The organism is Williamsia muralis NBRC 105860 (genome assembly GCF_001598915.1).
Classification (GTDB): domain Bacteria; phylum Actinomycetota; class Actinomycetes; order Mycobacteriales; family Mycobacteriaceae; genus Williamsia; species Williamsia muralis.
On the sequence record NZ_BDAP01000003.1, the window covers coordinates 57,672 to 115,342 of the forward strand.

The 57,671-nt window shown below is 65.1% G+C and carries 56 protein-coding genes (2 of these 56 cut by a window edge); 45 read left to right on the plus strand and 11 right to left on the minus strand.

Going from position 1 to position 57,671, the window contains the following annotated elements; genetic code table 11:
* From WIMU1_RS12310 to proB, 5 genes are all read left to right on the plus strand, one after another.
* Nucleotides 1–2,518, plus strand: the 3' portion of a protein-coding gene (locus tag WIMU1_RS12310; protein WP_062797701.1) for a translation initiation factor IF-2 N-terminal domain-containing protein. The gene continues 950 nt to the left of window position 1, outside the view; the window shows 2,518 of its 3,468 coding nt (coding positions 951–3,468); its start codon lies off the left edge, out of view; the stop codon is at nt 2,516–2,518.
* 173 nt (nt 2,519–2,691) lie between these two features.
* Nucleotides 2,692–3,003: a 50S ribosomal protein L21 gene (gene rplU / locus WIMU1_RS12315; protein ID WP_023960383.1), complete on the plus strand. Its 312-nt coding sequence runs from the start codon at nt 2,692–2,694 to the stop codon at nt 3,001–3,003.
* 31 nt (nt 3,004–3,034) lie between these two features.
* Complete coding sequence (gene rpmA, locus WIMU1_RS12320) at nt 3,035–3,298, plus strand: 50S ribosomal protein L27 (RefSeq protein WP_023960381.1); 264 nt, start codon at nt 3,035–3,037, stop codon at nt 3,296–3,298.
* A 95-nt stretch (nt 3,299–3,393) separates the two neighbouring features.
* A complete protein-coding gene (gene obgE, locus WIMU1_RS12325) occupies nt 3,394–4,863 on the plus strand; it encodes a GTPase ObgE (RefSeq protein ID WP_062797703.1) in 1,470 nt (489 codons plus the stop codon).
* Entirely contained in the window at nt 4,856–5,959 is a 1,104-nt protein-coding gene (gene proB / locus WIMU1_RS12330) for a glutamate 5-kinase (RefSeq protein ID WP_245969049.1), read from the plus strand. The genes obgE and proB overlap by 8 nt, the downstream gene beginning before the upstream one ends.
* Here the strand turns inward: proB and WIMU1_RS12335 are convergent.
* The 4 genes from WIMU1_RS12335 to ectA form a co-directional block, all read right to left on the minus strand.
* Nucleotides 5,915–6,829, minus strand: a complete 915-nt coding sequence (locus WIMU1_RS12335) for a Sir2 family NAD-dependent protein deacetylase (RefSeq protein ID WP_062797707.1) — start codon at nt 6,827–6,829, stop codon at nt 5,915–5,917. The genes proB and WIMU1_RS12335 overlap by 45 nt on opposite strands.
* A gap of 193 nt (nt 6,830–7,022) precedes the next feature.
* Nucleotides 7,023–7,421 carry an ectoine synthase gene (locus WIMU1_RS12340; RefSeq protein ID WP_062797708.1) on the minus strand — a complete coding sequence of 133 codons (399 nt, stop codon included), beginning with the start codon at nt 7,419–7,421 and terminating at the stop codon, nt 7,023–7,025.
* 45 nt (nt 7,422–7,466) lie between these two features.
* Nucleotides 7,467–8,744, minus strand: a complete 1,278-nt coding sequence (gene ectB / locus WIMU1_RS12345; protein WP_062797710.1) for a diaminobutyrate--2-oxoglutarate transaminase — start codon at nt 8,742–8,744, stop codon at nt 7,467–7,469.
* A 159-nt stretch (nt 8,745–8,903) separates the two neighbouring features.
* Nucleotides 8,904–9,431 carry a diaminobutyrate acetyltransferase gene (gene ectA, locus WIMU1_RS12350; RefSeq protein ID WP_062797712.1) on the minus strand — a complete coding sequence of 176 codons (528 nt, stop codon included), beginning with the start codon at nt 9,429–9,431 and terminating at the stop codon, nt 8,904–8,906.
* A 189-nt stretch (nt 9,432–9,620) separates the two neighbouring features.
* Between ectA and rsmD the strand changes: the two genes are divergently transcribed.
* From rsmD to smc, 16 genes are all read left to right on the plus strand, one after another.
* Nucleotides 9,621–10,181 (plus strand): 16S rRNA (guanine(966)-N(2))-methyltransferase RsmD, encoded by a 561-nt coding sequence (gene rsmD / locus WIMU1_RS12355; RefSeq protein WP_062797713.1) that lies wholly within the window; start codon nt 9,621–9,623, stop codon nt 10,179–10,181.
* Nucleotides 10,182–10,214: 33 nt separating this feature from the next.
* Complete coding sequence (gene coaD, locus WIMU1_RS12360; protein ID WP_062797715.1) at nt 10,215–10,694, plus strand: pantetheine-phosphate adenylyltransferase; 480 nt, start codon at nt 10,215–10,217, stop codon at nt 10,692–10,694.
* Nucleotides 10,695–10,882: 188 nt separating this feature from the next.
* Nucleotides 10,883–11,656: a DivIVA domain-containing protein gene (locus tag WIMU1_RS12365; RefSeq protein ID WP_023960366.1), complete on the plus strand. Its 774-nt coding sequence runs from the start codon at nt 10,883–10,885 to the stop codon at nt 11,654–11,656.
* A gap of 174 nt (nt 11,657–11,830) precedes the next feature.
* Entirely contained in the window at nt 11,831–12,322 is a 492-nt protein-coding gene (locus tag WIMU1_RS12370) for a YceD family protein (RefSeq protein ID WP_084248278.1), read from the plus strand.
* On the plus strand, nt 12,319–13,053 hold the full coding sequence (gene rnc / locus WIMU1_RS12375; RefSeq protein ID WP_062797719.1) for a ribonuclease III: 735 nt from the start codon (nt 12,319–12,321) through the stop codon (nt 13,051–13,053). Before WIMU1_RS12370 ends, rnc begins: the two co-directional genes overlap by 4 nt.
* Nucleotides 13,046–13,933 (plus strand): bifunctional DNA-formamidopyrimidine glycosylase/DNA-(apurinic or apyrimidinic site) lyase, encoded by an 888-nt coding sequence (gene mutM / locus WIMU1_RS12380; RefSeq protein WP_062797721.1) that lies wholly within the window; start codon nt 13,046–13,048, stop codon nt 13,931–13,933. Before rnc ends, mutM begins: the two co-directional genes overlap by 8 nt.
* 28 nt (nt 13,934–13,961) lie before the next feature.
* On the plus strand, nt 13,962–14,606 hold the full coding sequence (locus tag WIMU1_RS12385; protein ID WP_062797723.1) for a nitroreductase family protein: 645 nt from the start codon (nt 13,962–13,964) through the stop codon (nt 14,604–14,606).
* Nucleotides 14,607–14,881: 275 nt separating this feature from the next.
* Nucleotides 14,882–14,980, plus strand: a complete 99-nt coding sequence (locus WIMU1_RS12390; RefSeq protein WP_023960355.1) for a potassium-transporting ATPase subunit F — start codon at nt 14,882–14,884, stop codon at nt 14,978–14,980.
* A 3-nt stretch (nt 14,981–14,983) separates the two neighbouring features.
* Complete coding sequence (gene kdpA / locus WIMU1_RS12395) at nt 14,984–16,711, plus strand: potassium-transporting ATPase subunit KdpA (protein ID WP_062797725.1); 1,728 nt, start codon at nt 14,984–14,986, stop codon at nt 16,709–16,711.
* Nucleotides 16,708–18,816, plus strand: a complete 2,109-nt coding sequence (gene kdpB, locus WIMU1_RS12400; RefSeq protein WP_062797727.1) for a potassium-transporting ATPase subunit KdpB — start codon at nt 16,708–16,710, stop codon at nt 18,814–18,816. The genes kdpA and kdpB overlap by 4 nt, the downstream gene beginning before the upstream one ends.
* A gap of 5 nt (nt 18,817–18,821) precedes the next feature.
* The gene (locus WIMU1_RS12405) at nt 18,822–19,448 is read left to right on the plus strand and encodes a potassium-transporting ATPase subunit C (protein WP_062798503.1); all 627 of its coding nucleotides are present in this window, start codon (nt 18,822–18,824) and stop codon (nt 19,446–19,448) included.
* 9 nt (nt 19,449–19,457) lie between these two features.
* Complete coding sequence (locus tag WIMU1_RS12410) at nt 19,458–21,986, plus strand: sensor histidine kinase (protein ID WP_371850295.1); 2,529 nt, start codon at nt 19,458–19,460, stop codon at nt 21,984–21,986.
* Complete coding sequence (locus WIMU1_RS12415; protein ID WP_062797731.1) at nt 21,983–22,675, plus strand: response regulator; 693 nt, start codon at nt 21,983–21,985, stop codon at nt 22,673–22,675. The genes WIMU1_RS12410 and WIMU1_RS12415 overlap by 4 nt, the downstream gene beginning before the upstream one ends.
* 55 nt (nt 22,676–22,730) lie before the next feature.
* Nucleotides 22,731–23,174, plus strand: coding sequence for an OsmC family protein (locus WIMU1_RS12420; protein WP_062798505.1), 444 nt, complete (start codon nt 22,731–22,733; stop codon nt 23,172–23,174).
* A gap of 3 nt (nt 23,175–23,177) precedes the next feature.
* Entirely contained in the window at nt 23,178–23,480 is a 303-nt protein-coding gene (locus WIMU1_RS12425; RefSeq protein WP_062797733.1) for an acylphosphatase, read from the plus strand.
* Nucleotides 23,481–23,539: 59 nt separating this feature from the next.
* Entirely contained in the window at nt 23,540–27,157 is a 3,618-nt protein-coding gene (gene smc / locus WIMU1_RS12430) for a chromosome segregation protein SMC (protein ID WP_062797737.1), read from the plus strand.
* An 18-nt stretch (nt 27,158–27,175) separates the two neighbouring features.
* Here the strand turns inward: smc and egtD are convergent, their stop codons facing one another.
* Both egtD and egtB read right to left on the minus strand, forming a co-directional pair.
* Nucleotides 27,176–28,156 (minus strand): L-histidine N(alpha)-methyltransferase, encoded by a 981-nt coding sequence (gene egtD / locus WIMU1_RS12435; protein ID WP_062797739.1) that lies wholly within the window; start codon nt 28,154–28,156, stop codon nt 27,176–27,178.
* Nucleotides 28,153–29,388, minus strand: a complete 1,236-nt coding sequence (gene egtB / locus WIMU1_RS12440; RefSeq protein ID WP_062797741.1) for an ergothioneine biosynthesis protein EgtB — start codon at nt 29,386–29,388, stop codon at nt 28,153–28,155. The genes egtD and egtB overlap by 4 nt, the downstream gene beginning before the upstream one ends.
* Nucleotides 29,389–29,670: 282 nt before the next feature.
* Here egtB and ftsY point away from each other — a divergent pair, with 282 nt between their 5' ends.
* The 6 genes from ftsY (at nt 29,671) to WIMU1_RS12470 (ending at nt 38,403) form a co-directional block, all read left to right on the plus strand.
* Nucleotides 29,671–31,191 carry a signal recognition particle-docking protein FtsY gene (ftsY, locus tag WIMU1_RS12445; RefSeq protein ID WP_062798507.1) on the plus strand — a complete coding sequence of 507 codons (1,521 nt, stop codon included), beginning with the start codon at nt 29,671–29,673 and terminating at the stop codon, nt 31,189–31,191.
* A 265-nt stretch (nt 31,192–31,456) separates the two neighbouring features.
* Nucleotides 31,457–32,839 carry an ammonium transporter gene (locus WIMU1_RS12450; RefSeq protein WP_062797742.1) on the plus strand — a complete coding sequence of 461 codons (1,383 nt, stop codon included), beginning with the start codon at nt 31,457–31,459 and terminating at the stop codon, nt 32,837–32,839.
* Nucleotides 32,840–32,844: 5 nt separating this feature from the next.
* On the plus strand, nt 32,845–33,183 hold the full coding sequence (locus WIMU1_RS12455) for a P-II family nitrogen regulator (protein ID WP_023960328.1): 339 nt from the start codon (nt 32,845–32,847) through the stop codon (nt 33,181–33,183).
* Between the two features lie 6 nt (nt 33,184–33,189).
* Entirely contained in the window at nt 33,190–35,727 is a 2,538-nt protein-coding gene (locus WIMU1_RS12460; protein ID WP_062797744.1) for a [protein-PII] uridylyltransferase, read from the plus strand.
* A gap of 4 nt (nt 35,728–35,731) precedes the next feature.
* Entirely contained in the window at nt 35,732–37,312 is a 1,581-nt protein-coding gene (gene ffh / locus WIMU1_RS12465) for a signal recognition particle protein (RefSeq protein WP_062797745.1), read from the plus strand.
* 14 nt (nt 37,313–37,326) lie between these two features.
* Nucleotides 37,327–38,403, plus strand: a complete 1,077-nt coding sequence (locus WIMU1_RS12470) for an amidohydrolase family protein (RefSeq protein WP_062797747.1) — start codon at nt 37,327–37,329, stop codon at nt 38,401–38,403.
* Between the two features lie 20 nt (nt 38,404–38,423).
* Here the strand turns inward: WIMU1_RS12470 and WIMU1_RS12475 are convergent, their stop codons facing one another.
* A complete protein-coding gene (locus tag WIMU1_RS12475) occupies nt 38,424–38,999 on the minus strand; it encodes a helix-turn-helix domain-containing protein (RefSeq protein ID WP_023960322.1) in 576 nt (191 codons plus the stop codon).
* 73 nt (nt 39,000–39,072) lie between these two features.
* Between WIMU1_RS12475 and WIMU1_RS12480 the strand changes: the two genes are divergently transcribed.
* From WIMU1_RS12480 to WIMU1_RS12545, 14 genes are all read left to right on the plus strand, one after another.
* Nucleotides 39,073–40,032, plus strand: a complete 960-nt coding sequence (locus tag WIMU1_RS12480) for an NAD(P)/FAD-dependent oxidoreductase (protein ID WP_062797749.1) — start codon at nt 39,073–39,075, stop codon at nt 40,030–40,032.
* A gap of 188 nt (nt 40,033–40,220) precedes the next feature.
* Nucleotides 40,221–40,697 (plus strand): 30S ribosomal protein S16, encoded by a 477-nt coding sequence (gene rpsP, locus WIMU1_RS12485; protein ID WP_023960319.1) that lies wholly within the window; start codon nt 40,221–40,223, stop codon nt 40,695–40,697.
* Entirely contained in the window at nt 40,694–40,936 is a 243-nt protein-coding gene (locus tag WIMU1_RS12490) for an RNA-binding protein (RefSeq protein WP_020107279.1), read from the plus strand. Before rpsP ends, WIMU1_RS12490 begins: the two co-directional genes overlap by 4 nt.
* A 23-nt stretch (nt 40,937–40,959) precedes the next feature.
* Entirely contained in the window at nt 40,960–41,484 is a 525-nt protein-coding gene (gene rimM / locus WIMU1_RS12495; protein WP_062797751.1) for a ribosome maturation factor RimM, read from the plus strand.
* 20 nt (nt 41,485–41,504) lie between these two features.
* Nucleotides 41,505–42,191, plus strand: coding sequence for a tRNA (guanosine(37)-N1)-methyltransferase TrmD (gene trmD, locus WIMU1_RS12500; RefSeq protein ID WP_207779604.1), 687 nt, complete (start codon nt 41,505–41,507; stop codon nt 42,189–42,191).
* 77 nt (nt 42,192–42,268) lie between these two features.
* Nucleotides 42,269–42,619: a YbaB/EbfC family nucleoid-associated protein gene (locus WIMU1_RS12505; protein ID WP_062797755.1), complete on the plus strand. Its 351-nt coding sequence runs from the start codon at nt 42,269–42,271 to the stop codon at nt 42,617–42,619.
* A gap of 42 nt (nt 42,620–42,661) precedes the next feature.
* Nucleotides 42,662–42,988 (plus strand): hypothetical protein, encoded by a 327-nt coding sequence (locus tag WIMU1_RS12510; RefSeq protein ID WP_062797756.1) that lies wholly within the window; start codon nt 42,662–42,664, stop codon nt 42,986–42,988.
* Nucleotides 42,982–44,001: a hypothetical protein gene (locus tag WIMU1_RS12515; protein ID WP_062797761.1), complete on the plus strand. Its 1,020-nt coding sequence runs from the start codon at nt 42,982–42,984 to the stop codon at nt 43,999–44,001. The genes WIMU1_RS12510 and WIMU1_RS12515 overlap by 7 nt, the downstream gene beginning before the upstream one ends.
* The gene (locus tag WIMU1_RS12520) at nt 43,998–44,432 is read left to right on the plus strand and encodes a hypothetical protein (protein ID WP_030163645.1); all 435 of its coding nucleotides are present in this window, start codon (nt 43,998–44,000) and stop codon (nt 44,430–44,432) included. The genes WIMU1_RS12515 and WIMU1_RS12520 overlap by 4 nt, the downstream gene beginning before the upstream one ends.
* Before the next feature lie 9 nt (nt 44,433–44,441).
* Nucleotides 44,442–45,419: a hypothetical protein gene (locus WIMU1_RS12525; RefSeq protein ID WP_062797763.1), complete on the plus strand. Its 978-nt coding sequence runs from the start codon at nt 44,442–44,444 to the stop codon at nt 45,417–45,419.
* Nucleotides 45,420–45,484: 65 nt separating this feature from the next.
* Nucleotides 45,485–45,826 carry a 50S ribosomal protein L19 gene (gene rplS / locus WIMU1_RS12530; protein ID WP_023960301.1) on the plus strand — a complete coding sequence of 114 codons (342 nt, stop codon included), beginning with the start codon at nt 45,485–45,487 and terminating at the stop codon, nt 45,824–45,826.
* Between the two features lie 17 nt (nt 45,827–45,843).
* On the plus strand, nt 45,844–46,728 hold the full coding sequence (gene lepB / locus WIMU1_RS12535; protein WP_084248225.1) for a signal peptidase I: 885 nt from the start codon (nt 45,844–45,846) through the stop codon (nt 46,726–46,728).
* Between the two features lie 7 nt (nt 46,729–46,735).
* Nucleotides 46,736–47,410, plus strand: a complete 675-nt coding sequence (locus WIMU1_RS12540) for a ribonuclease HII (protein WP_023960297.1) — start codon at nt 46,736–46,738, stop codon at nt 47,408–47,410.
* A 9-nt stretch (nt 47,411–47,419) separates the two neighbouring features.
* A complete protein-coding gene (locus WIMU1_RS12545; protein WP_023960295.1) occupies nt 47,420–47,743 on the plus strand; it encodes a DUF2469 domain-containing protein in 324 nt (107 codons plus the stop codon).
* On the opposite strand, the gene WIMU1_RS12550 is transcribed toward WIMU1_RS12545, so the two are convergent.
* Both WIMU1_RS12550 and WIMU1_RS12555 read right to left on the minus strand, forming a co-directional pair.
* Nucleotides 47,740–49,446: a DHA2 family efflux MFS transporter permease subunit gene (locus tag WIMU1_RS12550; protein WP_245969047.1), complete on the minus strand. Its 1,707-nt coding sequence runs from the start codon at nt 49,444–49,446 to the stop codon at nt 47,740–47,742. The genes WIMU1_RS12545 and WIMU1_RS12550 overlap by 4 nt on opposite strands.
* 2 nt (nt 49,447–49,448) lie before the next feature.
* Entirely contained in the window at nt 49,449–50,873 is a 1,425-nt protein-coding gene (locus WIMU1_RS12555; RefSeq protein WP_062797765.1) for a condensation domain-containing protein, read from the minus strand.
* 65 nt (nt 50,874–50,938) lie between these two features.
* Here WIMU1_RS12555 and WIMU1_RS26895 point away from each other — a divergent pair, with 65 nt between their 5' ends.
* Together WIMU1_RS26895 and WIMU1_RS12560 are read left to right on the plus strand one after the other, a co-directional pair.
* Nucleotides 50,939–51,109 (plus strand): hypothetical protein, encoded by a 171-nt coding sequence (locus WIMU1_RS26895; protein ID WP_120802746.1) that lies wholly within the window; start codon nt 50,939–50,941, stop codon nt 51,107–51,109.
* Nucleotides 51,110–51,379: 270 nt separating this feature from the next.
* Nucleotides 51,380–52,369, plus strand: coding sequence for an alpha/beta hydrolase (locus WIMU1_RS12560; RefSeq protein ID WP_370623672.1), 990 nt, complete (start codon nt 51,380–51,382; stop codon nt 52,367–52,369).
* Here the strand turns inward: WIMU1_RS12560 and WIMU1_RS12565 are convergent.
* Both WIMU1_RS12565 and WIMU1_RS12570 read right to left on the minus strand, forming a co-directional pair.
* Nucleotides 52,347–54,131, minus strand: coding sequence for an MFS transporter (locus tag WIMU1_RS12565; RefSeq protein ID WP_062797766.1), 1,785 nt, complete (start codon nt 54,129–54,131; stop codon nt 52,347–52,349). The genes WIMU1_RS12560 and WIMU1_RS12565 overlap by 23 nt on opposite strands.
* The gene (locus tag WIMU1_RS12570) at nt 54,128–55,564 is read right to left on the minus strand and encodes a condensation domain-containing protein (protein WP_062797767.1); all 1,437 of its coding nucleotides are present in this window, start codon (nt 55,562–55,564) and stop codon (nt 54,128–54,130) included. Before WIMU1_RS12570 ends, WIMU1_RS12565 begins: the two co-directional genes overlap by 4 nt.
* A 461-nt stretch (nt 55,565–56,025) precedes the next feature.
* Here WIMU1_RS12570 and WIMU1_RS12575 point away from each other — a divergent pair, with 461 nt between their 5' ends.
* Nucleotides 56,026–56,406 carry a YraN family protein gene (locus WIMU1_RS12575; protein WP_062797768.1) on the plus strand — a complete coding sequence of 127 codons (381 nt, stop codon included), beginning with the start codon at nt 56,026–56,028 and terminating at the stop codon, nt 56,404–56,406.
* A gap of 1 nt (nt 56,407) precedes the next feature.
* On the plus strand, nt 56,408–57,671 hold the 5' portion of the coding sequence (locus WIMU1_RS12580) for a YifB family Mg chelatase-like AAA ATPase (protein ID WP_062798515.1). The gene runs 284 nt beyond the window's last position; the window shows 1,264 of its 1,548 coding nt (coding positions 1–1,264); it begins with the start codon at nt 56,408–56,410; its stop codon lies off the right edge, out of view.

A 57,671-nucleotide genomic window follows, 5' to 3' on the forward strand; every position in this document is an offset into this window, starting at 1 on the left:
CCCAGACGGCTCGGCGTCCGACGCTCCCGCCGACGAGACGGCCGGTGGCGATGACGACGACTCCGACCAGTCGGCCGAATCGGACTCCTCGGACTCCGATGATCAGGACGACTCGGGCGACGGCACCTCGGCAAATCGCCGGCGTCGTCGCAGGCGCCGCCGCAAAGGCGGAGAGGGCGACGAACCGCTGCCTGCCGACGACCCGCCCAACACGGTGGTGCACGAACGTGAGCCACGGAACAAGTCGCGCGGCCGCGATGAGGTGCAGGGCATCTCCGGGTCCACCCGTCTCGAGGCCAAGCGCCAGCGACGCCGTGATGGCCGCGACGCGGGACGGCGTCGTCCGCCCATCCTGAGTGAGTCGGAATTCCTGGCCCGCCGCGAAGCGGTCGACCGGGTGATGGTTGTGCGCGAACGCTCGGGTGTGGCCGCAACGGTCACTCATGGGGACACGCACGCCGACGGCAACGCCGATTCCTCGAATCAGCAGACCCGCGATTACACCCAGGTTGCGGTGCTGGAAGACGGCGTACTGGTCGAGCACTTCGTGACCACGTCCAACTCCTCGTCGATGGTGGGCAACATCTACCTCGGTCGGGTGCAGAACGTCCTGCCCGGCATGGAAGCTGCCTTCGTCGACATCGGACGGGGACGCAACGGCGTCCTCTACGCCGGTGAGGTGAACTGGGACGCAGCCGGTCTCGATGGCGGATCACGCAAGATCGAACAGGCCCTGCGTCCCGGTGACCAGGTCTTGGTCCAGGTCAGCAAGGACCCGGTCGGGCACAAGGGTGCCCGTTTGACCACGCAGATCTCCCTGGCCGGCCGGTACCTGGTGTACGTGCCGGGCGGCGGCTCCACTGGGATCAGCCGCAAGCTTCCCGACACCGAGCGCAAACGCCTCAAGCAGATCCTCGGCAAGATCGTTCCCGACGACGCCGGTGTGATCATCCGCACCGCGTCCGAAGGTGTCTCGGCCGAAGAGTTGACGGCCGACATCGAACGTCTGCAACAGCAGTGGGAAACCATCAACGCGGCCACCTCGGCGGCCGGTAGCTCGAAATCCGGTGCGCCGCAGACGTTGTACGAAGAGCCGGACCTTCTCGTGAAGGTGGTCCGTGACCTCTTCAACGAAGACTTCAAGAAGCTCATCGTCGAGGGCAACGGTGCCTGGAACCAGGTGGAGAACTACGTCCGAGGCGTCGCACCCGACCTGCTCGACCGCACCGAGCGATTCGAGAAGGCCCACGCCGATGCGCCTGACGTGTTCGACGTGCACCGGATCGACGAGCAGTTGGCAAAGGCATTGGACCGCAAGGTGTGGTTGCCCTCCGGTGGAACGCTGATCATCGAGCACACCGAGGCGATGACCGTCGTCGACGTGAACACAGGCAAGTTCACCGGCTCGGGCGGAAACCTCGAAGAGACGGTGACCCGCAACAACCTCGAGGCTGCCGAAGAGATCGTCCGGCAGATGAGGTTGCGCGACATCGGCGGCATGATCATCGTCGACTTCATCGACATGGTCCTCGAGTCGAACCGAGACCTGGTCCTGCGCAGGCTCACCGAGGCATTGGGCCGCGATCGCACCCGCCATCAGGTGTCGGAGGTGACGTCGCTCGGCTTGGTGCAGATGACGCGAAAGCGCCTTGGAACCGGTTTGCTCGAAGCATTCTCGACCACCTGCACCTGCTGTAACGGGCGCGGCATCGTCGTGCACGCCAACCCGGTCGAGATCTCGTCCGGCGATGATCAGGCAGGCCGCGGCGACAACACCAAGAGGGCGCGGCGCAACCGTCGTGGTGGCAAAGCGGATCAGCCTGCAGCTGTCGAGAGCAAACCGGCTGCCCACAGTCCCGCCGAGCACCCGATGTTCCGGGCGATGGCCAGCCACACGCCCGATTCCGAGACACCCGAAACGGAGACCGATTTCGAGGTCACGGAGACGGGTTCGGAGCAGTCCGGCAACGCTGCTGCCCGCACCGAGGCCGGCACCGAGGAGACCACGTCCACGATGTCCGCGTCTGCGGCCGTCGAGGACACGGCTGCAGGGTCGGAGAAGGTTCACGGTGATCCCGCTCCGGCCATCACGTCATCGGACGCAGACCGGTCGGCGTCGGCTGCCCCCAAGAAGTCCGCGAAGTCCGAGAAATCCCAGAAGCCCGAGGAATCCCAGAAGCCCGAGAAGTCGGGCACATCCGAGACCGCGAGCCCCGTGGACGAAACGGCACACAGCCCGGCAACCGAGGCGGCCGGTGACACGCAGCAGAGCACCGCTGACGAATCCGGACAAACACCGCAGAGTGCCCCGCCAAAACGGCGACGCGCAGTGCGGCGCAAGCCGGCGGCTCCCACCACGGCGACCGATCCCGCTGTCATCGCCGAGGTCATCGCCTCACCGGTGACCACCTCGGGGCCGGTCGGGACCTCCGCGTCCACCGAGCCGGCTGTGGCGGTACGGCGCACGCCGCGACGGCGCGCAGCCGGACGACCTGCAGGTCCGCCGGTGGAGGAGTGAGGATTGCGGGTCGTACCGGGTCAGTTTGACCCGGCCCGCCACACTCCCGTAACCTGGATCAGTCGCCATTCGGCGGACGGATTGCGCTGTGCTCGGAAAGACGGCGCCCGGCCGGATCGGCAACGGGCAAGAGCCCGAACAACACACGACAGACAGTAAGAGGTAGCTCTCCGATGGCAACGTACGCGATCGTCAAGACCGGCGGTAAGCAGTACAAGGTCGCTGAAGGCGATCTGGTGAAGGTCGAGAAGATCGACAGTGAACTCGGCGCGACCGTCTCACTTCCCGTGACGCTTGTCGTCGACGGTGCCGATCTGACCACGGACGCCGACAAGTTGGCGAAGATCTCGGTGACCGGTGAGGTCGTCGAGCACGTCAAGGGTCCGAAGATCCGCATCCACAAGTTCAAGAACAAGACCGGCTACCACAAGCGTCAGGGTCACCGTCAGAAGTTGACGGTCCTCAAGGTCACCGGCATCAAGTAAGCACGCCCCCACACTTTTCAGGAGAACTGTCATGGCACATAAGAAGGGTGCATCCAGCTCGCGCAACGGGCGCGACTCGAATGCTCAGCGACTCGGTGTGAAGCGCTTCGGCGGCCAGCAGGTGAGCGCCGGTGAGATCCTGGTCCGCCAGCGCGGTACACACTTTCACCCCGGCGTCAACGTCGGTCGTGGCGGCGACGACACGCTGTTCGCCCTGGCTCCCGGTGCTGTGGAGTTCGGCAGCAAGCGTGGCCGCAAGACCGTGAACATCGTTCCGGAGCCTGCGCAGGCCTGATCCGGCGCAATGCAATCCAGCTCCTAAGGGGCGGGCAGGATCACCAGATCCCGCCCGCCCCTTAGAAAATTCCAAACTCTCTCACAGGTGGTTCCATGTCCAGATTTGTTGACCGCGTGACGATTCACGCAACGGCGGGCAACGGTGGTCATGGCTGCTCATCGGTGCACCGCGAGAAGTTCAAACCCCTCGGCGGACCCGACGGCGGCAACGGTGGCAACGGTGGCGATGTCACCCTCGTGGTCGACCCGCAGGTTCACACCCTGCTCGACTTCCACTTCCATCCGCACGCGAAGGCCGGTAACGGCCGGCCCGGTGCGGGTGCCAACCGTGACGGCGCAAACGGGGAACCACTGGTTCTCCCTGTCCCTGACGGCACCATGGTGCTCGACCGCGACGGTCGGCTCCTGGCCGACATGGTCGGTGCAGGAACCACTTTCGCTGCGGCGTCCGGTGGACGCGGAGGTCTCGGTAACGCCTCGCTGGCGTCCAAAGCGCGTAAGGCGCCTGGCTTCGCTCTGCTGGGGGAGGAAGGCGAGATCCGCGAGCTCGTCCTCGAACTCAAATCGGTCGCCGATGTCGGCCTCGTGGGTTTCCCGTCCGCAGGCAAATCGTCTCTCGTCTCGGTGCTCTCGGCGGCCAAGCCGAAGATCGCCGATTACCCTTTCACCACGCTCCAGCCGAACCTTGGTGTGGTGAACAGTGGTTCAGATGTCTTCACCGTCGCGGACGTACCTGGGCTGATTCCGGGAGCGTCTGCCGGCCGCGGTCTGGGGTTGGAGTTTCTCCGTCACCTCGAACGCTGTGCGGTGCTTGCGCACGTGGTCGATTGCGCCACTCTCGAGCCCGGTCGAGACCCGGTGTCGGACATCGACGCGCTGGAGGCCGAGTTGGCCGCGTATCAGCCCGCTCTGCAGGCAGATACCGGTCTCGGGCATCTCGCCGACCGGCCTCGCGTGGTCATCCTGAACAAGACCGACGTGCCCGACGCGGCCGAACTCGCCGAGATGGTCACTCCTGAACTGCAAGAACGTGGCTGGCCGGTGTACGCGATCTCTGCCGTCTCCCACAAGGGCCTCAAGGAACTCACCTACGCACTGGCCGACATGGTGCGCCAGTACCGCATTGACCATCCGAAACCGGTTGCCAGGCGCCCGGTGATCCGCCCGATCCCCACCGACGACAACGGTTTCTCGGTGATCGCCGATCCCGATCAGCCCGGTGGTTTCATCGTGCGCGGCACGCGGCCGGAGCGCTGGATCAAGCAGACGCAGTTCGAGAACGACGAAGCCGTCGGATATCTCGCCGACCGACTCAACCGGCTCGGTGTCGAGGCGGAACTGGTCAAGCAAGGCGCCGAGCCCGGCTGCCCGGTCACCATCGGAGACGTGTCCTTCGAGTGGGAACCGCAGACGCCTGTCGCGGAGGACTTCCCCATGAGCGGTCGCGGCACCGATATCCGTCTGGATCGTCCGGAACGCGTCGGTGCCTCCGAGCGCAAGATCGCACGACGGCTGCGGCGCGGCCTCGATGTGGATGCCGAGGATCCGGACGAACGTGGCTAGTGTTACCCGGCAACAGATTTCGGGAGCTCGCAGCGTTGTGGTCAAGATCGGCTCCTCGGCGCTGACCGAGTTGGCGACCGGCCTGGACACAGGCCGTCTCGATGCCCTCGCCGATGCGATCGAAGCGCGGATGCAGGCCGGTTCGGACGTCATCGTGGTGTCGTCCGGCGCAATCGGAGCGGGTATCGCGCCGTTGGGTCTCAGGAGCCGGCCGAAGGATCTGGCCACCAAGCAGGCCGCGGCCAGCGTCGGTCAGTTGGCCCTCGCGCACGCATGGAACACGTCGTTCGCCCGATACGGTCGCACCGTCGGGCAAGTTCTGCTGACGGCCCATGACATCTCGCTGCGTGCACACCACGCCAATGCGCAGCGCACCCTCGATCGATTGCGGTCTCTCGGCGCGGTCGCGATCGTCAACGAGAACGACACCGTGGCAACCAACGAGATCCGCTTCGGTGACAACGATCGGCTGGCGGCTCTGGTGGCGCACCTGGCGGGCGCTGATGCGCTGGTCCTTCTGTCCGATGTCGACGGTCTCTACGACGGGGATCCCCGCAAGGGCAATGCTTCCATGATCTCGGAGGTCGACGGCCCCGAGGACCTCGACGGTGTGATCGCCGGCACCGGTGGCGCCCTGGGGACCGGCGGCATGGCATCGAAATTGTCGGCTGCCCGCCTCGCCGCGGATGCCGGGTTGCCGGTGCTGCTGGCAGCGGCGGCCGATGCTGCCGCAGCGCTGACCGATGCCTCGGTCGGTACTGCGTTTGCGCCTCGACCGCAACGACTTTCGGCGCGCAAGTTCTGGGTGCGGCACGCCGCAGAAGCCAGTGGACGTCTGGTGCTCGATGACGGGGCGGTGCAGGCCGTTGCCACCGCGCGCCGTTCACTGCTGTCGGCCGGTATCACCGCGGTGTCGGGCCGATTCTATGGTGGCGACGTGGTCGATCTGACGGATAAGTCCGGCCACACGATGGCCAGGGGGGTCGTGGCGTACGACGCTACCGAGGTTGCGCAGATGGTGGGCAAGTCGAAGGCCGATCTGCCCCCTGATCTACGACGGCCGGTGGTTCACGCCGATGATCTCGTCGCGGTCTGACTCCAGCCACCCGGTTAGCACCTCCGAGCACGAACCGTCGATCTTTATGGTCGCGCACTCGTCGCCGCGAGTGTGTCCCCGGTTGACGATGGCGATCGGTTTGCCGGTACGCCTGGCGTGTCGAACAAATCTCAGCCCACTCATCACCGTCAGGGATGACCCCAGGACGAGTACCGCATCGGCGTCATCGACCATCGAATAGCCTTGCTGCACAACTGCTTTCGGGACGCTTTCGCCGAAGTAGACGATGTCTGGTTTGAGTATTCCGCCGCAGTCCGGACAGTCGAGCATCGCGAAGTCGGTGGTGTCCTCCACAACCACATCGGCGTCAGGGGCCACCTCGATGGCGCCGCGGCCACGAATCCTGCTGACGAACTCGGCATTTGCCGGCTCCAGGAGTTCGGCAAGCCTGTGCCGGGAGACCCGGTGTTCGCAGTCGAGGCAACGAACACGCCCGTAGCTGCCGTGGAGTTCGAGCACGGCGCGGTTGCCGGCCTTGAGGTGGAGCATGTCGACGTTCTGCGTGATCACCCCGCTCACCTTGCCCCGGCGTTCCAAGGCGGCGAGTGCGCGGTGGCCCGCGTTGGGGACGGCCGCGTCCATGTGACGCCAGCCGAGGTGATTACGTGCCCAGTAGTGGCGGCGGAAGTCGCTCGAACTCAAGAACATCTCGATGGTCATCGGTGTCCGTGGGGGAGTTCCGGGGCTGCGGTAGTCCGGTATCCCTGAATCCGTCGACATCCCGGCCCCGGTCAGCGCGAGCACACGACGTCCGTCGAGGAGCTGTGCCAGCTCGTCGATCCGTTGGGGCAGATCGGGGTCCGGTGCGGTGGGCTGGGCCGGTGTCCAGCGAATGGGGCGGGTTCGCACCTCGTCCAGAATACCCCGACCGCGACAGCACCCCGGTGACGAGAACTCGGCACCCCCGTCGGGGTGCCGAGTTTCTTGCTGGCTCGTCTCGGGTGACGGTCGGAGGGCCCGGGCATCTGACGCAATCGCACAAGCGCCAGCACAACGCTACCCAGCGAAGCCCGGGTTCAGGGCCCGCCATCCGGCGAACCGGTCAGGTGCCGACGGTGACCAGCGGGTAGACGCCGTTCTCGTCGTGGGTTTCGGTTCCGACCACCGGCGGATTGAACACACAGAGCATGCGAAGCTCGGTGTCAGCGGTGACCGTATGCCGTTCGTGCCCGTTGAGGAGATACATCGTGCCCGGCCCGAGCGGGTACACCTCGCCGGTCTCGCGATCGGTGAGTGTCCCGGTGCCCGCCACCAGCCACACCGCTTCGACATGATTGGCGTAGTGGAACTCGTTGACCGAACCTGCCTTGATGGTCGTCTCGTGGAAGGAGAAGCCCACTTTGTCGCCGCCGAGGACGATGCGCTTGGAGCGCCAATTTCCGTTATCCGCCTCGACATCACGTTCGGTGCCGGTGATTTCCTTGGTGGTACGTACGATCACGTGTAGTCCTTTCGCGCGCTTGAGTTTTCGTCGAGTCGGGCTGGCTCAGGCGCTGAGCACCTCGGCTGTGGCCTGGCCGAGGATCGCCAGCCCCTGATCGAGCTCTTCGATGGTGATGGTCAGCGGCGGCAGCAACTTGACGACCTGGTCTGACGGGCCGGAGGTCTCGACGAGCAGCCCACGGTCGTACGCGAGTGCGCACACCTTGCCCGCCTTTTCGGCGTCGTCGAACACCAGTCCTTGGACCATGCCCCGACCGCGGGTCGTGATGCCCTGGTGTGCGCTGCACAGCGAGATGAACGAGTCGCGGATCCGCTCACCCTTGGCGATGACCTCGTTCTCGAACTTGTCGTCCGACCAGTAGGTCTCGATCGCTTTCTTGGCGGTGACGAAGGCGGGGTTGTTGCCGCGGAAGGTGCCGTTGTGCTCGCCCGGTGCCCACACGTCGAGGTGCGGCTTGAACAGTGTCAGGGCCATGGGCATTCCGTAGCCGCTGATCGACTTCGACATCGTGACGATGTCGGGCTCGATGCCGGCGATCTCGAACGAGAAGAACGGTCCGGTCCGGCCACAGCCCATCTGGACGTCGTCGACGATCAAGAGGATCTCGCGCCGCTTGCACAGTTCGGCGAGGGCCCTGAGCCACTCCGGCCGGGCCACGTTGACGCCGCCTTCGCCCTGGACGGTCTCGACGATCACGGCTGCCGGACGGTTGAGACCGCTACCCGAGTCGTCGAGAACGCGCTCGAACCAGCTGAAGTCCTCGACGACACCATCGAAGTAGTTGTCGAACGGCATCGGAGTGGCGTGCACCAGGGGAATACCTGCGCCGGCGCGCTTCATCGAGTTGCCGGTGACCGAGAGTGCTCCCAGGGTCATACCGTGAAATGCGTTGGTGAAGTTGATGATCGATGTACGACCGGTCACCTTGCGGGCCAGCTTCAGAGCGCTCTCGACGGTGTTGGCACCGGTGGGTCCGGGGAACTGGACCTTGTAGTCGAGTCCGCGCGGCAGCAGGATCTTGTCCTGGAATGCCTGCAGGAACTCGCCTTTCGCGACGGTGGACATGTCCAGACCGTGGGTGATGCCGTCGTTCTCGATGTAGTCGAGCAGGGCCGACTTGAGGATCGGGTTGTTGTGCCCGTAGTTCAATGCACCGGCGCCGGCGAAGAAGTCGAGGTACTGCTTGCCGTCGCGGTCGGTGAGCCATGCGCCCTTGGCCTTGGTGAAGATTGCCGGCCAGCCGCGGCTGTAGCTACGAACCTCGGACTCGCGGGTCTCGAAGATGTTGCTGGAAAACGTTTCTTGGATGGATGCAGTCATGTCTGTCGTGTCCTCCGGGTGTGCCTGAAGCACAGTAGGGTGCGAAAAATACAGCTGTATTCCAACTGGTGCCGATGTGGCGGCCGGGTCGGTCCCGGCTCTGCCGTGAAGTGACCACGGGTAGCGGTGGTCGGATGCGGTGTTGCTAACCGCGACAGATCATCTCGAGCGTCGCGGTGCGACGGCGTACAGATCTTCTGGTTCGTGGTCGTCCGGGAAGTCGGCAGGGGAGAAGAAGCTCTCCTTGGTGATGCTCATGCCGCGACGTTCGGCCAGGGCGGTGAACAGGGCCACCGACGCCTCGTTGTCCGGACTGATCGTTGTGTGCAGGGTGGTGATGCCGCGCGGCTCCAGCCGATCCATCAACTGGGACAGCATTTTTCCGGCGAGACCGAGCCCCCGTTGGTCGGCGTCGACAGCGACCTGCCAGACCATCACCACATCGGGGAGTTCGGGGCGAAGGTAACCGGTGACAAAGCCGACGACGCGTCCGTCCACTTCGGCGACCACCGATGTCTCGGCGTAATCCTTGCACCACAAAAGGTAGGCGTAACTCGAGTTCAGATCGAGAACTTGCGAGTCACGGGCGATTTCCCAGAGCCGGACTCCGTCGGAAACCTTTGGCGAACGAAATGCCACCGCGTCCGGCGCGGCGGTTAGGGTAGCGCTGATCTGAGTTGGGCTCATATCGAATTTGAAGTTAACAACGTGTCACACCAAAGTCACCCGGTTGTCGAAATTGGTCGCAAAAGCGCCGGTATAAGCCCTGTTCAACCCCGGTTTGTGAGGTGGCTCACAAAAACTTGCAGGCTGCAAGTAGTTGGGCCGCCCGACCCGGGTTCCGGGGCCGGGCCGGACACCCGAAACAATGGACGCATGACCCGCATCATCGCCGGCTCGGCCCGCGGTCGCCGACTGTCGGTGCCCGCCGCCGGCACCCGGCCGACCACCGACCGGGTGCGGGAATCGATGTTCAACATCTTGGCGGCCCGCATCGACTTCACCGGGCTGATCGTGCTCGATCTGTTCGCCGGAAGCGGTGCGCTGGGGCTCGAGGCGTTGTCGCGGGGGGCCGAATCGGTGACGTTCGTGGAGGCCGATGCCAAAGCGGTGAAGACCATCGAGGCGAATATCAGGGCGTCGGGGTTGTCGGGCGGGCGGGTGATCCGCCGCCGAGCGGCTGAACATCTCGAGCGCAGCGGCGGTGCCTACGACCTCGTGCTCGCCGATCCGCCCTACGATCTGCCCGAAGATGAGGTTGCGCACCTGGTTCGGCAGCTCGCGGACGGGGCGGTCTCCGACGGGGGACTGGTCGTGCTGGAGCGCGCTGCTCGCGCGGCTGACACCTGGTGGCCGTCCGAGTTCGATGACGTCCTCATCCGCCGGTATGGGGAAACCCGGGTCGAGGTTGCCCTGTACCGCCCGCCACATGGGTGAGTCGGCTGCCCGCAGGCTGATAACTTGACTCCCATGTCGGGAGCTGTTTGTCCGGGTTCATTCGACCCGGTGACCTCGGGTCATCTGTTCGTCTTCGAGCGGGCTGCCGCCCGGTTCGATGAGCTGGTGATCACCGTGATGGTCAATCCGAAGAAGAGTGGTCTCTTCACGATCCCCGAACGCATTGCTCTCCTGAGGGAGACCACCTCGCACCTGCCCAACGTTCGGGTCGACAGCTGGCAGGGATTGCTCGTGGACTATGTGCGTTCGCAGGGGATGGACACGATCGTGAAGGGCCTGCGCGGCGCCGTGGACTTCGAGTACGAGCTGCCGATGGCGCAGATGAACCGGGATCTCACCGGGGCCGAGACCATTTTCATGCTGACCGACCCGCGTCTGGCCCATGTCTCGAGCTCGCTGGTGAAGGAAGTCGCCACCCTCGGTGGACCGGTCAGCGAGTTCCTGCCGCCGGTGGTCCACGAACAACTGCTCGCCAAACTCTCCGCTCGTTGACCGGCCGGTCCAGGCAGGCCGCCGAGCGGGACAGATCCTGGTTTGGTATCACGACACGCCCCGCAGGTTGACGAGTCTCAGGCGTACCAGTGGGCACAATAGTCACAGAATTAACACCAACCACTGTTTGCACGCGGGTGGGGACTTGATGGTCACCGGCCGATGTCGCGACGAGGAGTGAGGTAGCTGTGTACCGGGTATTCGAAGCGCTGGATGAGTTGGGCGCCATCGTCGAAGAAGCGCGCAGTGTGCCGATGACTGCGGGTTGCGTGGTCCCCAGAGGCGACGTGCTCGAATTGCTCGACGACGTCAAGGACGCGATCCCCGGTGACCTCGACGACGCGCAGGACGTCCTCGATCAGCGCGACAAGCTGATCGGCGACGCGCGGATGCGGGCCGACACCCTCGTCGGTGAGGCCACCGCGGAGTCCGATTCGTTGCTGGCGCATTCGCGTGCAGAGGCCGATCGCCTCCTGTCGGAGGCAAAAGCGCAGGCCGACCGCATGGTTGCCGAGGCGCAGTCGCACTCGGGACAACTGCTCGCGGACGCCACTGCCGAAGCCGAACGGGTGGCATCGGCGGCCCATCGTGAGTACGAGTCCGTGACCGGTCGTGCGCACGCCGAGGCCGAACGCATGATCGCCTCGGGCAACGCGAACTACGAGCGCTCGGTGGCCGAGGGCATCGCCGAGCAGCAACGGCTCGTCTCCGAGACCGAGGTGGTCCAGGCTGCCCGTGCCGAGTCCGAGCGGGTCATCGACGCGGCACACGTCGAGTCCGATCGTCTGCGCGGCGAATGCGACATCTACGTGGACAACAAATTGGCCGAGTTCGAGGAACTCCTCACCGGGACGATCCGCTCGGTCAATCGTGGTCGGCAACAGCTCCGGACAGGCGCAGGCGTGCACGACTACGCCGAGCATGTTCACCGTGGGGATTTCGGCACCGGAATGGCGGTCTGACCACCGCGTCTTGATCGGCGGCGCGGCGCGGCGTCAGGATTGTCGCATGCAGTGATCAGGGGCGTATCGTGGTTCCCTGTGTCGCAGCGTGAGAGTAATTCAACCCGCCACGATCGCCCCGCCACCGGCCCGTTCAGTCTGGACATTCGCAGTCTCGGACGACGTGCCGGTTCGATGCAGGAGGTGCATCGTGCCATCACCTCTGCCCCTCGCATCGGGCTGGACATGATCGCGATCCCGGCCGGCAGTGACATCGACCTCGACTTGCGGCTCGAAGCCGTGTCCGAGGGTGTTCTGGTCACCGGGTGCGTCAGTGGTGAAACCGAAGGGCAATGTGTTCGCTGCCTGGAGCCGATCGCGGGAACGTCGAGCGTCTATCTGACCGAACTGTTCGCCTATCCGGACAGTGTGACCGACGAGACCACCGACGCCGACGAGGTACATCGCATCGTCGATGACACCATCGATCTCGAACAGGCCATCGTCGACGCGGTGGCGCTCGACCTCCCCAATACGCCGCTGTGCTCGCCTGACTGCCCCGGGCTGTGTCCCGAATGCGGTGTACGCCTGGCCGTTGCGGACCCCGGCCATCACCACGACAAGATCGACCCGCGGTGGGCTGGTCTTGCCGCGAAGTTCGCCGAGGAACCCGAGTCGAAGAAGTGACCGAAACCGACCGTGGTGCCGCGCAAGTGCACTCCGATCATGCCTATCTGCTTGCCGCACTGGATATTTCCCTGTCCGATGAGATGCTCACCCTGGCTCTGACCCATCGTTCCTACGCGTACGAACACGGTCGCCTGCCGACCAACGAACGGCTGGAGTTCCTCGGTGATTCGGTGTTGGGGGTGGTGATCACCGAGCAGCTGTACCGCACCCATCCCGATCGCCCCGAAGGCGAGCTGGCCAAGATCCGGGCGAGTGTGGTGAACATGCACGCCCTCGCCGATGTCGCGCGTGGACTCGGACCCGGCGGGCTGGGAGCTCACCTACGTCTGGGCCGCGGTGAAGAGATGACCGGTGGCCGGAACAAGGCCAGCATCCTGGCCGACGGCATGGAGGCGTTGATCGGTGCGGTCCATCTCGAGCACGGTCTCGAAACCGCTCGCGCGACCGTCCTGAAGCTTTTCGAGCCGGCACTGAACCGGTCTGCCGCCCTGGGCGCCGGACTCGACTGGAAGACCTCGTTGCAGGAACTGACCGCCGAGAAGGGACTGGGGGTGCCTGCCTACCAGATCACCTCGACCGGACCGGATCATTGCAAGGAGTTCACCGCGACGGTGGTTGTCGCGGGTGACCCGATGGGGTCAGGAGTCGGGCGGACCAAGAAAGAAGCCGAGCAACTCGCGGCCTCGACGGCCTGGAAGGCGATCTCCGGATCCGGAGACGATGCCTGAACTGCCCGAGGTGGAGGTCGTTCGGCGCGGTCTGCTCGCCCACGTGGTCGGTCGGCGCATCGTCTCCGTTGACGTCCTGCACCCAAGGGCGGTCCGGCGGCATCTGGGCGGTCCACTCGACTTGACCGGCCTGCTGTCCGGGGCGACCGTCACGGCTGCGCGTCGTCGCGGCAAATACCTGTGGCTGCAAGCGGACCCGTCCGGTGGCGCCGACGCACTGGCTCTTGTCGTGCACCTGGGAATGAGCGGTCAGATGCTGGTGCAGGCCGCCGGTGCCGAGGACGAGAAACACCTGCGAATCCGGGCGACACTCGACGATGGCAAGGAACTCCGGTTTGTCGACCAACGCACATTCGGCGGCTGGATGGTCGACGACCTGGTCGAGCTGCCGTCTCATCGTTCGACCACCGGAGGGCCAGGGCCGGCGTCGATCACGCACATCGCGCCCGATCCGTTTGACCCGGACTACGACCCCGATGCCGTTGTCCGGCTGCTCAAGGCCAAGCACACCGAGGTCAAACGTGCGCTGCTGGATCAGACCGTGGTGTCGGGTGTGGGCAACATCTATGCCGACGAGGCATTGTGGCTCAGCAAGATTCATGGCAGGCGGCTCACCGACAAGTTGAGCGCCAAGGCATTACGGTCGGTGCTCGACAACGCCAAGGACGTGATGGAGCGAGCACTCGATCAAGGTGGTACGTCATTCGACGCCTTGTACGTCAACGTCAACGGACAGTCGGGCTACTTCGAACGCTCACTGAACGCCTACGGGCGTGAAGGGGAGGCCTGTCGTCGTTGCGGCGCGACGATGCGCCGAGAGGCGTTCATGAACCGCAGCTCGTTCAGTTGCCCACGCTGCCAGGTGCGTCCACGCATCTAGACCGTGATGGCTAGGGCATCATCGGGGCATGACCCTGGATCTGACACCCGATGAATTGCTCACCACCACCCGAACGGTACGTAAACGCCTGGACCTGACGCGGCCGGTGCCCATCGAACTCGTCCGTGAATGTCTGGAGGTCGCGTTGCAGGCGCCGTCGGGTTCCAATTATCAGGGCTGGCAATGGCTGGTGATCACCGACCCGGAGCTGCGCGCGGCAGTCGGCCGGATCTACGGCGAATTGACCGAGGAGTATCTGAACTCTCGCCATTCGGCCGCGGCTTTGTTCGCCGATGACCCGAACCGGGCGCCGGTTCAGCAGCGAGTCGGCGGCAGTGTGGCGTGGCTGGGTGAGCACATGGGCGAGGTGCCCGTTCTTGTCATCCCGTGCATCAAGGCGGGCAAGACCTTGCCGCCGGACAATCAGGCCGGATTGTGGGGCTCCCTGCTGCCCGCCGCGTGGAGCTACTGCCTGGCGGCGCGCGCTCGTGGCCTCGGAACAGCCTGGACCACACTGCATCTGCAACGTGAGGCCGAGGTGGCCGACCTGCTGGGCGTGCCGGCGGGATTTCACCAGGCGGCATTGATCCCGACGGCGTACTACACGGGTGAGACCTTCAAGCCGGCGCCGCGAGAACCGCTCGACAATGTGATCCACTTCGACCGGTGGTGAGCCGGCGGTCCGGGCCATGGCGAAGAACCTCGGCCCGGAAGCGGGACGCCGTAAAAAACTCGTGAAGACCGCAGGTCGCAGCGTCGAAAGACCGTTAACGCCGTCGATCTGATCGGGCGACGGATACATGCTTGCACCACCAGCCGGACTCGTCGAAGTAGTCCGGCACGTGTGCAGGAGTGGAACGTGGCAGATCTTGCCTTCATGGCAGCGGTTTTCGGGAGTTTTGCGTTGTGCCTCGTCGTGGTGCGGGTGGTCGCGGCGCGGGGTGACCGATGACCGCCGAGGGCGTGACCAATGTGGTGCTCGTGGTCGTCGCCATCGCCGTGGTGCTGTACCTGGCTGTCGCTCTCGTGTGTCCCGAGAGGTTCTGACCCGTGGACTCCACAATGGCCGCAGTTGCTCAGGTGGGCATCGTCATCCTCATCTTGGCCGCCGCGTACGTGCCGCTCGGTGACTACATGGCACGGGTGTTCCGGAGCAGCCGCGACCTCGCTCCTGAACGACTCATCTACCGACTGGCGCGGATCGACTCGGCACGTCAGCAGACCTGGGTCGGCTATGCGGTCGCCGTACTTGCCTTCTCGTTCATCAGCGTTGTGTTCCTCTATGTCCTGCAACGGGTCCAGGGGATCCTGCCGTTCGGAGACGGCCGTCCGGGTGTCAGCCCGGCGATGGCCTTCAACACAGCCATCTCGTTTGTCGCCAACACCAACTGGCAGTCGTATTCGCCTGAAGTGGTGATGGGAAATCTGACGCAGATGATCGGTCTGGCCGTCCAGAACTTCCTGTCGGCCGCAGTCGGGCTGGCGGTCGCCATCGCGCTGATACGCGGCATCGTCGCCGCGGGCGGGGGCAAACTGGGCAACTTCTGGGTTGATCTGGTGCGCGGCACACTACGGATCTTGTTGCCGTTGGCCGGGCTGATGGCGCTTGTGTTGCTGACCCAGGGAGCGGTCCAGTCGCTGCGGAGCGGCTTCGACTTCGTAGGTCTCGACGGCTCGAACGGCCATAGCGTGATCGGCCCCTTCGCGTCCCAGGAAGCCATCAAGATGCTGGGCACCAACGGCGGCGGAACGCTCGCGGCCAACTCCGCCCATCCGTTCTCCAATCCGACACCCTTGAGCAATGTCGCCGAGGTGATCGCGTTGCTGATCATCCCCGTGTGCCTCACCCGCACCTACTCGACTCTCGTCGGCGACCGCAGGCAGGGTGTGACCATCCTGGGTGTCATGTCCGTCATCTGGGCGTCCATGCTCGCACTCGTGTGGTTCTTCGAGTCGAAGACCAACGGCGTTGCAGCCCAGGCGGCCGGCGCGATGATGGAAGGCAAGGAGCAGCGGTTCGGCGTGGCCGGCTCGGCACTGTTCGCCGTCTCCACCACAGGAACCTCGACCGGCGCCGTCGATTCGGCACATGACAGCTTTTCGGCTGCCGGTGGCGGCGCACTGATCTGGAACATGTTGCTCGGCGAGGTCGCTCCGGGCGGTGTCGGCTCCGGGCTCTACGGCATGCTGATCCTGGCCATCATCGCGGTGTTCGTCGGTGGCCTACTGGTGGGCCGCGGTCCGGAGTTCCTGGGGAAGAAGATCGGCCAGGGCGAGATCACCATGGCTGCGTTGTACGTGCTGGTGATGCCCGCTCTGGTGCTCGTCGGAACGTCCATCACCGTCATCCTCGAGTCCACCAGCACTTTTCAGGGCAATGCAGGTGACCCCGGCACCCCGGGTTCGGTGCACGGCTTCTCCGAGGTGCTGTACGCCTACGCCTCAGCTGCGAACAACAATGGCAGCGCCTTCGGTGGTCTCACGGTCACCAGCGACTGGTTCCAGACCTCCTTGGGGCTGGCCATGCTGCTTGGCCGCTTCCTCCCGATGATCTTTGTGCTCGCACTCGCCGGCCGCCTCGCGGCTCAACGACGACCTGCGGCACCCGAGTCCTCTTCCGGGGGCGCAGTGGCGGTTCGGACTCGGGATCGGGTGGCGACGCTGCCCACCCACGGGCTGCTGTTCGGCGGATTACTCACCGGCACGGTACTTCTCGTTGCCGGACTCACATTCTTCCCAGCGATGGCGCTGGGACCGATCGCAGAGGCATTGGCATGAGCACGATCCTTGATGAACCCGTACCGGACACGGTATCCACCACCACGGCCGATCTGGTCGGCAGCGGAGCGTTCGATGCACGCCAGCTGATCAGCGCGGTGCCACAAGCCATCCGGAAGTTGAACCCCAAGGACCAAGCGCGTAATCCGGTGATGTTCGTCGTGTATCTCGGCGCGATCATCACCACTGTTCTGGCGGTGTGGCAGCCGTCCTGGTTCGCTTTCGGCGTGGTCTTCTGGCTGTGGTTCACGGTGCTGTTCGCGGGCCTGGCAGAGGCTGTTGCCGAGGGACGCGGCCGGGCGCAGGCGGCGAGCCTACGAAAGGTGAAACAGGACACCATGGCTCGGCGAATCGGGCCCGACGGAGCGATCACCGAGATCTCAGGGGGCTCACTGGTCATCGGCGACCGGATCCTGGTGACTGCAGGCGAGGTGATCGCCGGTGACGGCGACGTCGTGGAGGGTATCGCCACCGTCGACGAGTCGGCCATCACCGGCGAATCAGCGCCTGTGGTAAGGGAATCCGGAGGTGATCGCTGCGCCGTGACTGGTGGCACCGTCGTGCTCTCGGATCGGATCGTCGTGCAGATCACGTCGTCGCCGGGGGAGTCCTTCGTCGACCGGATGATCGCACTGGTCGAGGGTGCCGAGCGTAAGAAGACCCCGAACGAGATCGCGCTCGACATCTTGCTGTCGAGTCTGACCATCATCTTCTTGCTCGCCGTGGTGGCAGCCGGGCCGATGCAGCAGTACGCAGGCCAGTCTCCGGACCCGATCAAACTCATCGCCCTGCTGGTGTGCCTGATCCCGACGACCATCGGTGCGTTGCTCTCGTCCATCGGCATCGCGGGCATGGACCGGTTGGTGCAGCGCAATGTGCTCGCGATGTCGGGCCGCGCCGTCGAGGCCGCCGGCGACATCGACACCTTGTTGATGGACAAGACCGGGACCATCACGTTTGGCAACCGCCGGGCCACCGCGCTGATCCCGGCACCCGGGATCAGCGACGAGGAGATGGCGCGAGAGGCCTGCCGATCGAGCCTGTCCGACGACACTCCCGAGGGACGCAGCATCGTCGATCTGTGCCGCGACGACTTCGGCATCGACCCGATGTCGATCGACGCCGAGACCCGGCACGATCGTGTGGTGGTCCCGTTCACCGCGCACACCCGGATGTCCGGGGTCGATGTGCCGGAGGCGTCGGGTCTACGGAGCATCCGGAAAGGGGCTGCGGACTCACTCGTCGCCTGGGTCGGTGAGAACGGCGGCACCGTACCGGCCGAAGTGGCCCGCGGGGTCGAGGAGATCGCATCGGCGGGAGGAACCCCGCTGGTGGTCGGAACCACGGCAGACGATCAACCCGCCCGCGTCATCGGTGTCATCGCTCTGTCGGATGTCGTCAAACCCGGTATGGCCCAGCGCTTCGAGCAACTCCGGGCGATGGGGATACGGACGGTCATGGTCACCGGTGACAACCCGTTGACCGCACGGGCCATCGCCGACGAGGCGGGTGTGGACGATTTCGTGGCCGAGGCGACCCCGGAAGACAAACTCGCACTGATCCGTCGCGAGCAGGCGGGTGGCCGACTGGTCGCGATGACCGGTGATGGCACGAATGACGCGCCGGCACTTGCCCAGGCGGATGTCGGTCTTGCCATGAACACCGGGACGTCTGCGGCGAAGGAGGCAGGCAACATGGTGGATCTGGACTCCGATCCCACCAAGCTGATCGACGTCGTGGCCATCGGCAAGCAGTTGCTCATCACCCGCGGAGCGTTGACCACCTTCTCGCTGGCCAATGATCTCGCCAAGTATTTTGCGATCCTGCCCGCGATGTTCAGTGGCATCTACCCGCAGCTCGACACCCTCAACGTGATGGGATTGCACTCGGCCCAGTCGGCCATCACATCCGCCGTGATCTTCAATGCGCTGATCATCGTCGCGCTGATCCCACTCTCGCTCAAGGGGGTTCGGTACCGGCCCTCGTCGGCCTCCTCATTGTTGGGCCGCAATCTGCTGGTCTACGGGCTCGGCGGTGTCATCACACCGTTCGTCGGCATCTGGCTGATCGACCTGGTAGTCCGTTTTCTCCCGGGAATGGGGTAGTTGTGATGAAGCTCGGTACGACATGGATCAGACAGAGCGTGGTTGCAGTGGCCGTACTGGTGATGATGACGGTGATACTCGGCGTGGTGTACCCGGCAGTGGTGTGGGGAGTCTCGCGTATCGACCGGTCGAGCGCCGAGGGTTCGGTGGTCACCGACAGCGCCGGCTGCAGGGTCGGCTCCGCCCTGATCGGGATCGATCCGCAGGCCGAACCCGGCCGGCCCGACGGTTACCTGCATGCGCGGGTGCTGGGGGCGGCCGATGATCCCATGGCCCCGGGCGACCCTGCTGCGTCTGCGGCGAGCAACCAGGGGCCGTCCAGCGTCACATTGGCGGGGTGGATCGAGTCACGGCGGGCGATCATCGCCGAACGCGAGGACGTGCGTCCCGATCAGGTGCCGGTCGACGCGGTGACCGGTTCCGGTTCGAGCCTGGACCCGCACATCAGCCCGGCCTATGCCGATATCCAGGTGCCCCGCCTGGCGCGCGTGCACGGAATGCCCCCCGAAGAGGTGCGCGAGGTGATCAGCAGTCACACCGAGGGCAGGCAGTTCGGTGTCCTCGGGGAACCGCGGGTCAACGTGCTGGAAGTCAACCTCGCGCTGGGGCTGACCGCACCCAACTGCGGCTAGGGTCGAATGATGGCGCCCACCACTCGTAGAGGAACCCTGGAGGTGTTCCTGGGATGCGCCCCCGGCGTGGGCAAGACGTACGAGATGCTGGCGCAGGCGCACACGCTCGCGGACGAGGGCGTCGATGTGGTTGTGGCAGTTGTCGAATCGCACGGCCGGACCGCAACGGAAGCGATGGTCGACGGTCTCGAGGTGATCGCGCGCACGGAGTACGAATACCGCCAGACCACGTTGTCCGAGATGGATCTGTCCGCGGTCCTCCAGCGCAGGCCCCAGGTGGTGCTCGTCGACGAGCTCGCCCACACCAACGCGCCGGGGTCGGTGAACCGCAAACGATGGCAGGACATCGAGGCTCTGCGGGATGCGGGGATCGACGTGCTCTCCACCATCAACATCCAGCATCTGGAGAGTCTGAACGACGTGGTCGCACAGATCACCGGCGTCGTCCAGCGTGAGACCGTACCCGACGACGTGGTTCGCGGCGCCGACCAGATCGAACTGGTGGACATCTCGCCACAGGCTCTGCGACAACGACTTTCGGCCGGCAAGGTGTACCCCAGCGATCGTGCCGGCGGTGCGCTGGCCAGCTACTTCCGCCAGGGGAACCTGACGGCGCTGCGTGAACTCGCGTTGCTGTGGCTGGCCGACCAGGTCGACGACTCACTGGCCGCCTACCGGTCGGCGCACGCGATCACCGACACCTGGGAGGCCCGCGAGCGGGTCGTGGTGGCCATCACGGGCGGCCCCGAATCGGCGACCCTGCTTCGCCGGGCCAGTCGGATCGCGTCGCGGTCCAGTGCCGAACTGCTCGTCGTGCACGTGGTGCGCGGCGACGGCCTCGCCGATCCGGCGTCGGTTGACCTGGCCGGGCTGACCGACCTGGCCAAGGGGTTCGGCGCGCAGGTGCACACCGTTGTCGGAGACGATGTACCGGAGACGCTGCTCGAGTTCGCCCGCGGTGTCAACGCAACCCAGCTGGTCTTGGGTACCTCTCGCAGATCCCGGTGGCAGCGCTTGCTCGACGAGGGCGTCGGCAACACTGTCGTCCGCGAGTCGGGCAAGATCGACGTGCACATGGTGACCCATGAGGTGGCAGGCACTCGCAACCGGCTCGACATCCGCCAGTCCCGCTTCCACCACCCGCTGAGCTGGGTCGCCGCCGTGGTGGTTCCGGCGATGGCCGCCGGGGTGCTCGCGCTGCTCGACCGGTGGTTGGGACTGGCGAGTGATTCGGCGCTGTTCTTCGTGGTGGTGCTGGCGGTCTCGATGCTGGGGGGCATCGGCCCGGCAGCGCTGTCGGCCATCGTCTGCGGCTTGCTGCTGAACTTCCTGTTCACGACACCCCGGTACAGCTTCACGATCAACGAGACGGACAACCTCATCACCATCGTCGTCATGTTGGTGATCGCGGTTGCCGTTGCCGCTCTTGTCGATTCGTCCACCGTCCGGCGTACCCAAGCCCGCCGCGCAGGGCGCGAGGCGGAGTTGCTCGCCACCTTCGCCGGTGCCGTGCTCAGCGGTGAAGAGCCAGACGGACTCCTCGAACGCGTCCGCGAGACCTACGACCAGCGGGCCGTCAGTGTGGTCCGAACAGATGGCCGCGGGCCAGGTGTGGTGGAGGCCGCAGTGGGAGCCGACCCGCCGGCGCACCCCGACGAGGCCGATACCGTCTGCGCTGTGCCCGGGGGAGAGTTCGCCTTGCTCCTACGAGGCCCCACCCTCGGCGGTGGGGACCGACGAGTACTCGCTGCGGTCGCCATCCAGGCGGCGGGTGTGGTCAGACAACGCGCGCTGGCCACCGAAGCGGCTGCAGCCAAGGCTCTCTCGGCCACCGACCAGCTCCGGCGTGCGCTCCTGTCGGCGGTCAGCCACGACCTGCGCACACCGCTCGCCGCGGTGAAGGCGTCGGTGTCGAGTCTCCGGAGCACCGACGTGGCGTTCAGCGCGGACGACACAGCGGAGCTGTTGGCCACCATCGAGGAGTCGACCGACCAGCTCACCGACGTGGTCGACAACCTCCTCGATTCCTCACGACTGGCGGCAGGTGTGGTCAGCCCCGACACGCGGACGGTGTACGTCACCGAGGCCGTCGAACGTGCAATCGCCGGTATCGCGCGGTCGGATCGGGTGGGCGCCGAGCGGATCACGTTCAGCGACAACGAACTCTCGGCCCACGCCGATCCGGGACTGCTCGAACGGGTACTCGTGAACGTGGTGGACAACGCCTTACGCCACAGTGGGCCCACAGCTCCCGTGTCCATCGAGGCTGCGCTGACGGGAGATGATCCGGCGCGGTGCGAGATCTCTGTGATCGACCACGGGCCGGGCGTCGCTGCGAACGACAGGGACAAGATGTTCACCGCGTTCGGGCGCCTCGGCGACCGGAACACCGGCGGTGGGGTCGGACTGGGGCTCTCGGTTGCACAGGGATTCGTCCAGGCCATGGACGGGACGATAGAAGCCGTCGACACCCCTGGTGGGGGACTCACGATGGTGATCGGTCTGCAGACCGGACCACCCGGACAGGTGCGGTCATGAGTGACAAGATCCGGGTGCTCGTGGTCGACGACGAGCCGCAGATATTGCGCGCACTGCGCATCAATCTCAAGGCGCGAGGGTTCGACGTGACCACCGCCGCAAGCGGTACGGGTGCGTTGACCGCTGCGGCACAGACCAATCCGCACGTGGTGATCCTCGACCTGGGCCTACCGGACATCGACGGTTTCGAGGTGCTCGCCGGCCTACGTGGATGGACCGATGTCCCGGTCATCGTGCTGTCGGCGCGTAGCGATTCCTCCGAGAAGGTGCAGGCATTGGACGCCGGCGCCGACGATTACGTGACCAAACCCTTTGGGATGGAGGAGTTCCTGGCCAGGCTTCGGGCCGCGGTGCGCCGAGGCACGTCGCCGGTGCGAGAAGCCGAGCGCCCTGTGGTGGAAGCGGCATCGTTCACGGTGAACCTGCGTACCAAGCAGGTGACCCGCGCAGGGCAGGCCGTACACCTGACCCCGACCGAATGGGGGATCTTGGAAATGCTGGTGCGCAACGAGGGGAAACTCGTCGGACAGCCCGAGATCCTCAACGAGGTGTGGGGCCCGGCGTACCGAGGCCAGACGCACTACCTGCGGGTGTATCTGGCGGGGTTGAGGAGAAAACTCGAGCCTGATCCCACCCGTCCTCGCCACCTGCTCACCGAAGCGGGGATGGGTTACCGCTTCGTCCGCTGACCGGGCCTGATCGGTGGGCGGAATTGCACGCGGGCGCTCCGTGTTTAATTCGTACATGACCGTCACCGAACCAGTCACCACGGACCAGCAGACCACCGAGTTGTGGGTGGAGCGCACCGGAACGCGCCGCTACACAGGGCGCAGCAGTCGCGGGGCCGAGGTCCTGATCGGCTCCGCTGATGTCGATGGCGTCTTCACCCCCGGCGAGTTGCTCAAGATCGCTCTGGCCGCGTGCACCGGGATGAGCTCGGACAAACCGCTGTCCCGTCGCCTCGGCGACGACTACGACGCGACCGTTCGCGTTTCCGGGGACGCCGATCGTGACAACGAGGTGTATCCCCGCCTCGAGGAGGTCCTCGAAGTGGACCTGTCCGAACTGGAACCCGAGGCCGCGGAGCGACTTCTTGTTGTGGTGCAGCGTGCGGTCGATGCGGTGTGCACGGTGGGGCGCACCCTCAAGGCCGGCACCGAGGTCGATCTGCGCATCGATACGGAGTAGCCGATGGCTTCCGATTCACCCGGCGACGCCGCCGACACCATCAGGCTCACCGCGTGGGTCCACGGGCACGTCCAGGGTGTCGGATTTCGTTGGTGGACCCGGGCCCGGGCTCTCGAACTGGGGTTGGTGGGTTCGGCGACCAATCACTCCGACGGCCGGGTGCTGATCGTCGCCGAAGGCCCGGAGGCTGCCTGTGGGCAGTTGATCGACCTCATCGAGGCAGGTCAGAGTCCTGGTCGCGTCGACACCGTCGTGGTGGATCGGAGCGCGCCGCGCGGTGGGTTGTCCGGATTCGTCGAACGGTGAACCGGCTCGCGGTCGGGCCTGGTCCAGTTGTCGCCGGGTACTGGGTACGCTGAAGCGCTGTGCACCTCAAGAGCCTGACCCTGAAGGGCTTCAAGTCCTTTGCGTCGGCAACCACTCTGCGTTTCGAACCGGGGATCACCTGCGTGGTCGGTCCCAACGGTTCGGGCAAGTCGAACGTCGTCGACGCGCTCACGTGGGTGATGGGGGAGCAGGGAGCGAAGGCGCTGCGCGGCGGCAAGATGGAGGACGTCATCTTCGCCGGCACCTCCGGTCGCGCCCCACTCGGGCGGGCCGAGGTGACCCTCACCATCGACAACTCCGATGGTGCACTGCCCATCGACTACTCCGAGGTGTCGGTGACCCGCCGGATGTTCCGCGACGGGGCCGGTGAGTACGAGATCAATGGCAGTTCGTGCCGTCTGATGGACGTGCAGGAGCTCCTCAGCGACTCCGGCATCGGTCGCGAGATGCACGTGATCGTGGGACAGGGACGCCTCGCCGCGATCCTGGAGTCGCGACCGGAGGAACGCCGGGCGTTCATCGAAGAAGCTGCCGGCGTTCTCAAACACCGCAAACGCAAGGAAAAGGCCGTCCGCAAGCTCGACGCGATGCAGGCCAACCTGGCACGGCTCGGTGACCTGACCGCGGAATTGCGCCGCCAACTCAAGCCGCTCGGTCGCCAGGCCGAGGTCGCCCGCCGTGCCCAGACAGTCCAGGCAGACCTGCGTGACGCCCAATTGCGGCTTGCGGCAGACGATCTCGTGACCCGACGCTCCGAACTCGCCGAGCAGAGCACCAGTGAAGCCGAACTGCGCCGTCAGCAGGACGAGTACGCGCACCAACTCGATGAACTGAACGCTCAGGTGAGTGAGAACGAGGAACACCTGGCTCAGATCGTGCCCGCGGCGAACGAGGCCGGTCAGGCGTGGTTTGCCTTGTCGGCGTTGACCGAACGCGTCGGCGCCACGTGCCGGATCGCCGACGAGCGCAGCCGGTACCTCAGTGAACCCGTGCAGGCCGACTCCGGTCGCGACCCCGATGAACTCGAGCGCCAGGCAGCTGTCGCAGCGGAGGAAGAGACGGCACTGGCCGACGCGGTCGACGACGCGGCGCTGGTGCTCGACGAAGCCAAAGAGACTCTCACCGACCGGGAGCAGGCCGCGGCCGCTGCGACGCAGGCCCACCTCGCCGCGGTACGGGCAGTCGCCGACCGACGCGAAGGGCTGGCCCGACTGGAGGGCCAGGTCGACAATCTGCGCACGAAGGTCGAGTCGATCGATGCCGAGACCACACGCCTCGGTGCTGCCATCGACAACGCGGCCGCCAGAGCCGAAGCGGCACAACAGGAGTTCGAGGCCACCCAGGCCACCATCGCCGAACTCGACGCATCCGAACTCGGGCTCGACGAACATCATGAGCGCAGCGTCGCCGCGCTGAACCAGGCCAACGAGCGGGTGGCAGAACTACAGGCCGCAGAGCGGGCAGCAGAACAGCAGGTCACCTCGCTCAAGGCGCGCATCGATGCCCTCGCTGTGGGACTCGAACGCAAGGACGGCGGAGCCTGGCTGCTGGAGAACCGAGGCGGGTCGCTACTCGGCCCCATGTCGTCGCTCCTCAAGGTCGCCGACGGCTACGAAGCTGCGGTTGCCGCGGCGATGGGTCCGGCCGCCGACGCGGTAGCGACCGCCGATCTGCCGACCGCCCGCACCGCGTTGTCGGCGTTGCGAGAGAACGAAGGTGGCCGAGCCGCGGTGCTCATCGGCGGGCTGGAGCCGGCAGGCCGGGGGACCGGATCGCTGCCGCCAGGTGCCACTTGGGCGCTCGATGTGGTCTCGGCACCCGCCGAACTGCGCGGCGCACTGGAACTGCTCCTCGGATACACCGTCATCGCCGACACCATCGACACCGCTGAACTCGTGCTCGACGCTGCCAAACCCGCTGTGCCACATCTCGGTACACTCCGGGTGGTCACCGCCGACGGCGACCTCATCGGCGCCGGCTGGCGCAGTGGCGGCACCGGCGATCGACCGTCGACCATCGAGGTGCAGTCGGCGATCGATTCTGCCGCCGCCGAACTCCAAGGCGCCCAGCGGCGCAGCGAGGAACTGGTGGCGGCACTGGCCGGCGCCCTGACGCAGCAGACCGACCGTCGTGAAACGGCTGAACAGGCGTTGGCAGCTCTGCATGAATCCGATGCCCAGCTCGGTGCGGTCTACGAGCAACTGGCCAGGCTCGGCCAGACCGCGCGAGCAGCCCAGGAAGAGACGACCCGCCTCGTCGGTCAGCGTGCCAAGGCAGAACAGGGCCGAGCCGAGGCCATGGCCAAACTCGCCGAGTCGGAGGAGAGGCTGAGGCTCGCGCGCGACGACAGTGCTGTCGGCGACGAGGGCGACGACCTTCCTGACAGCGACCGCGACACCACTGCGGCTGCGGTCGCGGCGGCCCGCTCGGTGGAGATGGAAGCTCGACTGGCACTGCGCAGTGCCGAGGAGCGACTGTCGTCGGTGCGAGGCAAAGCGGATTCGCTGCGCCGCGCCGCCCGCGCCGAACGGGAGGCGCGGGCAAGGGCCGAACGCCAGAATCGTGCCCGGCGCCATGCCGCCGACGTGGCCGAGGTGGTTCTCGAACAGGGGAAACTGATCGCCGCGCGGCTCGACATCGCCGTGGCGCAAGCTCAGTCCCATCGCGACCGGCTGGAAGCCGAGCGAGCGTCGCGAACGCAGGCGCTTGATGTCGCCAAGAAGGCTGCGGCAGAGGTCGGGACCCAGCTGGCCGCACTGCGGGACGCGGTGCATCGCGACGAGGTGGCCAAGGCCCAGGTGTCGATGCGAATCGAACAGCTCGAAGAGCAGATCATGTCCGACTTCGCCATCAGTCCTGACGACCTGGTCGCCGAGTACGGTCCCGATGTCGCCCTGCCGCCGACCGATCTCGAGATCGCCGAGTACGAACAGGCCAAGGAACGCGGAGAGATCGTCGTGGCCCCGGCCCCCCTCCCGTACGACCGCGCCACCCAGCAGGCCCGTGCCAAGAAAGCGCAGCGGGACCTGAACACACTGGGCAAGGTCAACCCGCTGGCACTCGAAGAGTTCGCTGCGCTCGAAGAGCGCTACAACTTCCTCTCGACCCAACTCGAGGACGTCAAGAAGGCCCGCCAGGACCTGCTCGATGTGGTGCAGGACGTCGACAACCGCATTCTGCAGGTGTTCAGCGAGGCCTACGCCGATGTCGAGCGGGAGTTCGTCGAAGTCTTCAAAACCCTGTTCCCCGGCGGCGACGGGCGACTCGTGCTGACCGACCCGTCCAACATGCTGACCACCGGAATCGAGGTGGAGGCACGGCCACCGGGCAAGAAGGTGAAGCGTCTGTCTTTGCTGTCAGGTGGGGAGAAGTCACTGACGGCGGTGGCGATGCTGGTGGCGATCTTCCGCGCCCGACCGTCGCCCTTCTACGTGATGGACGAAGTCGAAGCCGCATTGGACGACACGAATCTGCGCCGGCTGATCACGCTGTTCGAGCAGCTACGCGAGAAGTCGCAGCTCATCGTGATCACGCACCAGAAGCCCACGATGGAAGTCGCCGATGCCCTCTATGGCGTGAGCATGCAGGGAGACGGCATCACCACGGTGATCTCGCAACGCATGCGTGGGCAAGATGTGGGTGCCCCGGCCGGCTGATGTCCGGTTGGGCCGGGTTCACCCGACCCTGGCCAGCATCACCGAGAAGTCGCCCGCATGGTCGGTCCAGGTGTGAGTGTGCTCGAGTCCTTGGCGCGCCATTTCCTGGTGCAGCACATCGAGGTCGAACTTGGTGCTGATCTCGGTGAGGATCTCAGCCCCTGCCGGTAACTCCCACGTTCGTTCGATGGCGCCGAAATGGGCGACGACATTCCGACGGGCACGCAACCACATCTCGATGCGATGTTCGGGGGGATTCCATCGGGCGATGTGCTCGAAGTCGTCCACGTACAGCCCTTGGGCGTCCAACCCGGTGCGCAACACCTCGATGACGTTGCGATTGAAGTCGGCGGTCACCCCGGCCCGGTCGTTGTAGGCGGCGATGAGCCGACCGGTGTCCTTGATGAGGTCGGCGCCCAGGAGGAAGTAGTCGCCGGATTTCAGGGACCGCGCGATCCGACCGAAGAAGCTCGCCCGTTGGGTCTCGTCCAGATTGCCGATGGTCCCGCCGAGGAAGATGGCCATTCGCGGCCCGGGGTACGTGGACAGAGTCAGGTCGGGGTCGTTGAAGTCGCCGTGCAGTGGCTGCACCGAGATGGAGGGGAACTCGGCGGCGATCTGTTGTGCCGACGACGTGAGCATCTCCACGCTGACATCGAGGGGCACGTAGGTGAAACCGTCGTCGGGAGACGCCGCGTCATGCGCACCGGCGAATGATTGCAGGAGTAGCCGCGTCTTCTCGGACGTTCCCGAACCCAGTTCGATCATCGTGCGGGCGCCGGTTGTCGAGACGATCTCCGATCGATGCCGATCGAGGATCTCGGTTTCTCGGCGCGTCGGGTAGTACTCGGGCAGGCGAGTGATCTCGTCGAACAGTTCGCTGCCCCGTTTGTCGTACAACCAGCGCGCAGGCAGCACTGGTGGCTGCTGCCACAGGCCGGCTACGGCATCTTCGACGAGCCGCGGATTGATGGCCTCGCGTGACTCGGACACTGTCATCTCGCCAACCGCAGTCCGCTGAAGGCCCACCGGGACGCGGCGGGGAAGAAGTTTCGGTAGGTGGCTCGCTGATGGCCCACGGGTGTCACAGCGCTTGCTCCGCGCAGCACGTGCTGGTCGCTCATGAACTTCCCGTTGTATTCGCCTACGGCCCCGTTCGCCGGAACGAAACCGGGGTAGGGGAGATACGCGCTCGCCGTCCATTCCCAGACGTCGCCGATCATCGTGGCGCCTGCGGCGCGCGGATGACACCGACCGGGGTCCAACAGCGTGCCCTGCGGGGGAGCGAGCGTCAACGCGGCTGCCTCCCACTCGAACTCGGTGGGCAGGCGTGCTCCGGCCCACCGCGCAAACGCGTCTGCCTCGTAGAAGGAGACGTGCAGAACCGGTTCGGCATCGACCACCGGCCTACGCCCCGACAATGTGAACGTGGTCCACGTACCGTCGTCGAGACTCCAGTAACCGGGCGCGTTCTGTCCGGTGGTCTGGACGTTGGCCCATCCGTCCGACAGCCACAGCTCCGAACGCCGGTAGCCGTCGTCGGCCATGAACTCGCGCCATTCGGCGTTGGTGACAAGCCGGTTGGCGATTTGGAAGTCCTGGAGGAACACGGTGTGTCGTGGACCTTCGTTGTCGTAGGAGAAGCCGGATCCCGAGGCGCCGATGTCGGTGAGACCCCCGGACACCGAATGCCACTGCAGGGCAGTTGCTTCAGCAGGCTGCCCGTCGGGTGCCCGCTCGACGTATTGCGGCGCGAACGGATGGGTCGAGAACAGATGCTTGATGTCCATCAGCAGGAGTTCTTGATGCTGCTGTTCATGGTTGCAGCCGAGTTCCACCAGGCGGAGCGCTTCCTCATCGAGTCGGCCATCCGTCATCGCCGACACCACCGCGGCATCGACGTACTCCCGGTATCTGGTCACTTCCTCCACACCGGGGCGGGTCACCAGACCTCGGTGCGGGCGAGGGTGCCGCGCCCCGACGGCCTCGTAGTAGCTGTTGAACAGATATCGGAACGTCTCGTCGTACACCGTGTAGTCCGGGTCGGTTCGCAGGATGAACTCTTCGAAGAACCAGGTGACGTGCGCCCGATGCCATTTCGCCGGGCTCGCGTCGGTCATCGACTGCGGTACCTGGTCTTCCGGGGACAACGGATCAGTCAACGCATCGGTGAGGCCTCTGACGTCGAGAAAGTGGGAGGTGAGGGCGGATTGGTCGACCGTGATGCTCATGTTCGTCTCCTGGGAAGGGTCAGGGCGCAATGAGTATGGAGGAAGTGTCTGACAATCACGGTACGCGGTGACCTTGTCGTGACCCTCGCAATTTCGCCCAGAGACGAAGCGGAGCGGAGCTCGACTCTTGGGCAGAGACGAAGCGGAGCGGAGCTCGACTGTCGGGCAGAGACGAAGCGGAGCGGAGTCGGGTTCTGTGGCAGAGGGGATGTGAGACAACGTGGCCCGCATTGGGGGGTGCTGGTCGAACCACTCGGCGCGGTGGCCTGGCAGACTGAGCGCGTGAACACCACCGCCGTTATCGCGATCGTCGTTGTCGTAGTCGTGCTGCTGCTCGCCCTGGTGGCGACCGGTTTGGTGCTGTTTCGGCGACGGCGAATCTCGCTGCGCGACAGTGCCGATCGCACCCCGTCGGACGGGTCGCGGCAGGTCGACAAGTCCGGTGGGTACAAGGCCGGGGGAGGTTTCTCCTTCACGCAGGGCGGAGCGACCGCGCTGGCCGAACCGCCGAAGGCCGGTGACACGCCGACCATCGAGCGCACCGACACCGACGGTCAGCCCGGTGTCGGCGACGATGCCGCGATTCCCCGTGACGCGCCCAAGCGGGGTTACACCAACGTCCCTCTTCCTGAGCCGAAGATCGACGAACCTCAGTCGCCGACCGTCGATGAACAGCCCGCGACAGAGGTCGAGGCCGCAGAACCGACCGTCATCGAGCCCGACATCGTCGACCCGGCGATCGTCGAACCGGAGGTCGTGGAACCGGCCATCGTCGAGGATTCGGTAGTCGAGACGCCTCTGCGCGAGCCGCTCGCGCCCGCGGAGCCGATCTCGGACACAACCGTCGAACCCGCGCCGCCCGGCCAGGTGCTCGACGACATCGCCCCCACCGCCGGCCGTCTGGGTCACCTGCGGGGCCGGCTCTCACGGTCACAGAACGCGTTCGGCAAGAGCATGCTGGGCCTGCTCGGTGCAGGCGACCTCGACGAGGACTCCTGGGAGGAGATCGAGGACACGCTGCTTCTCGCGGACATCGGGACGTCGGTGACCATGGCCGTCGTCGAGGAGCTCAGAACTGCACTGGCCGCCAACCCCGTCAACAACGCTGCCGAGGTCCGTGCGTTGCTCCGCCGAGTGCTGATCGGGCAGATCGAGCCCGACCTCGACCGGTCCATCCGTGCCCTTCCCCACGCGGGCACCCCGTCGGTGCTGCTGGTCGTCGGTGTGAACGGCACCGGTAAGACCACCACAACCGGCAAACTCGCGCGTGTTCTCGTCGCAGATGGCCGCCGGGTACTGCTGGGGGCCGCGGATACGTTCCGCGCCGCCGCAGCCGACCAGCTGCAGACCTGGGCCGAACGAGTCGGCGCCGAGGTCGTTAGAGGTAAAGAGGGAGCGGATCCGGCGGCGGTGGCATTCGATGCCGTTGCCAAGGGCGTGGCCGAAGGCGTCGACGTGGTCATGATCGACACTGCCGGCCGACTGCACACCAAGACCGGCTTGATGGATGAGCTCGGCAAGGTCAAGCGGGTCGTGGAGAAGAAGGCCGCCGTCGACGAGGTCCTGCTGGTCCTAGACGCCACCACAGGTCAGAACGGTCTCGCGCAGGCAAAGGTGTTCGCCGACGTCGTGTCCATCACCGGTGTGGTCCTCACGAAGCTGGACGGCACCGCCAAGGGTGGCATCGTCTTCCACGTACAGCGTGAACTGGGTGTGCCGGTCAAGCTCGTCGGACTCGGGGAGGGCGCAGATGATCTCGCGCCATTCGAGCCAGAAGCGTTCGTGGACGCCCTGCTGGGCTGATCGCCGAATGGTTCCCGCTTCGTAGACGTCGACACAAGGTTGCCGACTTCTCCGATTTGCGTAGATTTCGGTCGCATCGTTCGGAGAGCCACCTGCGACGACATCTGGACGAAACACGGCTCCCAGCTCCGTTAACACAGCGGCAACGTGCTATCGCCACCACGGAAACATGGAGCAAGCAACCTTCTCGACAGGTCAACGGTGCGGCAAGAATGCCGCGGCGGGAACAGCTCGAGGAGGACTGAAGGTGGCGGATTATCCCGTTATGGATTTGCCGGATACAGGTGATACGGCATGGATGTTGGCGAGCTCCGCGCTCGTATTGCTGATGACGCCTGGTTTGGCGTTCTTCTACGGTGGCATGGTCCGTGCGAAGAGCGTTCTCAACATGCTCATGATGAGCGTGATCTCGATGGGCATCGTCACGGTGCTCTGGTCGTTGTACGGCTTCTCCGTCGCGTTCGGAGAGGACAAGGGCAACTTCATCGGTGACCCGACGCAGTACTTCGGTCTCGATGGGGTCATCAGCGGGAACGCGGCCTCGGAAGTTCTGGCCGACCCGGCCACCGGCACCGAAGCCGCCGATGCCGTCACCATCCCGATGTTCGGCACGATCCCGCTCGCACTGTTTGTTGCCTTCCAGCTGATGTTCGCCATCCTCACCGTGGCCCTGGTTTCCGGCGCGGTCGCGGACCGCATGAAGTTCAGCGCCTGGGCCGCCTTCACCGCGCTGTGGTCGACCTTCGTCTACTTCCCGGTGGCTCACTGGGTGTTCGCGTTCGACGGCTACACCGGTGAGACCGGTGGCTGGATCGCCAACAAGCTCAAGGTGATCGACTTCGCCGGTGGCACCGCGGTCCACATCAACGCCGGTATCGCCGGTCTGGTTCTCGCGGTCATCCTCGGCAGGCGTCAAGGCTGGCCCGGTACCCCGATGCGCCCGCACAACCTGCCGTTCGTGATGCTCGGCGCCGGCCTGCTCTGGTTCGGCTGGTACGGATTCAACGCCGGTTCGGCGGTGTCCGCCAACGGAACTGCGGCGAGCACCTTCTTGACCACGACCATCGCCACGGCAGCGGCAATGCTCTGCTGGTTGCTCGTTGAGCGGATCCGTGACGGTCACGCCACCACACTCGGCGCGGCGTCGGGCATCGTTGCCGGCCTCGTTGCCATCACCCCGGCCTGTAGCGCCGTGAACACCTGGGGCGCCTTGATCATCGGCGCGGTCGCAGGCATCCTCTGTGCGCTGGCCGTCGGTCTCAAGTACAAGCTCGGCTACGACGACTCGCTCGACGTCGTCGGTGTCCACCTCGTCGGTGGCCTTGTCGGCACCATCCTGATCGGGTTCGTCGCGGTCGCCGACACCTACTCCGGTGTGGACGGTCTGTTCTTCGGCGGCGGCGTCGACCAGCTCTGGCGCCAGGTCGTCGGTGCGCTCGCAGTGCTCGCCTACTCGGCGGTTGTCACCGCAATCATCGCGCTCATCTTGAAGTTCACCATCGGTCTCAAACTCGACCCCGAAGCCGAGTCCGAGGGTGCCGACGAATCCGAACATGCTGAATCCGCGTACGATTTTGCATCACTGGGCGGGTCCAGCACGCAATTTGGTCACAGCGTTCCAGTGGCCGCAACGGCCAAGGAGGGATGATCTAAGTGAAGCTCATTACCGCAATCGTGAAGCCATTCACGCTTGAAGACGTCAAGGCGGGACTGGAACAAGCCGGTGTCGTAGGAATGACGGTCAGCGAAGTCCAGGGTTATGGACGTCAGAAAGGCCACACCGAGGTGTACCGCGGTGCGGAGTACTCGGTGGACTTCGTCCCCAAGGTCCGCGTGGAGGTCGTCGTCGACGACGCCGCCGTGGACAAGGTGGTCGATGTGATCGTGGAAGCGGCCCGAACCGGCAAGATCGGTGACGGCAAGGTGTGGGTGTCGCCGGTGGAAGCGGTTGTCCGGGTTCGTACCGGAGAACGCGGCGGCGACGCGCTGTAAGACACAGTGCCATTCGTACGTGGCGGTCGCGGTCCTGCCTCCGAGGATCCCTCGGGTGCAGGACCGCAGCCGTCTCATCTGACACCTGCTGCGGCGACCGATCTGGTGACGGCCCGCAAGCAACTGCTCAGCCGGGTGGACGGGCACAAGCGCGTCGACGCCCCGGCTTTACGCCGGGTCCTGGTGGACCTGCACGACTTCTGGCTCGCCACGAAGGCGGCCGAGATCGGGATCAAACCGGGTAGTGGCTTCGCCATCGTCGCGGTCGGGGGCCTGGGCAGACAAGAGCTACTTCCGCACTCGGATCTGGATCTGATCCTGCTCCACGACGAGATGGATCCGGCGCTGGTCGCCGAGACCGCGGATCAGATCTGGTATCCGCTCTGGGACGCCCACATCAAGCTCGACCACAGTGTGCGCACCGTCCCGCAGGCACTCCAGGTGGCTGCGAGTGACATGACCGCGGCGCTGGGCCTGCTGGAGGCCCGGCACATCGCCGGCGACGAGGAGCTCTCGAAGCTACTGATCGGCGGAGTGCGGCAGCAGTGGCGCACCGACATCCGCTCACGATTTCCTGCGCTGGTCGACCAGGCGCGAGAACGGTGGCGGCGCAGTGGCGACATCGCGCACCGCGCCGAGCCCGACCTCAAGTACGGTCGCGGCGGTCTACGTGATGTGCACATGCTCGACGCGTTGGCGATCGCCCAGCTCACCGACGGTATGGCGACGTTGCGCCCGGACTCACCCGGTGGCGGGCTGCGACAGGCGTACACCCGATTGCTGGACGTACGAACTGAACTCCACCGGATCACCGGGCGACCCCGTGAACAGCTCCGGGCCCAAGATGCCGACGAGATCGGCGCCGCACTGCGCATCGGGGACCGGTTCGATCTCGCACGAACCATCAGCGACAGCGCGCGTACCATCAGTTACGCCGTGGACGTCGGTTTACGGACGTCGTCCAACTCGCTTCCGCGCAAAGGGCTTTCGAAACTCCGCCGATCTCCGATCCGTCGTCCGCTGGACGAGGGGGTGGTCGAGCACAACGGCGAGGTGGTCCTCGCGCGCAGTGCCCTGCCCAGCAAGGACCCGGGCCTGATCTTGCGGGTTGCCGCAGCATCCGCCCGGACCGGGCTGCCGATGGCTGCGTCCACGCTCGCCCGGCTTGCTGATTTCGCGCCCGAGCTGCGTGAACCGTGGCCCGCCGATGCCCTCTCGGACCTGCTCGTCCTGCTCGGCACGGGGCCGCACATGATCGCCCCCATCGAAGCGCTCGACCGAACCGGCCTGTGGGGCAGGCTGATCCCCGAATGGGGAGCAGTGCGAGATCTCCCGCCTCGCGACCCCATCCACACCTGGACCGTGGATCGGCATCTCGTCGAGACCGCCGCCAACGCGGGTTCCATGACGACGCGGGTGTCGCGGCCTGACCTTCTTGTCCTCGGCGCGCTCATCCACGACCTCGGCAAGGGACGCGGCGCCGACCACAGCGTTGTCGGCGCCGAGTTGGCGAACCAGGTGGGCAACCGTATCGGCCTGTGGCCCGACGACGTCATGATCCTGTCGATGATGGTCCGGTACCACCTGCTGCTACCGGAGGTGGCCACCCGTCGAGATCTTGATGACCCGGCGACGGTGCAGGGTGTGGTCGACACCCTCGGCGGGTCGAAGGTGCTGCTGGAATTGCTCGCAGCCCTGGCCGAGGCCGATTCGCTGGCCACCGGACCCGGCGTCTGGGGTGACTGGAAGTCCTCACTCATCGGGGAACTCGTGCGCCGATGCCTGCGCCTGCTCGACCGAGGTGAGCTGCCGGTTCCCGAACCGCTCACCGCCGAGTTGACCGAGCTCGCCGAGGCCGGCGGTGTCAGTGTCGAACTCGTGTCCACCGACAATCCGCACACGTTCTCGGTCACGATGATCGCACCGGAGCAGCCGGGATTGCTGTCGCGGATGTCCGGCGTGCTGGCGTTGCGGGGTCTGCGTCTGCTCAGTGCCTCGGTACAGACCCATGCGGGCAGTGCCGTCAACACCTTCCTGGTGTCACCGCTGTTCGGTGAGCCTCCCGAGGTCGGTCTGCTCCGACAGCAACTCATCCAGGCGGTCGACGGTGGCATCGACGTGATCGCCCGGCTCGATGTGCGTGAGCGTGAGACACCCGTGCCGACCCCGCCCGAGCAGGTGGGCGGGTCCGAGGACGCGTCCGTTCCGGCCGTGCCCGCGCTCTTCGCCCAGGCCCCTCCGAAGGTGCTCTGGTTCGACGGATACGACGACAACAGCGTGATCCTGGAACTGAGGGCCAGTGACCGGCTCGGTCTGCTGGCGCGGGTGAGTGCCGTGCTCGAACACCACGGTGCGAACATCACCTGGGCCAAGGTCGCCACCCTCGGCGGTTCGGTGGTCGATTCGTTCTGCATACGTCTGCCGGGCGACGGATCCTCCACTCGGGATCGGCTCGAGGCGTCGATCCTGGCGGTGGTACCGCCACCGGCGCCGCCACGCGAACCAGAGGAGGACTCCGGTAAATCCGGGGTGCCGATAGGCTAGAGGGATGTTCGACTCCCTCTCCGGCCGGTTGGCCGATGTACTGACCGATCTGCGCGGCAAGGGCAAGCTGTCCGACGCGGACATCGACCGTACTTGTCGCGAGATCCGTCTCGCCCTGCTCGAAGCAGACGTCTCGCTCCCGGTGGTCCGCGGATTCATCAGCCGCATCAAGGAACGCGCGAAGGGCGCCGAGGTCTCGGGTGCCCTGAACCCGGCCCAGCAGGTCGTCAAGATCGTCAACGAGGAACTCGTCACCATCCTCGGCGGCGAGACCCGCCGGATCCGGTTCGCGAAGACACCGCCGACGGTGATCATGCTGGCAGGTCTGCAGGGTGCCGGTAAGACGACGCTCGCGGGCAAACTGGCGTTCTGGCTCAAGAAGCAAGGGCACACGCCCATGCTCGTGGCCTGTGACCTCCAACGTCCCGGCGCTGTCACCCAGCTGCAGATCGTCGGTGAACGGGCCGGGGTACCGGTGTTCGCGCCCCACCCCGGCACCAGCGTCGGCGGCACCGGCGAGCTCGGTGTGTCCTCGGGCGACACCCTGTCCGAGCCGGTCGAGGTGGCCCGCGCGGGCGTCGCCGAGGCCAAGACCAAACTTCACGACATCGTGATCGTCGACACCGCGGGCCGGCTCGGTATCGACGAAGAGTTGATGCGTCAGGCCAAAGGCATCCGGGACGCCGTACAGCCCGACGAGGTGCTGTTCGTCCTCGACGCGATGATCGGTCAGGACGCGGTGGCCACCGCAGAGGCGTTTGCCGAAGGCGTCGACTTCACCGGCGTGGTGTTGACCAAACTCGACGGCGATGCGCGCGGCGGTGCCGCGCTGTCGGTCCGGGAGATGACCGGCCGTCCCATCATGTTCGCCTCGTCCGGCGAGAAACTCGAAGACTTCGACGTCTTCCATCCCGACCGCATGTCGAGTCGGATCCTCGGTATGGGCGACGTGCTCAGTCTCATCGAGCAGGCCGAAGAGCATTGGGATGCCCAGCAGGCCGAGGCCGCGGCCACCAAGATCACGCAGGGCGAGCTCACCCTCGAGGACTTCCTCGAGCAGATGTTGATGATCCGGAAGATGGGGCCGATCGGCAACCTGCTGGGCATGTTGCCCGGTGCCGGTCAGATGAAAGACGTGCTGTCGCAGGTCGATGACAAACAGCTCGACAAGGTGCAGGCCATCATCCGGGGCATGACGCCCGCCGAGCGCGAGAACCCCAAGATCATCAACGGCTCCCGGCGCGCCCGGATCGCCAACGGTTCGGGTGTCACCGTCAGCGACGTGAACCAACTGGTCGACCGCTTCTTCGATGCGCGAAAGATGATGTCGCAGATGGCCGGCCGGATGGGCGGGATGCCCGGCGGGAACCGGAAGGTCAACCGGAAGAAGGGCAAGAAGGGCAAGAAGGGCGGACGGGGCCCGACACCTCCCAAGGTGCGCGGCGGTATGCCCGGGATGGGTGGCATGCCGGGCATGCCGGCCGGGTTCCCGGACCTGTCGAACATGCCCGCCGGTCTTGACCAGTTGCCGCCCGGACTCGAGGGGATCGACGTCAGCCAGTTCCAGCGGCCGAAGAAGAAGTAGCGGTAGGGGGCGCGATGTCATTGCCGCAGTTGCACTTTCGCGGACGTAGCGTCGGCTCCGGTGAACCCGTCGAGTTCTGGGTCGATGGCGGGGTCATCACGAGGACTCCCGTCGCCGGGGCCACCACGATCACCGATGGCGGATGGATCATGCCGGGACTGGTGGACGCGCACAACCACGTGGGGATCGCGCCCGGTCTCGGCGTCACCATCGAACAGGCCCGGTCATTTGCTCACCAGGATCTGCGGGCGGGAGCAACGCTGATCCGGGAGGTCGGCTCACCGCTCGACACCCATCCACTCGATGACGACCCGACCTGCCCCCGATTCATTCGCGCCGGGAAACACATCGCGCGACCCAAACGGTATCTGCGCGACTACGGCGTTGACCTCGACGACGTGACAGATCTGCCGGCTGAGGTCGCTCGTCAGGCCCGCGCGGGCGATGGGTGGGTCAAACTCGTCGGCGATTGGATCGACCGGGACCTCGGCGACCTCGCGCCGCTGTGGCCCGATGAAGTGCTTCTCGAAGCCGTCTCGGTTGCTCACGACCTCGGCGCGAAGGTCACCGCCCACGTCTTCGGCGCACAGGCGTTGCACGGTCTGATCGACGCCGGGATCGACTGCATCGAACACGGCACAGGACTCGACGACCACCTCATCGCACGCATGGCCGAACGCAATATCGCCTTGGTGCCGACCATGATCCAGGTGGAGAACTTCCCGTCGATCGCCGACGGGGCAGATCGTTTCCCCGCCTACCAGAAGCACATGCGAAAGCTGTATGCCGACGCCCCGGCGACCTTCGCCAAGGCCATCGAGGCCGGGGTTGCCGTGTACGCAGGCACCGATGCGGGCGGGTTCGTCGAACACGGCCGCATCGTCGACGAGATCGTGGCTCTGTCGAAGGTGGGTCTGAGCCCGGCGCAGGCCATCGACGCCGCATGCTCGGCGGCGCGCACCTGGCTCGATGCCGGCGTCCTCACCGATGGTGATCGTGCAGATGTCCTTGTGCTGGAAGCGGATCCACTCGACGATCTCGCCGCGCTGCGTGCGCCCGCGGCCATCGTCTGCGGTGGGCACGTGGTCTGATCTGAGGGTTTGCGAGCGTGTCACGAGGTGGCGCGGACGTGCGCTCGCTCGCCTTGTGTGCCGAAGAGGCACAGCATCTCGGCAGCCTCGGTCCCGGCGGCTCCCATCCAGTGCGGAACGTGGGTGTCGAATTCGGCCGCTTCACCGGCCTTGAGCTCGAGGTCCTGCTCTCCCAGGATCAGCCGGACCCGTCCGGACAGTACATAGAGCCACTCGTAACCCTCATGCGTTTGCGGAGTGGGAACCTGGGGGCCGTGCGCGGGCGGGATGATCTGTTTGAAGGCCTGGATACCGCCGGCCCGCCGGGTCAGCGGAATGAAGGTGCGACCATGCCGTTTGATCGGACGCAGATGGATCCGGGGATCACCGGTCGCCGGCGCCCCGACGAGTTCGTCCAGCGGAATGCCGTGCACCTTGGCCAGTGGCAGCAGCAATTCGAGTGTGGGCTTGCGGCCTCCGGATTCGAGCCGTGACAGGGTGCTCTCCGAGATGCCGGTGGCCTCGGACAGATCGGCGAGGGTGATGTCACGTTCCTTGCGCAGTGCTCGCAATCGTGGGCCGACCGTAGTGAGGGCTTGTTGTAGTTCGTCTTCCATGCCTCGACATCGTCGTCCTCGTTTGCCGATTCGGCAAGGATTATTGCCGGGCGATTCGGGGTAGTCGCGGGGTATGACTACTGGGGAGCAGCTTCTCGGCGAATACGAGGTCGTCGTCGTGGGCGGCGGCGCAGCGGGACTGAGTGCTGCCCTGGTGCTGGGTCGCTCCCGGCGGTCGGTCCTTGTCCTCGACTCGGGCCAACCCCGGAACGCTCCCGCTGCCGGGGTGCACGGGCTGCTGACCCGAGACGGGATCTCGCCGGAAGAGTATGTGGCGATCGGGCGTGAAGAGGTCCGGAGCTACGGCGGACACGTGGTGGATGCGAAGGCGCAGGCCGTCAGAGGCGATGTCGATCACGGCTTCGTGGTCGTTCTGGGCGACGGTCGAGAGGTGCGAGCCCGTCGGGTGCTCGTCACCACAGGCCTCATGGACGAACTGCCCGACATACCCGGTGTGTCCGAGCAATGGGGGAGAGGCGTTCTGCACTGTCCCTACTGCCACGGTTGGGAGGTTCGTGACCAGGCGATCGGCGTGCTGGCCGTCACCGAGCAGGCCGCGCACCAGGCGTTGTTGTTCCGGCAGTGGAGTGCCGACGTCATCTTGTTCGTCAACGACTCCGTGCGACCAACCGATGAGGAATCGGCACAGCTCGCGGCCCGGGGTGTCCGCGTCGTCGAGGGCCGAGTTGCGGCAGTCGAGTCGTCTGACGGGCGGTTGACCGGGGTGCGGATGGCGGACGGGACGGTTTGTGAGCGGGAGGTGATCGTGGTGATGCCCCGGTTCATCGCGCGCGCCGACTTCCTCGTCGACCTGGGTCTGACTCTCACCGACCACCCCAAGGGGGCCGGGCGGTACATCGAGGCGGATGAGACCGGTCTGACCAACGTCCCCGGGGTGTATGTCGCGGGCAACGTGGCGAACCTGATGGCTCAGGTCGGTGGTGCGGCGGCCGACGGTGCGGTTGCGGCGTCCGCGATCAACATGGAACTTGTCACCGAGGACGCCCGCGCCGCCGTCGCGGCTGCGGGCTGACAGACCCATCGTCGGTGTGGTGTTCCCGACGGATTTCTTTTCGGGGCCATCCCTCTGGCAGAATGGGACGCTGGTTCGCCGGACCCGGCTAGACACCGACCGGCGGTCACACCACCGAACAGCAAAACCGGGCGCCCCAACGAGGGGGCGTCGCCGAATTGCACTGTGACCATAGAAGGAAGTAACTCGTGTCTGTCAAGATCAAGCTCACCCGCCTCGGCAAGATCCGTAATCCCCAGTACCGCATCGTCGTCGCCGACGCCCGCACCCGTCGCAACGGCCGGGCCATCGAGACCATCGGTCGTTACCACCCCAAGGAAGAGCCGAGCCTGATCGAGGTCGACTCCGAGCGTGCGCAGTACTGGCTGGGAGTCGGCGCACAGCCGACCGAGCCCGTTGCAGCACTGCTGAAGATCACCGGTGACTGGCAGAAGCACAAGGGACTGCCGGGCGCCGAGGGCACGCTGCGTGTTGCCGAGCCCAAGCCCAGCAAGCAGGACCTGTTCAACGCCGCACTCGCCGCCGCTGACAACGGACCGTCCGCCGAGGCCACCACACCGAAGAAGAAGGCCGCCAAGAAGGCTGACGATTCCTCGAAGGCCGACGCCCCCAAGGCAGAGGCAGCCGCTGCCGACGAGGCCCCAGCCGAGGCCGCTGACAAGTGAGTGTTGTCGTCGCCGACGCCGTCGAACACCTCGTTCGCGGCATCGTTGCCAACCCCGACGACGTCCGCGTCGAACTGGTCACCGGACGGCGAGGACGTTTTGTCGAGGTTCACGTGAATCCCGAGGACCTCGGTAAGGTCATCGGTCGCAATGGCCGCACAGCCACTGCTCTGCGCACTCTGGTCACCGGAATCGGTGGCCGGGGCGTTCGTGTCGACATCGTCGACACCGACCGCTGACGCAGGACCGAAAAAGCGACGAGATGGACCTGGTAATCGGCCGCGTCACCAAAACGCACGGCGTGCGCGGTGAACTGGTGGTCGACGTCCGCACCGACGATCCGGAAGAGCGCTTTGCCATCGGGCAGAAGCTGCGAGGCCGTCTGTCCACCGGTAAGAACACCTTCGTCGAGAACAGCTACACGGTGACAGCCGCCCGGAACCACTCCGGGCGGCTGTTGCTGTCTGTTGCCGAGGTCGGGGACCGCGACTCCGCCATGGCGCTACGCGGACTGCTGTTCTTGATCGACGCCGACGAGGTTTCGTCCGGCGACGATCCGGACGAGTTCTATGACCATGAACTGCAAGGGGTTCCGGTGCGCACCGTCGATGGCGACGACGTCGGTGTGGTCGCCGATGTGGTGCATCTGCCCGCCGGTGACCTGTTGTCGGTGACCACTGACGAAGGCCGCGAGATCCTGATCCCGTTTGTCACCGCAATCGTGCCGACGGTGAGCCGGAGCCTGATCGAAATCGACCCACCCGACGGTCTGCTGGATCCGGAATGACCGACGAGGCGGGGCCTGCCATCCGTATCGGGGTGGTCTCGATCTTCCCCGACTATCTCGAGCCCATGCGAATGGCATTGCTGGGCAAGGCGATCGACAGGGGGATCGTCGCACTCGACACCTACGATCTGCGCGACTGGACGCACGACGTACACCGCGCCGTCGACGATTCCCCCTATGGGGGCGGGCCTGGAATGGTCATGAAGCCCACGGTGTGGGGACCCTGTCTCGACGACGTGTGTCCAGACGACGCGCTTCTCGTGGTGCCCACTCCCGCAGGCGTCCCTTTCACCCAGGCAACCGCGCAGGAGTGGAGCCGCGAGAAGCACATCGTCTTCGCCTGTGGCCGGTATGAGGGGATAGATCAGCGGGTGATCGATGACGCCGCCAAACGCGTTCGTGTGCAGGAGGTCTCGATCGGCGACTTCGTCCTCATCGGGGGTGAGGTGGCCGTCATGGCGATGGTGGAGGCCACCGTTCGCCTGATCGACGGCGTACTGGGAAACGCGTCCTCGCATCAGCAGGACTCGTTCTCCGACGGCCTCCTGGAAGGGCCCAGTTACACCAGGCCGCCGGTGTGGCGCGGGCTCGAGGTACCCGAGGTCCTCCGCGGCGGCGACCACGCCAAACAGCAACAGTGGCGCCGCGAACAATCCCTCGCCCGCACAAGAGAGCGTCGACCCGACCTCCTACCTCCTGAGCAGTAGGACCACACCGCGCTGCCACCGATCGAGCGTTGGCCACCCGATTCGGGTTAACATCTGCGACGCGAGGGGGGACGTTGATGGGGATCGAGCCCGGGCAGGTGGATATCGGCAACAGCGCGTTGGCGGCTGTGCTGATCGAGGTGGATGAACAGCGCGACCGTCTTCGTGTGCTGTCCGAGGAGATGCGCGGGACAACCGTCGAGGCGACATCAAAGGACCGCCTCATCACGGTGGTGATCAACGCGCGGGGATTGCTCACCGACCTGTCGATCGACCCCCTGGCGATGCGACGTTACCGCGCTGGCCAGCTCGCCGATGAGATCGCTCTCCTGGTGCGGCGCGCTGACGACGAGCTCACCGAACGAAGGAACCGGTTGGCCGGGGAACTCGTCCAATACCAAGGCCCAGGGTATTCGGATCTTTACTGACGGCGGCCGGGTTGAGGGATGCGGCAGCGGGGGAGCAGGCCAATGTACGGAACCGGATCGTTTCGGCTCGATGACGCAGCGGCGCGTGCAGGTGCTGATGAGTTCGCTTCGCTGATCGGCGAGATCGACTCGATCCGCGAAGAAGTTGCTGCCGTCGACGCCGAGCTGAGGGCACGCTGCTCGTCCCACGTCGGTGGCGCCATCTTCATGGTCGGCGCAGCGCACCTCTCACACGCGACCGCATCGGTTCTGGATCAGCTCCGACTATCCCTGGCGGACCATGCCGACGACATCGGCCGCGCATGCACCGACCTGCAGTCCGCCGATCTCGGCGTGCCCCTTCCTGCACCTGGAGCCGAGCGGTGCTGACCACGCCGGGTGAGCAGGTCGAACGGCTCCTGCGCGATGCCTGGCCGGCGATCGACCCAGACATGATCGGTCGGTCGGTTGAACGGTATCGTGTTGTGGCGCAACGGCTTTTCGCCCTGCAGTCCGCCATCGAGGCGACTACCGCAGAGGTCGCCGCCGCAATGGACGGCCGGACAGGCAGCGCCCTGGCGGCGAAGGCGACTGCCCTCGCGGACCACGCGGCAACGGCAGCGCATCTGGTCGGCGCCGAATCAGACCTCGCAGCCCGATTCTCCGACTTGGTGGTACTGACCCACGAGCGACTCACCGTGGCCGCGGCAATGGCGGATCGAGACCTGCAGGCGGCGCAGGTGGTAGATGTGACGACGGGCGACATCACCGCGGCCATGGGCGCCGAACACGCCGCTGCCACCGTGCTGGCCGCCGTCGCCGGCGATTTCGAATCCGGTAGTCGCGAACTCGCTGACACCGCTGCGGCCCACGCCGCTGAGCAGCGTGACAGCGAACACGGCCAGACAACGGGCAACGCCGCCGGCGCACCGATGATGCCCGGCGCCCTGATGGGGGCAGGCTCGGCAATGGCCGCGGCAGCCGGGAAGATGCGCGGCGGCGACCTGCCCTCTGCCACGGATGTCTCGGCCGCAGACGTCTCGATGTTGCAGACCCGGGCCGCGCATCTGTCCTCGATGCAGCCACCCGAGGTGGCCCCATGGATCCGAATCGCCGTGGGACTCGGGCAAGACCACGACGGACGCCGCGTGGTCGTGGTGGGTACCAGTGAACCCGGCGGCTACCTTCGGCCGGGGACGGTGCCCGAACCGAACGAGGTCGTCGTCGGTGACGGCAGGTCCCCTGAACTGGTGATCGTCGACTATCTCGCCGCCCGGGACCTCGTCCCGTTGGCGGTCTGCGCCGCCACACCTCCCACTCCCGAGGTCCGCTCACAGCTCACAGATGCCGGTGTCACCACATCGTCGGGCGACGAGGGTACCGGCCAGGGGGACGGGCAATGAGTGCTCACCGCATCGATGTCCTGGCCTCGGGGGTTGCCGGACTCGTGGATCGGGTGAACCCCCGGCACATCAGCCGAACCGGCCTACTCGCTGCGGTGATGGCCCTCGACGCTGCGTCGGTACGTACCGAGGGTCCGGTCACCGACGCGCTGAGCTGCTGGCGAAACGGCAGACCGCTGAGCCCGGCACAGAAGCTGGCCATCGCATCCCTTCGAGGGCGGTTCGATGCGGCAGCTTTTGCAGCGTCTCATGCGGGCCGGTCAGCCGAGTACCGGACAGAGTTCGCGCGAGCGCGAGCGCTTGCAGCAGTGGAGTTCGGAACCGCGGGCACGGGGCGGGAAGGGCTCCGCGAAGTGGTGTGTGAGGCGGCCGCAGCGATGGGGTCGACGTCTTTGGTCGCAAACCTCCTGCGCGACCACGTCGGCGACTAATCTCAGCGGATGGGCCATTGGTTCCGAGAATCGATCATCGACAACGGCCGATTGCCGCTCTTCATGGCGTACATCGGCTTCATCCTCGGGTTTCTCGGAATCCGGATCAGCGTCCGACTGATCCGTGCCGAGGTCAGCTGGTGGTTCAACAACGTCACCCCCGGTGGCATGCACATCCATCACGTCGTCTTCGGGACCGTGCTGACGATGCTGTCGGGGCTCGGGCTGATAGCGCTCGCTATCAACGGGTCACAGACCACCCTGTCCATCTTCGCCGCGCTGTTCGGTATCGGTGCCGCGCTGGTGCTCGACGAGTTCGCGCTCATCTTCTATCTGAGGGATGTGTACTGGGCAGAAGAGGGCCGCGCGTCGATCGACGCTGTCTTCGTGGCGGTCGCGGTGATGGGACTGGTTCTCCTCGGGTTCCACCCGCTCGACTGGGCGGGTGTCGACACTGCGGACGTGGTGTCGATCGTGGTGGCCGTCGTCTATTCCGCGTTTGTGCTCCTGCTCGCAGGGGTCGTGCTGCTCAAGGGCAAGATTTGGACAGGGCTGATCGGACTGTTCATCTTCCCTCTTCTTCTGGTGGCGTCGATACGACTCGCACGCCCGACGTCGCCGTGGGCACGTTGGCGTTACACAAAACGCCCGAAGAAGATGAACGCCGCGGTGAAACGCGAGCGGCGGGTGCGCAGGCCCTTGATCCGCGCGAAGATCTTTCTTCAGGACCTCATGGCAGGCAAACCCGACGTTGCGCACGCGAAGTCCGGCGCCGAGGCGGAACTGGACGCCACCGTGCACGCGGCACCGGCCCCGGGCGAATCGGGGGAGCTGGTGCTCGCCGCCGCGATTTCGTCCGTCGGGGGTGGTTCTGGCACAATTGACCAGTTGCCGTTTGACGGTCAGACGCCGGGCCTGCCCGAGTCGGCTGATTCGTCGCGGAGACCACACGAATCGGAGCACGAACCGGTCGAGCCGCACACCTGAATTGTCCAGGACGAAAGCCGCCAGGTTCCTCTACTCACGCCATCAGCAAGATTGGAACCGACATCATGAACACACTGGATTTCTTGGACAACAAGTCCCTGCGCGACGACATCCCCGACTTCCGCGCCGGAGACACCCTCAACGTCCACGTCAAGGTCATCGAGGGCTCCAAAGAACGTGTCCAGGTGTTCAAGGGCGTCGTGATCCGTCGTCAGGGCGGCGGCATCCGTGAGACCTTCACCGTTCGCAAGGTGTCGTTCGGTGTCGGTGTGGAGCGCACCTTCCCCGTGCACAGCCCGAACATTGCCAAGCTCGAGGTCGTCACCCGCGGCGATGTCCGCCGGGCGAAGCTGTACTACCTGCGCGACCTGCGCGGCAAGGCAGCCAAGATCAAAGAAAAGCGCTGACCTACTAGGCTTGCGGCGTGGTAAACACCCCCCGCAATCCTGAGGGTTCAGACCCTTACAGCGACGAGCCGTACGACAGTCGGCACGCAGACCCGGACCGTGTGGCCGACCCCGATCGGCAAGCACGTCCGTGGCGCCGGATCGACGGCACCGCCGATGTCGCACCGAAGAAGAAGGCGTCGCTGCTACGCGAGACCGCGATCATCCTGATCTGTGTGCTCGCGCTGACGTGGGTTCTCCAGACGTTCATCGGACGGCAGTACGTGATCCCGTCCGAATCGATGGAGAACACGCTGCACGGCTGCACCGGATGCACCAACGACCGGATCGTCATCGACAAGTTGGTGTACCGGTGGAGCGACCCCGAGGCCGGCGACGTCGTGGTGTTCAAAGCACCCACGTCATCGTGGGACCAGGGCTGGAAATCGCCGCGGTCGTCCAACACGGTCATCCGCGGCGCCCAGAACGCCATGTCGTGGTTCGGGTTCGCCCCGCCGGACGAGAACAACCTCGTCAAGCGAATCATCGCCACGGGCGGTCAGCGGGTGGAGTGCCGCAACGCGGATCGCACCGGCGTCAAGGTGAACGGTCAGCCCCTCGACGAGCCGTACATCGACCTGAAGCTTCAGGAAGAGAACGCTCAGATGCGCCCCGGCGACCTCAAAGACGATACGGGTCAGCTCAATTCGTGCTTCGGCGCAGACTTCGGCCCGATCGACGTACCCGAGGGGTTCGTCTGGGTGATGGGCGACAACCGCGGTAATTCGGCCGACTCCCGGTATCACCAGGACGACGAATTGCGTGGCATGGTGCCCGTCGACGACATACGCGGCAAAGTCCGCTACATCATCTACCCGTTCTCGCGCATCGGCGGTGTCGACTCCGTCGACCCCCAGAAGTAGGCAACCGGTGGCGACCACCTGGCCACCTCGTGTGGTGATACGGCGAGCCGCCGGCTTGCGCACCCTTGAAGCAGCGCTGTACCGCAGCGGGCTCGGGCCCGTCGCCGGCGTGGACGAGGCAGGGCGCGGAGCGTGTGCCGGACCACTGGTGGTCGCTGCGTGCATCCTCAAGCCGACGCAGCTGATCTCTCTCGCCGATCTCGATGACTCGAAGAAGCTGACGGCGAAGACCCGCGACAAGTTGTACAAGTCCGTGACCCGGCACGCTGTTGCCTGGAGTGCAGTGGTCATCGACGCAGACGAAGTCGACCGGCTGGGTATCCATGTGGTCAACATCGAGGGAATGCGGCGAGCCGTCGCCGGGCTCGGTGTCCAGCCGGGCTATGTGCTGTCGGATGGTTTCCGGGTTCCAGGGCTCACCGCGCCCTCCCTGCCGGTGATCGGAGGCGACGGCGCGGCCGCGTGTATCGCCGCCGCCAGCATCATCGCGAAGGTCACCAGGGACAGGATCATGGTCGACATGGACACGTCGTTGCCCGGATATGGGTTCGCTGTCCACAAGGGCTACAGCACCGAGATGCACATGCAGTGTCTCGACGAGCTCGGCCCGTCCCCACAACACAGGATGTCGTATCGCAATGTGCGGCTACGGGTGCGCGTGGGCGAGACCGCAGGACGTTAGGCTGAGGGAATGAGCGCCGAAGATCTCGAGAAGTACGAAACCGAGATGGAACTGTCCCTGTACCGCGAGTACAAGGACATCGTCGGTCAATTCACCTACGTGGTCGAGACAGAACGTCGGTTCTATCTGGCCAACGCGGTCGAGATGGTGCCCCGAAATGCGGACGGCGAGGTCTACTTCGAGGTCCGTATGAGTGACGCCTGGGTCTGGGACATGTACCGCCCTGCTCGGTTCGTGAAACAGGTACGGGTGATCACGTTCAAGGACGTCAACATCGAGGAATTAGAAAAGCAGGATCTGCGTCTGCCCGAGGACGGTGTGCTCGGCGACTAGCGGGGTACGGCTTCGGTTCGTCGCAGCAGGAGGCTGATCATCGCGAGGGCAAGAGCGGTTGCCGCGATCGCCCACAAGATGATCGACAGTGCAGCGAGAAATGAGTGCGCGGCGGCTTCCCGTGCGGCGGTCTTGAGTTCTGGTGCGGCAGCAGCGGCCACCGTGGCTCGCACATCGCCCGGTGTCGCCGGCTTCTGAGCGTCGGTTGCACCGCACCCAGGCGGGGTCTGTTCCGGATGTGCCGACGACAGCTGCAGATTCGCGCACCGAGAGAACTCATCGACCACCACTGGCCGGAACGGGGGAGCCACCGAGGTGGTCTCCAAGCCCCGCGACAGTGAAGAGGCGGCCTGATCCACCGCCGACGGTGATTGTGCGGCAACCTGATTGAAGAACGCGATGCTGATCACGGCTAGCCCGATCGAGCACCCGATCTGCTGGATGGTGGGAATGGAACCGGATGCCGAGCCCACATTGGATTCGGTGGTCCCGGACAAGATGGTCGCCTGCAGTGGCGCGACGAACAAACCGGTGCCCACACCGCCGATCAGCAGTGGCGTCACGAGCACCGCGATGTCCAGTGAGCCACCCGCAGGATCGATGATCATGGCGGTCCAGCCGAGACACACTGCGAACGCGACCATTCCCAGCGCCAGGGTGCGGGCACCGATGCGACCGACCAAGATGGGGGAGATCAACGAACCCACGGCGGCACCGACCGCGAAAGGGAAGGTCAATACGCCTGTTCGAAGCGCCGAGTAGCCGAGACCGAATTGGGCTGCGATGGACACGGTGAAAAAGAACGCGGCGAAGACGCTGAAGAACGCCAGCGACAACACGGCGCCGACCGTGAAGTTCCGGTTGTGGAACAGATCGAGTCGCAGCAGGGGGCTGCCGCCGCGGCGCTGGAGTCGGCGCTCGTAGAACACGAATGCCGTCAGGAGCACGATCGAGACGACAAGCATCACGAGAAGCCATATCGGCCAGTCTTTCTCGCGCCCGAGCGCCAAGGGATAGATGAGGAGGAAGAGTCCCGCGCTCGAGAGCACCATCCCCGTCACGTCCAACGGCTCCCGTTCGCCGGGTTTGACGTCCGGCAGATAGCGAAAGGCGAGGACGCAGGCAATCATTCCTAGCGGCAGGTTGACGAGGAAAATAGTTCGCCAGCCCAGGTCGAAGATGTCGGCGGCGATGAGACCGCCCCCGAGCATGGGGCCCAGCATCGCTGCCACCCCCGCGGTGGCGCCGTACATCCCGAACACCACGCCGTGTTTGACCCGCGGGAACAACACGGAGATGATCGCGATCGTCTGTGCCGACGCCGCCGCGGCGCTGACGCCTTGTGCGCCGCGTAGCGCAATCAACTCGGTTGCCCCGGTGGCGGTTCCGCACAGTACCGACGTCACGGTGAAGCCGGCGAGTGCAATCAGGAACACCCGGCGCCTGCCGAACATCTCACCCAGACGTGAACTCGTCATCAGGGTGCAGGCGAACGCAAGCGTGTACACCGTGGCGACGAGGAGCTGCGCCGAATAGGACGCGTCCAGGTCGGTGGCCAGACTCGGCAGTGCGATGTTGACGATGGTGGTGTCCACCATCTGCATGAACACCGCGATCAGGCAGGCTGCAAATGCCAGCCAGGCCCGCCGCGGGGCGATCTCGGCCTGTTGTGGCTGTAGCGCAACAGATTCCGGTAGAGACACTGCTATGTCGCCAGGGCCGCCACCGACGGGCTGTAGTCGCCGTGCGCAGCAATGGTGGTGAAGATCTCCGACAGCCGGTCGACGTACAACTTGATCGAAGCGTGTGCCTCATCGGTGTCCGGGAAGAGAAGACTGATCGTCGTCGCGTCGTTGAAGCGGTTGATCCAGAGGAAGACTTCTTCTGAGCTTCCCCGGTTACCGAACAGCCCGGTGTTGATGGCGTCGAACAGGTCGACGCCCGGCAGCTTTCGGACGTCGATGTACGAGACCATCGGCACCGACCATCCAGGGTCGACATTGACCCCGTGGTCTGGTCCGGCAAGTTGCAGCACGCGGTGGAACGAGACGTCGGTCAGCTCTTTGCCCGAGTCGTACGAGGCCTGAGCGGCTCCGACGATGGACGTGAAGGTCGAGGATTCGCCGACGGTGACCGGCACGGGGATGAGACTGGTGAACCAGCCGATCGAGCTGAACTCGGCGGGGGTGGAGCGTGTGCTCTTGGGGGTCAGGCCGAAGTAGTTCGACGCTCCGGTGAACTCATAGCTGGCCAGAGCGGCAACCGCGAGCACTCCGGGGGTGAATGCGGCGCCGTGGTCACGGCACACGGTCGCGAACTTCTCGGCATCGGCTTCGCTGAACAACGTCGTCGACAGGTGGGCGGTGCGCGCATAGCCGGCACTGGCGACGCCCAGGTCGAGTGGGAAGGTCGGGAGCCGACCCGCGTTCGAGTGGACCAGATCGATCCAGCGCTGGACGTGAGGCGACTCCAACGTCAACGCGGCAGAGCCCGCGCGTTCTCTGGCGCAATATTCGACATAACTGCCGACGTCGGCCAGACCGCTCGGTGTTCCCTGGCTCTCACTCGAATACAGCTGCAGGAGTTCGACAACGGTGAGTGCGGAGGAGATGCCGTCGGTCACCAAGTGGTCGAACGCCGCGTACAAAGTGAAACCGGTCTCGTGTTCGATGGTGCCGAATGTGAAGCAATCCCAGTTGAACGGTCCGGGAGTCTCGGTCTCGACGTGCGCGCGAATTGCGTCGGGGGAGTCGAACTCGCCGTGTGGGGTGGGTCGGAAGTCGATGACGCTGGGGTCCACCACATGCCGAACGATCGATCCGTCGGTTTCGGATGAGAACCAGCTGTGGAAGGTGTCGTGGCGCCGGAGGAACGTGTTGATCGTCCGGGTCATGGCATCGACGTCGAGCGGAGTCTGAAAGTCGAACGCCACCAGGCACAATCGGGAGAACCGGAAGCCCACTGTCTCGTTCCGGGCGGCGGTCAGAAGATACTCTTCTTGCTGATGTGAGGCCGGGGTGGGATGCACCGGAGCGCCCTTCGCCTCATCCAGCGAGGCCGGGGACGCAACCCAGCTCGTGAGTCGGCCCGTGGCTGGTTCCCACTCGTTGATCAGACCGAAATTGACCATGTTCAGCTCCTGTCGAAGTAGCGCAAAAGCGCACTGGTGGCCGGGGCGAATGGTGAAACGCTGCAATGACTGCGAGCAGGCGGCTTTCTGTGTGCGGCAATTCGCAACACAAAATGCCAAATGCATTTCAAGTAATTTGTTCGACATCCGCGCTACGACGTCTGAAAGACGCCTCGGCCCGACCCTTTGTCGCGTTGTCGTGCACCCGTGAAACTACAGCGAAGATTAGCGGATGACAACAGCTGTTGAGAAATAAAGATCTAACACAACAAAAAATCTTCCTTAAGATCTATGCGGGTTGTACCGTCTGCGTCCCGTGGCGCAGTGGCGCCGTGGTTGGATGTGCCAAAGTCGTGGCGGCGCCATGGGTTCTGACGTGCCCAACTGTCGGGTGAACCCTGTGTGCCGCACCAGAGAGGATTCTCGTGAAGTGGCACATCGGTGGTACACCTCGTCTCGCAAATCGAAATGTAGAAACCGCTGTTGTCACATTTGTGGCGGCCGTATTGGTCTTGACAGTATTCGGCCCGGGATCGGCAATTGCCGAACCTGACGGCCAACCAATTGTCGGCGACACGACATCGGCCGACGGTTCTCGGGTGGTGAACACGGTCGAACAGGTCGACGGGGTCGTGGACGTGACCGTGAGGTCGGCCGCGATGGGGGCGGACCTGATGGTCAAGGTGCTGCCGGCACAGGACCGGTCGAGTCCTGCGCCCACGATGTACCTGCTCAACGGAGCAGCTGGTGGCGACGGTGGAAGCAGCTGGTTCGATCAGACCGACATCGCATCTTTCTTCAAGGGCCGCAACGTGAATGTGGTGGTACCGATGGGTGGGGCGGCGAGTTACTTCGCGGACTGGCGCAATGACGACCCGAAACTCGGTCGCCAGAAGTGGGCCACCTATTTGACCGAGGAGCTACCGCCGCTGATGGATGCGCTCCTGAACGGCAACGGGCGCAACGCGATCGCGGGCATCTCGATGGCCGGGACCTCGGTGTTCCAGCTGGCCCTGAAGTCCCCTGATCTGTACCGCGCCGTCGGATCGTACAGCGGTTGCGCAATGACCAGCGACCCCGAAGGCCAGGCCTACGTCCGACTGACCGTCGAGATCCGTGGCGGCGGGAACACGGTGAACATGTGGGGCCCGCCGACCGATCCCGAGTGGGTTCGCAACGACCCGTATGTGAACGCGGAGAAGTTGCGCGGCAAAGCCATCTACATCTCGAACGGTACGGGTCTGCCCGGCCAGTACGACGTGATCGACGGGCCCGGCATCAACGGAAACGGATCCAAGCTCGCCGAGCAGATCGCGGTCGGCGCGGTCATCGAGACGGCTACCAACCGCTGCACACTCAAGATGCGTGACCGACTGCAGCAGTTGGGGATTCCCGCCACAGTCGATCTGCGATCAACCGGCACCCACAGCTGGGGTTACTGGCAAGACGATCTCCACAAGTCCTGGCCGATGATCAACGCGGCCCTGACCCGATAGCCGGCGTCGGGGCTGACTGTGCGGCCGACTGGCGGTCGATCTGACGTCGTCGGTGGTTGCGCAGAGCGAGGGTCAATCCGGCGAGTGCCACCGAGATCGCCGCCAGGGTCCACAGAACGGCGGTGAAGGCCGCCAAGAAGGTGTGCGAGGCTGCCTGGCGGGCCGCTGCGCTGACGTCCGGTTCGGCTTGGGCTGCGACCGCGGAACGAGGCCCGTCCGCGTATGGCTGGATGGCATCATCTGCGCCGGGACACCCCGGTCCGGGGGTGTCCGGGTGTGCTGAACCCAACTGGGCAGTGGCACAGCGACCGAACTCGCGAACGACAAACGGTCGCGCGAGTGGAGCAACCTCGGACGTGCCGAGACTGTGCGACAGACTGGTCTGCGCCTCCTGCACAGCCTGTTCCGATTGCGCGACCACTGCTGCGAAGAAAAGCAGGCTGATCACCGCCATCCCCACGGATGCTCCGATCTGCTGGACGGTGGGGATGGTCCCCGAGGCGGAACCGACAGTCCGCTCTGAGGTGTCCGAGAGCATCGTCGCCTGCAACGGCGCGACGAACAGTCCCATGGCCACGCCGCCGACGGCCAACGGGAGGATGATCGACGACACCTCGATGCCGGCGGCGGGGTCGATGATCACGGCCGTGTAGACGAGTGACCCGCTGAACAAGACGGCTCCCGTCGTCAGCGTCAGTGCCCCGATCCTTCTGACGAGCAGCGCCGAGACAACCGAACCGACTGCGGCGCCGATGGCAAAAGGGAGGGTGAGCAGACCGGTCCGCAACGGTGAGAATCCAAGGCCGAATTGTGCGGTCACCGAGACGGTGAAGAAGAATGCGGCAAACACACCGAAGAACAGCAGCGACAGGACTGATCCGACGGCGAACGACCTACTGGTGAACAGCTGGAGGTCCAGCAGGGGATAGCCGCCCCGTCTGCCGAGGCGGTGCTGGTGAACGATGAAGAGGCACAGCACCACCACGGACCCCACCAGCATCCACAAATGCCAGGTCGGCCAACCCCTCTCGCGCCCCATGGCCAGTGGGAGAACGAGCAGGAACAATCCGGTCGTCGACAGCGCGACTCCCGGGAGATCGAGGCCCGGACGGGTGGTGGCATGAAGGGCCGGAAGACATCGATGGCCGACGACGCAGGCGATCAGGCCGAGGGGGAGGTTGACGAGGAAGATCATGCGCCAGCCAAGACCCCACACGTCTGCTGAGATGAGGAGACCCCCGAGCGTCGGTCCGAGCATGGCGGCGACTCCGGCCGTCGCGCCATAGATGCCGAACACCGCTGGATGCCGGGACTTGGGGAACGAGGCCGAGATGATGGCGATGGTCTGGGCCGATGCCAGTGCCGCGCAAGCGCCCTGAACGGCTCTCAACACGATGAGTTCTGTTGCGCCGGTTGCGGTCCCGCACAGCACAGATACCACCGTGAACCCCGCGAGAGCGCCGATGAACAGTCGTCGACGGCCCCACCGTTCGCCCAGGCGAGAAGCGGTCAGAAGAAAGCACGCGAAAGCCAGTGTGTACGCGCTCAGTACAAGTAATTGCTCGCCAGACGATGCGTGGAGTCCGGACCCGAGACTGGGCAGGGCAATGTTCACGATCGTCATGTCGACCATCTGCATGGACACTGCGATGAGACAGCAGGCCAGAGCAGGCCACGATGCTCTCCGCGAAGATGCCCCCCGTGGATCTTTTGTGCAACAAGGAGTGGTGACGGGAGCAGGAAGCGGCGCTCGTGGTCTCAACCTGTCACCTGACGAACACCTGGGCTGGGTGCGTAGTCGCCCTCGGAGATGATCGTCTTGAAGATCTGCCGTACCCGGTCCACATAGATGTCCACCGATGCCCGGGCCTGCGCGGTGTCAGGGAACAGCAGGCTCATGGATGTCTCATCGGCGAATCGATTGACCCACGTGTACACCTCGTCCGATGTACCGCGGTTACCGTAGAACCTCGCGTTGATGGACTCGAACTCGGAGACGCCCGGTAGTCGACGTGCGTCCATGATCGAGACCATCGGCACCGACCATCCGGGTTCGGTCCTGACGCCGAGGTCGGGTTCATCGGAGACGAGTTCGAGCACCCGGTGGAACGAGACGTCGGACAGTTTGCGTCCGGCCAGGTAGGCAACCTGTGCTTGGCGAACCAGGGTTTTGAACGTCGACGACTCATCGATGTCGATCGGCACGGGAATCAGACTGGTGAACCAGCCGACCGCGCTGAACTCCGCAGGAGTCGTCCGTGTGCTCTTGGGCGTGATCGCCAGATAACGACCATCGCCTGTGAACTCGTGCGCAGCGAGGCCGGCGACGGTGAGTACCGCCGCGATGAACCCTGCGCGGCTGTCCCGGCAGATCCGGACCAGTGTCTTCGCGTCCTGTTCGTCGAACAATGTGACCGTCAGGTGTGCGCTCCGCGCGTTTTCTGTACTTTCCTGGCCGAGGTCCAGCGGAAAGGTCGGGAGGCGGCCACCATTGGCCTGGACGAGTTCGATCCATCGCTGCACAGGCGAGGAGTCCAGCGACAGCTGAGCCGATGCTGTTCGTTCCCGATGGCAGTAATCGATGTAGCTGCCGGGCGGAGCGAGATCGTTGTCGCGGCCGAGCCGCGCATTGTCATAGAGGGCAATGGCGTCGACAAGTGAAATCGCCTGTGAAATCGGGTCGGAGTGCAGGTGGTCGATGGCGGCATACATGGTGAACCCGCAGTCGTGTTCGATGGTGCCGAATGTGAAGCAATCCCACTCGAATGGGCCCGGCGTCTCACGTTGTACCAGTTCCCTTATCTCGTCAGGGTCCCCGATGACATCGTGGTGATGCGGAATGAAATCGATTGTCGTGGGATCGATGACCCGGCGGACGACGGAGTCATCGGGTTCGATGGAGAACCAACTGAGGTGAGTGTCGTGCCGCCGGAGAAAAGCGTTGACGGCGGTGGTCATGGCGGCGTGATCAAGCGTGTGATCTTGATCGAAGGTGCCGACATACAGCCGCGACGACCTGATCTGCGAGTTCTGCCGACAAGCTGCAGTCCGCAGATACTCTTCCTGTTGGTGTGAGGGTGGCGTGGGGTGGATGGGCGCCTGCTGTGCCTGTGTGATCGATGCCAGTGACGCCGACCAAATGGTCACTCTGCCAGCGGGTGGCTTCCAATCATCGATGAGACCGAAATTGACCATGTCATCTCCTGGACGTCCTGGGCCGAAAACGCGGAGGCAGTCAAAAGGCGCCGACAAATCATGCCGACTGTAGTGCTGCGTTTTTGGCTCGAGACGTCGTATTGTCCGTAATGTCTACGCCCCCGAAGACAATTCGATGTCATTGTGCTCTGAGTGCCTAACAGCGACGCGGCTCTCGTCGATGACGGTACAGATTCCCTGGTGGTCGGGCAACCGGAATGCTCAGAAACTATTGCGTGTGAACGATCCTTTTCATACAGATGCATTTTCCAAAAGTGCGGATCTGTTCGCAATTGAACCCGTTGGGAATGTCAGGTCCGCTGCCATTCGGTCGATATTCACGATGCGTAATTGCCTATTGCATTCATGGTTTGTCCACAGTGTGTGGTTTGTGCACAGGGTGGTGGTGGTCGGCGTGTTGTGGGGTCTGTGGGTGGGTGTTGGTTTGGGATGTTTTCGGTATGGATCAGTCAGGTGGGGGTGTGCGTCGTTCGCGGCGTGAGGTGGGTCAGTTGGGGGAGGACGCCGCGGCGGAGTATCTCGTGGGTTTGGGGTGGGTCCTGGTGCAGCGGAATTGGCGTTGTCGTTATGGGGAGTTGGATGTGATCGCGGTTGATGGTGATGCGTTGGTGGTGGTGGAGGTCAAGACGCGGACCGGGTCGTTGTACGGCGATGTGGCGGAGGCGGTGACGGTGGCCAAGTATCAGCGGATGCGCCGGTTGGCTGGGGTGTGGCTGCGTGAGCAGGGGCGGCGTTGGCCGGTGGTGCGTTTTGATGTGGTTGCTGTGCAACTCGATTCGAAGGACTGTGTGTCGATTTCGCATTTGCGTGGGGTGTTCTGAGGTGAAGTTGGGGCGGGTGCGGTCGGTGGCGATCAATGGTGTCGAGGGTGTGGTGGTGGAGATCGAGGCGTCGATCGGTCAGGGTCTGCCGGGTGTGCATCTGGTGGGGCTGGGGGATGCGGCGTTGAAGGAGGCAAAAGATCGCGTGCGTGCGGCGATCACCAACACTGCCGCGGCGAGTAAGGGTGGGGACGAGGGCGCTGTTGCGAAGTGGCCGGAGGGTCGTATCACGTTGGCGTTGTCGCCTGCGACGTTGCCCAAGTCGGGGTCGATGTACGACTTGGCGTTGGCTTTGGCGGTGCTGGCGGCGGGGAATGATTATGCGCCTGCGTATTTGGAGAAGTCTGTGTTCTTGGGTGAGTTGGCGCTCGACGGGCGGGTTCGGCCGGTGCGTGGGGTGTTGCCTGCGGTGGTGGCGGCTCGGCAGGCGGGTTTCACTCATGCGGTTGTGCCGTTGGGCAATGTTGCCGAGGCGGGGTTGGTGTCGGGGATCGAGGTGGGTGGGGCGAGTCATCTGCGGGAGGTGCTTGCCTGGCTCAAGGGATCGTTTGTGCTGGACACGGTGGGTCCGCGGGAGCCGGTCCGGTCGGTGGTGGCGGGGCCGGATCTGTGTGATGTGGTGGGTCAGGATGAGGCGCGGTATGCGATGGAGGTTGCTGCTGCGGGGGCGCATCATCTGTTGTTGACGGGGCCGCCGGGGATTGGGAAGACGATGCTGGCGCGGCGGTTGCCGGGGATCTTGCCGCCGTTGAACGAAGCTGAGGCGTTGGAGGTCACGGCGATTCATTCGATTGCCGGTGGGTTGCCGGCTGATCATCCGTTGATTCGTGATGCGCCGTTCATCGCTCCGCATCACTCGACGACGGTGACTGCGATGATCGGCGGTGGTACGGGGATGGCCAAACCCGGTGCGGTGTCGCGGGCGCACCGCGGCGTCCTGTTCCTCGACGAGTGCGCAGAGCTTGGTGTCAAGGTGCTCGAGACGCTGCGAACTCCGTTGGAGGACGGCGAAGTTCGAGTGGCACGACGCGACGGGGTCGCTCGATTCCCTGCTCGCTTCCAGCTGATCCTGGCGGCCAACCCATGCCCGTGCGCTCCGGCGAACGACGTGGATTGTGTGTGCTCACCTACTGCACGTCGTCGCTATCTCGGCAAGCTGTCTGGGCCACTCATGGATCGGGTGGACATCCGGGTTCGGATGGATCCTCCCGGGACAGCGGCGCTGGCGGGCGGGCCCGCGGAATCGAGTGCTGTTGTCCGCGAGC

Coding starts and splice junctions, on each gene's coding strand:
- rplU (WP_023960383.1), top strand. CDS start 2,692: ATGGCAACGTACGCGATCGTCAAGACCGGCGGTAAGCAGTACAAGGTC.
- rpmA (WP_023960381.1), top strand. CDS start 3,035: ATGGCACATAAGAAGGGTGCATCCAGCTCGCGCAACGGGCGCGACTCG.
- obgE (WP_062797703.1), top strand. CDS start 3,394: ATGTCCAGATTTGTTGACCGCGTGACGATTCACGCAACGGCGGGCAAC.
- ectB (WP_062797710.1), bottom strand. CDS start 8,744: ATGACTGCATCCATCCAAGAAACGTTTTCCAGCAACATCTTCGAGACC.
- ectA (WP_062797712.1), bottom strand. CDS start 9,431: ATGAGCCCAACTCAGATCAGCGCTACCCTAACCGCCGCGCCGGACGCG.
- rsmD (WP_062797713.1), top strand. CDS start 9,621: ATGACCCGCATCATCGCCGGCTCGGCCCGCGGTCGCCGACTGTCGGTG.
- coaD (WP_062797715.1), top strand. CDS start 10,215: ATGTCGGGAGCTGTTTGTCCGGGTTCATTCGACCCGGTGACCTCGGGT.
- WIMU1_RS12370 (WP_084248278.1), top strand. CDS start 11,831: ATGCAGGAGGTGCATCGTGCCATCACCTCTGCCCCTCGCATCGGGCTG.
- mutM (WP_062797721.1), top strand. CDS start 13,046: ATGCCTGAACTGCCCGAGGTGGAGGTCGTTCGGCGCGGTCTGCTCGCC.
- WIMU1_RS12385 (WP_062797723.1), top strand. CDS start 13,962: ATGACCCTGGATCTGACACCCGATGAATTGCTCACCACCACCCGAACG.
- WIMU1_RS12390 (WP_023960355.1), top strand. CDS start 14,882: ATGACCGCCGAGGGCGTGACCAATGTGGTGCTCGTGGTCGTCGCCATC.
- kdpB (WP_062797727.1), top strand. CDS start 16,708: ATGAGCACGATCCTTGATGAACCCGTACCGGACACGGTATCCACCACC.
- WIMU1_RS12405 (WP_062798503.1), top strand. CDS start 18,822: ATGAAGCTCGGTACGACATGGATCAGACAGAGCGTGGTTGCAGTGGCC.
- WIMU1_RS12410 (WP_371850295.1), top strand. CDS start 19,458: ATGGCGCCCACCACTCGTAGAGGAACCCTGGAGGTGTTCCTGGGATGC.
- WIMU1_RS12415 (WP_062797731.1), top strand. CDS start 21,983: ATGAGTGACAAGATCCGGGTGCTCGTGGTCGACGACGAGCCGCAGATA.
- WIMU1_RS12420 (WP_062798505.1), top strand. CDS start 22,731: ATGACCGTCACCGAACCAGTCACCACGGACCAGCAGACCACCGAGTTG.
- WIMU1_RS12425 (WP_062797733.1), top strand. CDS start 23,178: ATGGCTTCCGATTCACCCGGCGACGCCGCCGACACCATCAGGCTCACC.
- egtD (WP_062797739.1), bottom strand. CDS start 28,156: ATGACAGTGTCCGAGTCACGCGAGGCCATCAATCCGCGGCTCGTCGAA.
- egtB (WP_062797741.1), bottom strand. CDS start 29,388: ATGAGCATCACGGTCGACCAATCCGCCCTCACCTCCCACTTTCTCGAC.
- WIMU1_RS12450 (WP_062797742.1), top strand. CDS start 31,457: ATGGATTTGCCGGATACAGGTGATACGGCATGGATGTTGGCGAGCTCC.
- ffh (WP_062797745.1), top strand. CDS start 35,732: ATGTTCGACTCCCTCTCCGGCCGGTTGGCCGATGTACTGACCGATCTG.
- WIMU1_RS12470 (WP_062797747.1), top strand. CDS start 37,327: ATGTCATTGCCGCAGTTGCACTTTCGCGGACGTAGCGTCGGCTCCGGT.
- WIMU1_RS12475 (WP_023960322.1), bottom strand. CDS start 38,999: ATGGAAGACGAACTACAACAAGCCCTCACTACGGTCGGCCCACGATTG.
- WIMU1_RS12480 (WP_062797749.1), top strand. CDS start 39,073: ATGACTACTGGGGAGCAGCTTCTCGGCGAATACGAGGTCGTCGTCGTG.
- rimM (WP_062797751.1), top strand. CDS start 40,960: ATGGACCTGGTAATCGGCCGCGTCACCAAAACGCACGGCGTGCGCGGT.
- WIMU1_RS12505 (WP_062797755.1), top strand. CDS start 42,269: ATGGGGATCGAGCCCGGGCAGGTGGATATCGGCAACAGCGCGTTGGCG.
- WIMU1_RS12510 (WP_062797756.1), top strand. CDS start 42,662: ATGTACGGAACCGGATCGTTTCGGCTCGATGACGCAGCGGCGCGTGCA.
- WIMU1_RS12520 (WP_030163645.1), top strand. CDS start 43,998: ATGAGTGCTCACCGCATCGATGTCCTGGCCTCGGGGGTTGCCGGACTC.
- WIMU1_RS12525 (WP_062797763.1), top strand. CDS start 44,442: ATGGGCCATTGGTTCCGAGAATCGATCATCGACAACGGCCGATTGCCG.
- rplS (WP_023960301.1), top strand. CDS start 45,485: ATGAACACACTGGATTTCTTGGACAACAAGTCCCTGCGCGACGACATC.
- WIMU1_RS12545 (WP_023960295.1), top strand. CDS start 47,420: ATGAGCGCCGAAGATCTCGAGAAGTACGAAACCGAGATGGAACTGTCC.
- WIMU1_RS12555 (WP_062797765.1), bottom strand. CDS start 50,873: ATGGTCAATTTCGGTCTGATCAACGAGTGGGAACCAGCCACGGGCCGA.
- WIMU1_RS26895 (WP_120802746.1), top strand. CDS start 50,939: ATGACTGCGAGCAGGCGGCTTTCTGTGTGCGGCAATTCGCAACACAAA.
- WIMU1_RS12570 (WP_062797767.1), bottom strand. CDS start 55,564: ATGGTCAATTTCGGTCTCATCGATGATTGGAAGCCACCCGCTGGCAGA.
- WIMU1_RS12575 (WP_062797768.1), top strand. CDS start 56,026: ATGGATCAGTCAGGTGGGGGTGTGCGTCGTTCGCGGCGTGAGGTGGGT.